The 56,277-nt window shown below is 59.3% G+C and carries 54 protein-coding genes; 24 read left to right on the forward strand and 30 right to left on the reverse strand.

Features of this window, described 5'->3' with window-relative positions:
* Window positions 1–268: 268 nt before the first annotated feature.
* Complete coding sequence (crp, locus tag AC13DJ_RS15070; RefSeq protein ID WP_022988450.1) at window positions 269–910, forward strand: cAMP-activated global transcriptional regulator CRP; 642 nt, start codon at window positions 269–271, stop codon at window positions 908–910.
* Between the two features lie 2 nt (window positions 911–912).
* Here crp and modC read toward each other — a convergent pair whose 3' ends face one another.
* From modC to AC13DJ_RS15100, 6 genes are all read right to left on the reverse strand, one after another.
* Entirely contained in the window at window positions 913–1,989 is a 1,077-nt protein-coding gene (gene modC / locus AC13DJ_RS15075; RefSeq protein ID WP_289101561.1) for a molybdenum ABC transporter ATP-binding protein, read from the reverse strand.
* A complete protein-coding gene (gene modB, locus AC13DJ_RS15080) occupies window positions 1,986–2,663 on the reverse strand; it encodes a molybdate ABC transporter permease subunit (protein WP_022988448.1) in 678 nt (225 codons plus the stop codon). Before modB ends, modC begins: the two co-directional genes overlap by 4 nt.
* Window positions 2,664–2,678: 15 nt before the next feature.
* Window positions 2,679–3,482, reverse strand: a complete 804-nt coding sequence (gene modA / locus AC13DJ_RS15085) for a molybdate ABC transporter substrate-binding protein (protein ID WP_482933396.1) — start codon at window positions 3,480–3,482, stop codon at window positions 2,679–2,681.
* Window positions 3,416–4,348, reverse strand: coding sequence for a lysophospholipase (locus AC13DJ_RS15090; protein WP_482933395.1), 933 nt, complete (start codon window positions 4,346–4,348; stop codon window positions 3,416–3,418). Before AC13DJ_RS15090 ends, modA begins: the two co-directional genes overlap by 67 nt.
* Window positions 4,314–5,297 carry a sterol desaturase family protein gene (locus tag AC13DJ_RS15095; protein WP_476129866.1) on the reverse strand — a complete coding sequence of 328 codons (984 nt, stop codon included), beginning with the start codon at window positions 5,295–5,297 and terminating at the stop codon, window positions 4,314–4,316. The genes AC13DJ_RS15090 and AC13DJ_RS15095 overlap by 35 nt, the downstream gene beginning before the upstream one ends.
* Before the next feature lie 108 nt (window positions 5,298–5,405).
* The gene (locus AC13DJ_RS15100) at window positions 5,406–6,143 is read right to left on the reverse strand and encodes a glutathione S-transferase family protein (protein WP_482933394.1); all 738 of its coding nucleotides are present in this window, start codon (window positions 6,141–6,143) and stop codon (window positions 5,406–5,408) included.
* A 150-nt stretch (window positions 6,144–6,293) separates the two neighbouring features.
* On the opposite strand from AC13DJ_RS15100, the gene AC13DJ_RS15105 reads away from it, so the two are divergent.
* From AC13DJ_RS15105 to AC13DJ_RS15125, 5 genes are all read left to right on the forward strand, one after another.
* Complete coding sequence (locus AC13DJ_RS15105) at window positions 6,294–7,271, forward strand: META domain-containing protein (RefSeq protein WP_482933393.1); 978 nt, start codon at window positions 6,294–6,296, stop codon at window positions 7,269–7,271.
* Window positions 7,272–7,353: 82 nt separating this feature from the next.
* Entirely contained in the window at window positions 7,354–8,454 is a 1,101-nt protein-coding gene (locus AC13DJ_RS15110) for a M14 family zinc carboxypeptidase (RefSeq protein WP_482933392.1), read from the forward strand.
* A 1-nt stretch (window position 8,455) separates the two neighbouring features.
* Window positions 8,456–9,196 carry an alpha/beta fold hydrolase gene (locus AC13DJ_RS15115; RefSeq protein ID WP_286815358.1) on the forward strand — a complete coding sequence of 247 codons (741 nt, stop codon included), beginning with the start codon at window positions 8,456–8,458 and terminating at the stop codon, window positions 9,194–9,196.
* Between the two features lie 77 nt (window positions 9,197–9,273).
* On the forward strand, window positions 9,274–9,891 hold the full coding sequence (locus AC13DJ_RS15120) for a glutathione S-transferase family protein (protein WP_482933391.1): 618 nt from the start codon (window positions 9,274–9,276) through the stop codon (window positions 9,889–9,891).
* Window positions 9,892–9,954: 63 nt separating this feature from the next.
* The gene (locus AC13DJ_RS15125; RefSeq protein WP_022988439.1) at window positions 9,955–10,566 is read left to right on the forward strand and encodes a DUF4202 domain-containing protein; all 612 of its coding nucleotides are present in this window, start codon (window positions 9,955–9,957) and stop codon (window positions 10,564–10,566) included.
* Window positions 10,567–10,961: 395 nt separating this feature from the next.
* On the opposite strand, the gene AC13DJ_RS15130 is transcribed toward AC13DJ_RS15125, so the two are convergent.
* Entirely contained in the window at window positions 10,962–11,903 is a 942-nt protein-coding gene (locus AC13DJ_RS15130) for a DJ-1/PfpI family protein (protein ID WP_476129877.1), read from the reverse strand.
* A gap of 89 nt (window positions 11,904–11,992) precedes the next feature.
* Between AC13DJ_RS15130 and AC13DJ_RS15135 the strand changes: the two genes are divergently transcribed.
* On the forward strand, window positions 11,993–13,168 hold the full coding sequence (locus AC13DJ_RS15135; RefSeq protein ID WP_482933390.1) for an L-tyrosine/L-tryptophan isonitrile synthase family protein: 1,176 nt from the start codon (window positions 11,993–11,995) through the stop codon (window positions 13,166–13,168).
* Complete coding sequence (locus AC13DJ_RS15140; protein WP_482933389.1) at window positions 13,165–14,337, forward strand: MFS transporter; 1,173 nt, start codon at window positions 13,165–13,167, stop codon at window positions 14,335–14,337. The genes AC13DJ_RS15135 and AC13DJ_RS15140 overlap by 4 nt, the downstream gene beginning before the upstream one ends.
* Before the next feature lie 333 nt (window positions 14,338–14,670).
* Here the strand turns inward: AC13DJ_RS15140 and AC13DJ_RS15145 are convergent, their stop codons facing one another.
* The 11 genes from AC13DJ_RS15145 to AC13DJ_RS15195 form a co-directional block, all read right to left on the reverse strand.
* Window positions 14,671–14,817 (reverse strand): addiction module protein, encoded by a 147-nt coding sequence (locus AC13DJ_RS15145; RefSeq protein WP_474369381.1) that lies wholly within the window; start codon window positions 14,815–14,817, stop codon window positions 14,671–14,673.
* 148 nt (window positions 14,818–14,965) lie between these two features.
* A complete protein-coding gene (locus AC13DJ_RS15150; protein WP_474369382.1) occupies window positions 14,966–15,331 on the reverse strand; it encodes a VanZ family protein in 366 nt (121 codons plus the stop codon).
* Window positions 15,332–16,177: 846 nt separating this feature from the next.
* On the reverse strand, window positions 16,178–16,318 hold the full coding sequence (locus AC13DJ_RS15155) for a hypothetical protein (protein ID WP_474543985.1): 141 nt from the start codon (window positions 16,316–16,318) through the stop codon (window positions 16,178–16,180).
* A 188-nt stretch (window positions 16,319–16,506) separates the two neighbouring features.
* Window positions 16,507–17,328 carry an indole-3-glycerol phosphate synthase TrpC gene (gene trpC / locus AC13DJ_RS15160; protein ID WP_474540847.1) on the reverse strand — a complete coding sequence of 274 codons (822 nt, stop codon included), beginning with the start codon at window positions 17,326–17,328 and terminating at the stop codon, window positions 16,507–16,509.
* 174 nt (window positions 17,329–17,502) lie between these two features.
* Window positions 17,503–18,531: an anthranilate phosphoribosyltransferase gene (gene trpD / locus AC13DJ_RS15165; protein WP_474540848.1), complete on the reverse strand. Its 1,029-nt coding sequence runs from the start codon at window positions 18,529–18,531 to the stop codon at window positions 17,503–17,505.
* 17 nt (window positions 18,532–18,548) lie between these two features.
* The gene (locus tag AC13DJ_RS15170; RefSeq protein WP_474540849.1) at window positions 18,549–19,127 is read right to left on the reverse strand and encodes an aminodeoxychorismate/anthranilate synthase component II; all 579 of its coding nucleotides are present in this window, start codon (window positions 19,125–19,127) and stop codon (window positions 18,549–18,551) included.
* Between the two features lie 16 nt (window positions 19,128–19,143).
* Window positions 19,144–20,631 (reverse strand): anthranilate synthase component I, encoded by a 1,488-nt coding sequence (gene trpE / locus AC13DJ_RS15175; protein ID WP_482933388.1) that lies wholly within the window; start codon window positions 20,629–20,631, stop codon window positions 19,144–19,146.
* A 236-nt stretch (window positions 20,632–20,867) separates the two neighbouring features.
* Window positions 20,868–21,557: a phosphoglycolate phosphatase gene (locus tag AC13DJ_RS15180; protein WP_288373658.1), complete on the reverse strand. Its 690-nt coding sequence runs from the start codon at window positions 21,555–21,557 to the stop codon at window positions 20,868–20,870.
* Window positions 21,554–22,240: a ribulose-phosphate 3-epimerase gene (rpe, locus tag AC13DJ_RS15185; protein WP_022988433.1), complete on the reverse strand. Its 687-nt coding sequence runs from the start codon at window positions 22,238–22,240 to the stop codon at window positions 21,554–21,556. Before rpe ends, AC13DJ_RS15180 begins: the two co-directional genes overlap by 4 nt.
* A 94-nt stretch (window positions 22,241–22,334) precedes the next feature.
* Complete coding sequence (murU, locus tag AC13DJ_RS15190; RefSeq protein WP_474540851.1) at window positions 22,335–23,009, reverse strand: N-acetylmuramate alpha-1-phosphate uridylyltransferase MurU; 675 nt, start codon at window positions 23,007–23,009, stop codon at window positions 22,335–22,337.
* A complete protein-coding gene (locus AC13DJ_RS15195) occupies window positions 23,006–24,052 on the reverse strand; it encodes an aminoglycoside phosphotransferase family protein (RefSeq protein ID WP_289101570.1) in 1,047 nt (348 codons plus the stop codon). Before AC13DJ_RS15195 ends, murU begins: the two co-directional genes overlap by 4 nt.
* 240 nt (window positions 24,053–24,292) lie before the next feature.
* On the opposite strand from AC13DJ_RS15195, the gene AC13DJ_RS15200 reads away from it, so the two are divergent.
* The 9 genes from AC13DJ_RS15200 to slmA all read left to right on the forward strand — a co-directional run bounded on the left by AC13DJ_RS15200 (window position 24,293) and on the right by slmA (window position 32,835).
* The gene (locus AC13DJ_RS15200) at window positions 24,293–26,614 is read left to right on the forward strand and encodes an LPS-assembly protein LptD (protein ID WP_482933397.1); all 2,322 of its coding nucleotides are present in this window, start codon (window positions 24,293–24,295) and stop codon (window positions 26,612–26,614) included.
* 69 nt (window positions 26,615–26,683) lie between these two features.
* Window positions 26,684–28,027 (forward strand): peptidylprolyl isomerase, encoded by a 1,344-nt coding sequence (locus AC13DJ_RS15205; RefSeq protein ID WP_482933387.1) that lies wholly within the window; start codon window positions 26,684–26,686, stop codon window positions 28,025–28,027.
* On the forward strand, window positions 28,024–29,034 hold the full coding sequence (pdxA, locus tag AC13DJ_RS15210) for a 4-hydroxythreonine-4-phosphate dehydrogenase PdxA (RefSeq protein ID WP_474540853.1): 1,011 nt from the start codon (window positions 28,024–28,026) through the stop codon (window positions 29,032–29,034). The genes AC13DJ_RS15205 and pdxA overlap by 4 nt, the downstream gene beginning before the upstream one ends.
* Complete coding sequence (gene rsmA, locus AC13DJ_RS15215; RefSeq protein ID WP_022988427.1) at window positions 29,031–29,861, forward strand: 16S rRNA (adenine(1518)-N(6)/adenine(1519)-N(6))-dimethyltransferase RsmA; 831 nt, start codon at window positions 29,031–29,033, stop codon at window positions 29,859–29,861. Before pdxA ends, rsmA begins: the two co-directional genes overlap by 4 nt.
* A complete protein-coding gene (locus AC13DJ_RS15220) occupies window positions 29,854–30,657 on the forward strand; it encodes a symmetrical bis(5'-nucleosyl)-tetraphosphatase (RefSeq protein ID WP_482933386.1) in 804 nt (267 codons plus the stop codon). Before rsmA ends, AC13DJ_RS15220 begins: the two co-directional genes overlap by 8 nt.
* Window positions 30,644–31,042 (forward strand): DUF423 domain-containing protein, encoded by a 399-nt coding sequence (locus AC13DJ_RS15225; protein WP_289101575.1) that lies wholly within the window; start codon window positions 30,644–30,646, stop codon window positions 31,040–31,042. The genes AC13DJ_RS15220 and AC13DJ_RS15225 overlap by 14 nt, the downstream gene beginning before the upstream one ends.
* Window positions 31,043–31,059: 17 nt before the next feature.
* Window positions 31,060–31,260, forward strand: a complete 201-nt coding sequence (gene thiS, locus AC13DJ_RS15230; protein ID WP_036219231.1) for a sulfur carrier protein ThiS — start codon at window positions 31,060–31,062, stop codon at window positions 31,258–31,260.
* 58 nt (window positions 31,261–31,318) lie between these two features.
* Window positions 31,319–32,128, forward strand: coding sequence for a thiazole synthase (locus AC13DJ_RS15235; protein WP_022988423.1), 810 nt, complete (start codon window positions 31,319–31,321; stop codon window positions 32,126–32,128).
* A 119-nt stretch (window positions 32,129–32,247) separates the two neighbouring features.
* A complete protein-coding gene (gene slmA, locus AC13DJ_RS15240) occupies window positions 32,248–32,835 on the forward strand; it encodes a nucleoid occlusion factor SlmA (protein ID WP_482933385.1) in 588 nt (195 codons plus the stop codon).
* 485 nt (window positions 32,836–33,320) lie between these two features.
* Here the strand turns inward: slmA and AC13DJ_RS15245 are convergent, their stop codons facing one another.
* From AC13DJ_RS15245 to AC13DJ_RS15265, 5 genes are all read right to left on the reverse strand, one after another.
* Complete coding sequence (locus AC13DJ_RS15245) at window positions 33,321–34,145, reverse strand: inositol monophosphatase family protein (protein ID WP_482933384.1); 825 nt, start codon at window positions 34,143–34,145, stop codon at window positions 33,321–33,323.
* A gap of 51 nt (window positions 34,146–34,196) precedes the next feature.
* Window positions 34,197–34,406: a hypothetical protein gene (locus AC13DJ_RS15250; RefSeq protein ID WP_482933383.1), complete on the reverse strand. Its 210-nt coding sequence runs from the start codon at window positions 34,404–34,406 to the stop codon at window positions 34,197–34,199.
* Window positions 34,384–35,493 (reverse strand): pyridoxal phosphate-dependent aminotransferase, encoded by a 1,110-nt coding sequence (locus AC13DJ_RS15255; RefSeq protein WP_482933382.1) that lies wholly within the window; start codon window positions 35,491–35,493, stop codon window positions 34,384–34,386. Before AC13DJ_RS15255 ends, AC13DJ_RS15250 begins: the two co-directional genes overlap by 23 nt.
* A 45-nt stretch (window positions 35,494–35,538) precedes the next feature.
* A complete protein-coding gene (locus AC13DJ_RS15260) occupies window positions 35,539–36,858 on the reverse strand; it encodes a substrate-binding domain-containing protein (protein ID WP_199458203.1) in 1,320 nt (439 codons plus the stop codon).
* A 136-nt stretch (window positions 36,859–36,994) separates the two neighbouring features.
* The gene (locus tag AC13DJ_RS15265; protein ID WP_058341931.1) at window positions 36,995–37,306 is read right to left on the reverse strand and encodes a DUF3301 domain-containing protein; all 312 of its coding nucleotides are present in this window, start codon (window positions 37,304–37,306) and stop codon (window positions 36,995–36,997) included.
* Window positions 37,307–37,461: 155 nt separating this feature from the next.
* Between AC13DJ_RS15265 and AC13DJ_RS15270 the strand changes: the two genes are divergently transcribed.
* On the forward strand, window positions 37,462–38,418 hold the full coding sequence (locus tag AC13DJ_RS15270) for a helix-turn-helix domain-containing protein (RefSeq protein WP_206768913.1): 957 nt from the start codon (window positions 37,462–37,464) through the stop codon (window positions 38,416–38,418).
* Here the strand turns inward: AC13DJ_RS15270 and AC13DJ_RS15275 are convergent.
* The 4 genes from AC13DJ_RS15275 to AC13DJ_RS15290 all read right to left on the reverse strand — a co-directional run bounded on the left by AC13DJ_RS15275 (window position 38,388) and on the right by AC13DJ_RS15290 (window position 47,121).
* Complete coding sequence (locus tag AC13DJ_RS15275) at window positions 38,388–41,468, reverse strand: efflux RND transporter permease subunit (protein ID WP_286816478.1); 3,081 nt, start codon at window positions 41,466–41,468, stop codon at window positions 38,388–38,390. The two genes, AC13DJ_RS15270 and AC13DJ_RS15275, sit on opposite strands and share 31 nt — an antisense overlap.
* Window positions 41,468–42,565 (reverse strand): efflux RND transporter periplasmic adaptor subunit, encoded by a 1,098-nt coding sequence (locus tag AC13DJ_RS15280; RefSeq protein WP_474540676.1) that lies wholly within the window; start codon window positions 42,563–42,565, stop codon window positions 41,468–41,470. The genes AC13DJ_RS15275 and AC13DJ_RS15280 overlap by 1 nt, the downstream gene beginning before the upstream one ends.
* A 290-nt stretch (window positions 42,566–42,855) precedes the next feature.
* Complete coding sequence (locus AC13DJ_RS15285; RefSeq protein WP_022988414.1) at window positions 42,856–45,966, reverse strand: efflux RND transporter permease subunit; 3,111 nt, start codon at window positions 45,964–45,966, stop codon at window positions 42,856–42,858.
* A gap of 12 nt (window positions 45,967–45,978) precedes the next feature.
* Complete coding sequence (locus AC13DJ_RS15290; protein ID WP_273132492.1) at window positions 45,979–47,121, reverse strand: efflux RND transporter periplasmic adaptor subunit; 1,143 nt, start codon at window positions 47,119–47,121, stop codon at window positions 45,979–45,981.
* Window positions 47,122–47,317: 196 nt separating this feature from the next.
* Here AC13DJ_RS15290 and AC13DJ_RS15295 point away from each other — a divergent pair, with 196 nt between their 5' ends.
* Both AC13DJ_RS15295 and AC13DJ_RS15300 read left to right on the forward strand, forming a co-directional pair.
* Entirely contained in the window at window positions 47,318–48,094 is a 777-nt protein-coding gene (locus tag AC13DJ_RS15295) for an IclR family transcriptional regulator (RefSeq protein ID WP_022988413.1), read from the forward strand.
* Window positions 48,095–48,096: 2 nt separating this feature from the next.
* A complete protein-coding gene (locus tag AC13DJ_RS15300; RefSeq protein WP_199458199.1) occupies window positions 48,097–48,600 on the forward strand; it encodes a DnaJ domain-containing protein in 504 nt (167 codons plus the stop codon).
* Here AC13DJ_RS15300 and AC13DJ_RS15305 read toward each other — a convergent pair whose 3' ends face one another.
* Window positions 48,601–49,395, reverse strand: coding sequence for a secretin N-terminal domain-containing protein (locus AC13DJ_RS15305; protein WP_482933380.1), 795 nt, complete (start codon window positions 49,393–49,395; stop codon window positions 48,601–48,603).
* Window positions 49,396–49,760: 365 nt separating this feature from the next.
* Between AC13DJ_RS15305 and AC13DJ_RS15310 the strand changes: the two genes are divergently transcribed.
* Window positions 49,761–50,813 carry a 3-deoxy-7-phosphoheptulonate synthase gene (locus AC13DJ_RS15310; RefSeq protein ID WP_482933379.1) on the forward strand — a complete coding sequence of 351 codons (1,053 nt, stop codon included), beginning with the start codon at window positions 49,761–49,763 and terminating at the stop codon, window positions 50,811–50,813.
* Here AC13DJ_RS15310 and AC13DJ_RS15315 read toward each other — a convergent pair.
* Window positions 50,758–51,429: a LysE family translocator gene (locus AC13DJ_RS15315; protein WP_482933378.1), complete on the reverse strand. Its 672-nt coding sequence runs from the start codon at window positions 51,427–51,429 to the stop codon at window positions 50,758–50,760. The genes AC13DJ_RS15310 and AC13DJ_RS15315 overlap by 56 nt on opposite strands.
* 182 nt (window positions 51,430–51,611) lie before the next feature.
* Here AC13DJ_RS15315 and AC13DJ_RS15320 point away from each other — a divergent pair, with 182 nt between their 5' ends.
* Window positions 51,612–53,051, forward strand: coding sequence for a dihydrolipoyl dehydrogenase (locus tag AC13DJ_RS15320; protein WP_482933377.1), 1,440 nt, complete (start codon window positions 51,612–51,614; stop codon window positions 53,049–53,051).
* Window positions 53,052–53,097: 46 nt separating this feature from the next.
* On the opposite strand, the gene AC13DJ_RS15325 is transcribed toward AC13DJ_RS15320, so the two are convergent.
* Window positions 53,098–53,364, reverse strand: a complete 267-nt coding sequence (locus tag AC13DJ_RS15325; RefSeq protein ID WP_197463799.1) for a DUF2061 domain-containing protein — start codon at window positions 53,362–53,364, stop codon at window positions 53,098–53,100.
* A gap of 224 nt (window positions 53,365–53,588) precedes the next feature.
* Here AC13DJ_RS15325 and AC13DJ_RS15330 point away from each other — a divergent pair, with 224 nt between their 5' ends.
* Complete coding sequence (locus AC13DJ_RS15330; protein WP_072676187.1) at window positions 53,589–54,062, forward strand: Dps family protein; 474 nt, start codon at window positions 53,589–53,591, stop codon at window positions 54,060–54,062.
* 164 nt (window positions 54,063–54,226) lie between these two features.
* Window positions 54,227–56,128, forward strand: coding sequence for a choice-of-anchor I family protein (locus tag AC13DJ_RS15335; protein WP_476131584.1), 1,902 nt, complete (start codon window positions 54,227–54,229; stop codon window positions 56,126–56,128).
* Window positions 56,129–56,277 lie beyond the last annotated feature (149 nt).

Raw genomic sequence — 56,277 nt, forward strand, 5'->3', positions numbered from 1 at the left:
ATGGGGGAAAGGGGGAGTTGTGCCTGAATGCCGGAAACTGGCTAAATAATCGCCAACTTCGACCATGACCACTCGGATCTGGCACTACCAGGCTTGGTCTGCGAAGGTTGTTGGAGCACTATGAGAAATCCGGGCTAGCACAGTTGCCCGCAACCGGCCTTCTTGTTATAAGTTGCCGGGCACATCAGTAAAAACCCTAACCTGCAGGGAAAAGCGGGGATATAAAAAGATAAGCACTGCCAGACTCTGAGGAGGCACGTCTCGCATTATGGCTACTATCGTCAAGCCGGTTGAGCAGAAGACCAAGCATCTCGATTATTTTCTTTCCCAATGCCATCGCCGGCGCTATCCCGCCAAAAGCACCATCATCTATGCAGGCGACAAAAGTGACTCCCTGTTTTACATCGTCAAGGGTTCGGTGACCGTTATCATTGAAGACGACGATGGCCGGGAGATGATCATGGCCTACCTGAACGCCGGGGACTTTTTCGGCGAAATGGGTCTGTTCGATAACATGGATTCCCGCAGTGCCTGGGTCAAGGCCAAGACCGAGTGTGAAGTGGCGGAAATCAGCTACACCAAGTTCCGGGAAATCGCCCAGCAGGATCCGCGGGTGCTGTATTTCATCGGTGAGCAGATGGCAACGCGCCTGCGCCAGACCACTCGCAAAGTGGGTGACCTGGCCTTCCTGGACGTAACCGGTCGGGTGGCCCGTACCCTGCTGGACCTGTGCAAGGAGCCGGATGCCATGACCCACCCGGACGGCATGCAGATCAAGATCACCCGCCAGGAAATCGGCCGCATTGTCGGCTGTTCCCGAGAAATGGTGGGCCGGGTACTGAAAACCCTCGAAGATCAGGGCCTGGTGCGGGTGAAAGGCAAGACCATGGTGGTGTTCGGCACCCGGTAAGGTCAGTCCATCAGGGCGACGGATTTAATCTGCATCCAAACCTGCTGGCCCTGCTCCAGTTGCAGCTGGTGCAGGGAGCGGGTGGTCAGGCGGGCCAGGAAAGCGGTTGGCCCGGCTCCCAGGCGTACCAGGCTGGTGCCGGGGGTTACCTCGGTATCAATCTGGTCGATACAGGCCGGTAACAGGTTCTGGATGCTCTGGACCGGATTTTCCTCCAGGGCAAGGCTGATATCCCGGGCCAGAACCTGTACCCGCACAGTCATTCCCTCACTCAGGTGATCATGGTGGCGCAGCCAGAGTTCGCCGCCATCGAACGCCAGCCGGCACAGGTGCCAGCGGGTATCCACCTCGATAATCTTGCCTTTCAGAATAACCCCTGCATTTTCTTCCAGCCGGAACGGGTGATCGGTGTGGGCCAGGGTTTCCTGCAGCGGGCCCTGGGCAACCACCCGGCCCTGATCCATCATCACGATATGATCTGCCAGCCGGGCCACCTCGACGGTGGAGTGGGATACGTAGAGCACCGGCAGCTCCAGGCTGTCCCGCAGCCGTTCCAGGTAGGGCAGGATGTCCTGTTTGCTCTGCTGGTCCAGGGCCGTCAGGGGCTCGTCCATCAGCAGCAGTCGGGGGCTGGTGAGCAGGGCCCGGCCGATGGCCACCCGCTGGCGCTCCCCGCCGGATAACCCGGCCGGCATCCGCTCCAGCAGGGGCGACAGGCCGAGCCACTGGTGCACCTGTTCAGGTTCTATTTTCCGGTGGGCTTTGGGCACCCGCCGGTATCCGTACAGCAGGTTTTTACGCACCGACAGGTGGGGAAACAGGTTGGTTTCCTGGAACACATAGGCCAGGGGCCGGTGGTGCACGGGCCGGCTGAGTTTTCCGGCCTGCCAGGGTTCGCCCAGCACGCTCAGGTGACCCTCGGCAGGCTGCAGGCCGGCGATGCAGCGCAGCAGGGTGGTCTTGCCACACCCGGAGTGGCCGAAGATCGCGGTTATCCCGGAGCCGGGCAGGGTCAGATCTACATCCAGGGTGAAGTCCCCCAGCTGGCACCGGAGGCAGGCGTTGACGGTACCGGTCATTTCACCACTCCCGGCTGGTAGCGGCCATTCAGGGCGTACAGGCTGACCAGCACCACAAAGGAAAACGCCACCATGCCGGCAGACAGCCAGTGGGCCTGGGTGTACTCAAGGGCTTCCACATGGTCGAAGATGGCCACCGACAAGACCTTGGTTTCTCCCGGAATGTTGCCGCCAATCATCAGCACCACCCCGAATTCACCCACGGTGTGGGCAAAGGTCAGTACCGCGGCAGTCAGAAAGCCCGGACGCGCCAGCGGAATCACAACCGAGAAAAACCGATCCCGGGGCGAAGCCCGCAAGGTGGCGGCGGTCTCCAGCAGGCTCTGGTTGATGGTCAGGAAAGCGGTTTGCAGGGGCTGGACGGTAAAGGGCAGGGAATAGATAACCGACGCCAGCACCAGCCCTTCGAAGGTAAAGGGCAGGAGGCCAAGCCCGAGGTTCTCCATCAGGCGGCCCAGGGCACCGTCCGGGCCCATAACGATCAGCAGGTAAAAACCCAGCACCGTGGGTGGCAGTACCAGTGGCAGTGCAACCACGGCCGAAACCGGCTGGCGCAGCCAGTGCCCGGTGCGGGCCAGCCACCAGGCGATAGGCGTACCAATCACCAGCAGCAGTGCGGTGGTGATGCCTGCCAGTTTCAGGGTCAGCCAGACGGCCTGCCATTCCGGGCTCATGAAGTCTCCGCCAGTTCAGTGGTTGGGCTGTTCAGGAATATCGTAGCCGTCTTCACGGATGATCGCCTGTGCCGGTTCGCTGGCGAGAAACAACATCCACGCCCGGGCCGCCGGATTATCCTCGCCGTGGCCCAGCAAAACAGCCTGTTGCCTGATGGGCGTGTGCAGATCATTCGGTACCAGCCACAGGGAGCCTTCCTCCTTCCATGCCCGCGTTTGGGCCAGTGCTACAAACCCTGAGACGGCATTGCCGGTGGCGACAAACTGGAAGGTCTGGGCAATGGAGTCGCCGCTGACCAGCGCGGGCCGGAGGGCTTGTGCGAGCCCGAGATTCTCCAGCACTTCCATGGCAGCGATGCCGTAAGGGGCGGTTTTCGGGTTGCCGATGGCCAGCCGCTCGGGTTGTCGGGCCAGCCAGGCCGTGCCATCGGTAAACAGATCGGGGGTTCTGCTCCAGAGCGCCAGCCGGCCCTCGGCATAGTCAAATCCTGTGCCGGCGACCGCCAGCCCCTGTTGTTCCAGTAACCGGGGGCGTTCCCGGTCTGCCGCCATAAAGGCATCAAACGGCGCGCGATGGCGGATCTGGGCATAGAGTTTGCCGGTAGAGCCGTAGCTGATGCGCAACTGGTGACCGGTCTGTTGTTCGAACAACGGCGCCAGCCGGTTCATGGTGCCGGTGAAGTTGGCGGCTACCGCCAGGGTGGCCGTTTCCGCGAGGGCTGCAGAATGGAAAACAAGCAGGGCAGTGCCGATCAGGCCGGCAAGGGCTCGGTGCAGGCGTTTTCCCGAACCGGAATACATTGCAGAATGTGTTGCCATACGTCCTCGGCATTGAGTTCATTCAGCATCTCGTGGCGGCCTCCGCCAAACAGCCGGAAGGTCACCTTCTGGATGCCGGCTTCGCGGATCGCCCGGAAGTGCTGGCGGATACCCTTGCCCATCTCGCCCACCGGGTCATCGGTGCCGGCAAACAGGTGTACCGGAAGATCCTGCGGCCATTGTCCGGGATTGATGCCAAGCATACCAGTGATGAAATCATGCCACAGGCCGGCGCTGCACTCGAACCCGCACAGCGGATCTGCCCGGTAGCGGTCCACTTGTTGCGGGTCCCGGCTGAGCCAGTCGCAGTCGGTACGGTTAGGGCGGAAGTGCCGGTTGAACTGGCCGAAGGTCATGGCGCTTATGAGTTTGCTGTGGTGCCGGCGGCCCCGCAGCAGACGGATCAGCCAGACCAGTGCGGCGGACGCCCGCAGCTGGGGTTTGTGAATGCGGTTGGTGGCACTGAGCACCAGTGTGTCGAGCTTGTCGCCGTGCTGCGCAGCATAGCTCTGGGCGATGAACGACCCCATGCTGTGGCCCAGCAGGGTGACCGGCAGCTCCGGAAACTGCTGGCGGATGTGATCCACCACCAGGCCGAGATCGTCCACCACTTTCTGCCAGCCCTGATGGTCTGCGTAGTGGCCCAGGTCTTCCGGACGGCAGTCCGGTCCATGGCCCCGGTGGTGATAGGTGACAACCGCCACGCCCTGAGTACCCAGCCAGCGGGCCAGGCCGGCATAGCGGTTGCCGTGCTCGGCCATGCCGTGGCTGATCACCAGGACGGCGCCGGGGGTGTCCGGGCAAAACAGGGTGCCGGTTATCCGGTGTCCGTCAGTGGTGGTCAGGTTCAGGGTGGTTTCGCTCATGCAGGGTGCCCGGTTGTTCGCTGTTGCTGGTGGTCGGGCGCTGCCACTCCGGTGGTCGCCACAAATGTCCGAGACGGGAGAGTAGACCGCCCGGGCGGCTCATGTCGCGGAACATGTCCACATATTCGTGGGTCCAGAGCACAATCAGGTTGGTGGAATGGATTTGCCGGGTGATGCCGTACTCCGGCGGATTGGTATCGTTTTCCGGGGCAAAGGTGCCGAACAGCCGGTCCCAGATGATCAGGGTGCCGCCGTAGTTGCGGTCAATGTATTCCGGATTGCGGCCATGGTGTACACGGTGGTGGCTGGGGGTATTGAACACCCGTTCGATCCAGCCGGGCAGCCGGCCCACCAGCGTGGTGTGCACAAAGAACTGGTACACCAGCGAGAAGGCATAGGCCACGCCGATCCACACCGGGTTGAAGCCGATCAGGGCCATGGGCAGGTAGAACACCCACATGCAGTTGAAAATGTTGGTGGCGTTCTGGCGCATGGCAGTGGAAAAGTTCATGCGTTCGGAGGAATGGTGCACCACGTGGGCCGCCCAGAACCAGCGCATGCGATGGCTGGCCCGGTGCATCCAGTAAAAGCAGAAATCCACGCCCAGGAAGGTCAGGAATCCGGTCAACCAGTTCAGTTCCAGCTCGAACAGGCGGTAGTGATAGCAAAGCGCATAGACAGGGAAGGCTATGATGCCGGCAAACAGTAACTCGGTAACCTGGTAACCGGCGCCGAGGGCAAAGTTGCGGATGGCTTCGGCGGTATCCATCAGTTTCGGATCGTGACGGATTTTTCGGTACTCCCAGAAGGTAATACCGATAAAGATGGGGGTGGCCACCATGAAAATCAGCTGCCGCTCATCCAGGGCCAGCCACGGAGCCAGTGTGTGCCAGAGTGCCAGCAGGCCGCTGTCTTCCAGTACGGCCCGCATCATGTCGAGTAATGCCATGGGAAACCTGTTTTGTTTTTCTTCAGGTTTTATCTTGGCATAACCACCGATAAATGCACTGTCCTGTTGCGACAGCGGAGGTGGCCTTTTCGGCCAATCGCCCCGGGGTTAGCGGTGCTTGTGGTACACCTGCACCACCGGTTCCAGTTTCGGGCGCCAGTCTGCCAGCCAGGCCTGCACCGGTTTCGGGATCTTTGCCGGCCTGGGCCAGGGCACCGGGTATTGCTCGGGCTGGAACAACGGGGCCAGCAGCGCTGCGGCGGTCAGGTCAGCCCGGGTGAACCGGTCACCCACCAGGTACGGCTGCCGCTCGTACACCTCTGCCAGCTCGGTAATCAGTTGCTCCAGGGTTTCCTGTGCGGCATCGGCGGTCTTCTGGTTAATCTTCATCCAGTTGCGCATGATCTCGTCCACCCGGCTGAAGGCCAGGCTGAGCAGGATGCGGTTGTAGAACGGTGTGCCGGCAGCCAGCAGCGGCACCACTACCTTCGGCCGTTGCAGGAAGTAGTGGTAGACCCAGGTGCGGATGGCCGCGCCAGCCAGTTCGTCCAGCCTTGTCTCCCAGCTGCGAACCTGTTCCTGCAGGGCCGGGTCTTCGGGCATCAGGGCGGGTTCCGGGAAAGTTTTATCCAGGTAGTCCAGGATCTCTGAAGAGCCCTGGATAATCTGGCCATCGTGGTCCAGCACCGGCACCGAGGACCCGGCCCGGGTCAGCTTCTTGATGGTTCTGGCGTGCTGGCCGGGAAGCAGGTTTACGGGCTGGTAACTGATGCCCTTGTAATCCAGGGCCCAGCGAACCTTTTCGGAATAGTGGGAGATGCAGAACTGGTAGAGTTTCACGGCCATGGTGATGATTCCCCTGAAATAGATGGCGCAAGGTTACCCTGTGTGGCCCCGGTACCACAACGGGCCGGTTCCGTGTGACGGAGCATGGTGAAACTGGCCAGGAATCTCTAAACTAGCGCCCCGGAGTCTGGACCAAAATAGGACGTTGTGATGTTTAAGGGACGAATTTTTTCGCTGACCATTCTTGCCGGCTGCAGCCTTGTACTGGCAGCTTGCGCTTCCCAACCCAAAACCCTGGCCCTGTCGGACTATGGCAGTTATCGCTGCGGCCAGCTGGATATCCGGGTTGCCCCGGCTGAAGACGGCCAGCTGCTGGGCCTTGAGTATCTGGACCGCCGCGTATTGCTGAAACCGTCCCCCACCGACACCGGTGCCCTCTACGTGGCTCCGGGCGATACCTCCACCCGCTTCCTGGCCGAAGGCAAGCGGGCAACGCTGACACTCAAGGGTGATCTGCTGCCGGAATGCCTGGAACCGGGCGCGATAGAATCCCGGTTTGAGGCCATCGGTGCCGACCCGGACTGGTCGGCGCTGATCGAGAACAACCGGATGACCCTGACCCCGCCGTACCAGCAGCAAGCGCTGAACGAGATCTGGCTGACCGAAACCCTGGCCAATCGACACGGCCGGACGTTTGAAGCGAAAACCGAAGCGCAGTCGCTGGAAGTGCGGGTGGCACACCAGCTGTGTGAAGTGGGCCTGGACAAACGCCAGTATCCGTCTCAGATCCGGCTGACCCTGGACGGCAACAGCTTTGAAGGCTGTGGCGGCGACCGGGAGCGGCTGTTCCGGGGTGTGCAGTGGGTGGTAGAAGACCTGGCCGGTGCCGGGCTGATCGACCGCTCCATGGTTACCCTGCAGTTCCTGGGCAATGGCCGGGTAGCCGGGCGTGCATCCTGCAACCGGTTTATGGGCAACTACCGTTTGAGTGATGATGGATTGTCGTTCAATACCCTGGGCAGCACCATGATGGCCTGCGCGCCGTCGCTGATGAACCAGGAGCGCAAGTACCTGGAATTGCTGGGGCAGGTGGTGGATGGCCGCATCGGTCGCCAGGGTGAATTGCTGCTGGAAACCGGCAACGGTGAGGTGATCAAGGCGTTCCCGGCGACCACCGACAACCTGTAACTCTCTTCCCCGGCCCGCCCGGTCAAATTTCTGCAGCATTTGCCGTCTACCCTGACAGGTCGATGCTGCAGAGAGACCAGCCATGACCGAATTGCGGGCCCTCACCCCCCACAGTGCCATTCCCGAACAACAGGCCGGCCGCGACCGCAACCAGAAGCGCCTGTTGCGCAGCTTCCTGCCGGAACTGGTGCAGCTGGAGCGACAGCTGGCCGAAGCCCCCGAACAGGTCACCACCACCGTCGCCGGCGAGGTTGCCGTGCGGGATCTGCACTTGCCCATCTACCGGGTGGACCTGGGTTCCACCCGGGACGATGTGCCGGCGGTGCTGATTGTCGGCGGAGTTCACGGCCTTGAGCGCATTGGTAGCCAGGTGGTGATGGCCTGGCTCGATTCCTTCCTGGCCCGGCTCGGTTGGGATGACCACCTGAACGCCTTGCTGGAGAAAGTCCGCATCACCCTGCTGCCGATCCTGAACCCCGGCGGTATGTACCTGAACCAGCGCGGCAACCCCAACGGTGTCGACCTGATGCGCAACGCGCCGATTACCGCCCAGGACCAGAGCGCCTTCCTGCTGGGTGGCCAGCGCCTGTCGCCGCGAATGCCCTGGTACACCGGCGATCCGGAGCAGGGCATGGAGCCGGAGAACCTGGCACTGGAAGCGGTGATTCAGGACCTGCTGCCGGGCCGGCCCTTCAGCGTGGCGCTGGACTGCCACTCCGGTTTCGGCTGGCAGGACCAGATCTGGTTTCCCTATGCCTATCGCCGCCGGCCCATGCGCCGCATCGGGTCGGTGATGGCCCTCAAGCTGATCTGGGAACAGGCTTACCCCAATCACCACTATCGTTTCGAACCCCAGTCGGCGCATTACCTGACTCACGGTGACCTGTGGGATTACTTCTACAAGCAGGTCAACCGCAGCAGTGACGGGGTGTTCCTGCCCCTGACCCTGGAAATGGGCTCCTGGAAATGGGTGCGCAAGCGCCCGCGCCAGCTGCTGCGGCTGGACGGGTTATTCAACCCTCTGGTGCCTCACCGCCATCAGCGGGTATTGCGCAGCCATCTGAGCTGGATGGACTTCCTGGTGAATGCGGCCGCCAGTTACCGGAACTGGTTGCCGGAGGGCGATGAAGAGTCCATGCTCCGGGAAGCCGCCATCATGCACTGGTACAGAGATAGCCGATAACATGCACTGGATCCTCCTGCGGGGTCTTACCCGGGAACGGGCACACTGGGGCGACTTTCCCGAACGCTTGCGTGCGGCCTTTCCGGGCCAGCATTTCCACCTGGTAGACCTGCCCGGCACGGGCATCCATTACCGGGAAGCCAGCCCGGCCACAGTGCGTGCTATTCGCGAGCAGGTGTGCCGGCAGGTGAGCCATATTCCCCGGCCGTTCAGCATCCTGGCGTTGTCTATGGGGGGCATGGTGGCCCTGGACTGGGCCCAGCATGCCGAGCCCGGGGAATTACAGCACCTGGTGCTGATCAACACCAGTTCCGGTTTCAGCCGGCCCTGGCAGCGAATGCAGCCGGCGGCCTGGCCGAAGATCCTGCGTTTACTGGTTCGCCGTGAACTGTTCCATCGGGAACGGGACATCCTGCGCCTGACCTCCAACCGGGATATTCCCCTGAGCCTGTGCAAGGCCTGGTACAGCATCCAGCGCCAGCGCCCGGTCTCGTTCACCAACGCCCGCAACCAGTTGCTGGCGGCTGCCCGTTTCAAACCCCTGGAAAAGCGCCCGATGGCCGATGCCCTGATACTGGCCAGCAAGGGCGACCGGATTGCCAGCTGGCACTGCAGTGCCGAACTGGAACGGCGCTGGTGCTGGACCCTGAAGCTGCACCCGGATGCCGGCCACGACCTGCCGCTGGATGAGCCGGAGTGGGTAATCCGGCAAATGGGTGACTGGATACCCGGCACCCGATAGTTTCTTGACGCAACCGTTTTTTCCGGTCAACCTGCTGTATTCAAAGCCCGTTTTTCTGCCAGGGAGCCAATAACAAGATGAAAATTTTCGAAACCCGGACTGCCCCCAACCCCCGCCGCGTGCGCATGTTCATGGCCGAGAAAGGCCTGCTGGACAAGGCGGAATTTGTTGAGATAGATATCCAGAAAGGCGAGAACCTGACGCCGGAATTCGTGGCCCGAAACCCCATGAAGAAAGTCCCGGTGATGGAACTGGACGACGGCACCTGCATTGCCGAAACCATGGCCATCTGTCGCTATTTTGAAGAAGCCTACCCGGATACCCCGAAACTGATGGGCGAGACCGCCCCCGAGAAAGCTCAGGTAGAGCAGTGGCTGCGCTGGCTGGAGTTCTATTTCTTCATGCCCACCGGCATGTGTTTCCAGCACACCACGGGTTACTTCAAGGACCGGATGAACCCCATCAAGGAATGGGGCGAAGAATGCGGGCAGGGCGTGGAAAAGTTCATGCACTTCCTGAACAAGCACCTGGAAGGCAAGGATTACATCTGCTGCGACCGCTTTACCGCGGCCGACATCAACGCCTTCACCACCGTCGCCTTTGCCCGGGTGGTGAATATTCGTATCAAGCCGGAGCACACTAACCTGCAGGCCTGGTACGACCGCATCAAGGCCCGGCCTTCGGCCCAGGCTTGATGCCAGCAGCCAGGATTGCCCAACAAAGCCACAACCCGGTCAGGATCAGCAACAGGACATGGTATGACGCAACAAACCTTGATGAACACACTGGAAGCCATCGACCGGGCCAATCAGGCAGACCCGAATACTGAGCAGGTAGACGGCCAGCAACTGCCCAGGGAATACGCCTACAGCCTGCACATGACCCGCTGGCTGTTCGCGCTGGAACCGGAACCCTCAGAACGTATGCAGATTGCCTGCCGGGCCCAGCACCTGGAGCGCTGGACCATGCCCCGCAGCGACTATGGCGAAGGCCGCAAGAATTACTATCAATGGCGCCTGGCCTGTGGCCGGATGCACGGCCGCCGGGCGGCGGAGATTATGGCGGAAAGCGGCTATCCGCAGGAAGAATGCGAGCGGGTAGAGACGATCATCACCAAGCGCAAGCTTCGGGAAGACGAAGATACCCAGTTGCTGGAAGACGTGGCCTGCATGGTGTTTCTGGAACGGTACTTTGCCGGGTTCTTTGAAGACAATCCGGATTTCGACAAGGAAAAGTGGCTGCGCATCGTGCGCCGCACCTGGGACAAAATGAGCCCCCGGGCCCACGAAGCCGCGCTTAAACTGGCGGAAGGCATGCCCGCGCATCTGCTGGAATTGCTGCAGGAGGCCTTGGCTGAGCCTGAGAGCTGATCAGGATGCACAGGCTGGCAGAAGGGTGGGTGGTATTGCCTATTTTATGTCTAGGCTTGGCCTTTTCAGCACTGTTCCGCGCAACCAAATGGTTGCCATTGACCGCAATTTCCGTGAGTTTCGCGGGTACAGTGGCTCTTTATTGGTCTGCGTATGCACCAGCATTGCTCGTACATGTCTAGACCTAACCAATGGCTGTTGTCGGACGCGCCTTCGCTGGCGCTCCGGCACGCCGCAAAGCCAGGCGTTAACTGGAAAGGCGATGATCCCAAACGTCAAGACCCTTCCCTGTAGGTGGTTGTCGATTTCGTCCATCCTTCCATTTTTAAAATCATTAAATGCGCATTTATCATCGATAGTGACTACAGAATTTGTAGGCAATTTAATTTAGAGCTTCAATGGAAATGACGTTTTATAGTAGAAGGAGGAACCCCCTTCAAACGGATGAAAGCCCTACGCATTCGCTCTACGTCCATAAAACCACATTGACGCGCTACAACTTGCACCGAGCAGTTACCTGCTTCTAATGCCGCGCTTGCCGCTTCGACTCTAAGTCGTTCTACCGCTCGCGCCGGAGTTGTACCAACTTCACACGTAAAGCACCGTGCAAAATGCCTTGGGCTCATACATACTTGATCCGCCAAATCATCAACCATTAGCGGCTTATCCAGATTGTTTCGGATATAATCAAGTAAACTAGCAAAGCGGCCGCACCCCACACCCATCTCCAACAGTTCGGAATACTGCGACTGCCCTCCTGGACGACGATAGTACACCACTAACTGATGAGCAACTTGACGGGCAACTTTCTCACCTAAGTCATCCGCAATCAAAGCTAACGAAAGATCAATCCCAGCGCTAATCCCCGCTGAAGTCCATATGTTGCCATCATTCACATAAATTCGATCTTCATCCAAAAGCACCTCTGGGAAACGACGCCTAAAATCGCCGCTTCGCCTCCAGTGTGTTGTCACCTTCCTGCCCCGCAGCAATCCAGCCACAGCCAATAAATAAGCCCCCGAGCAAACACTGGATACTCTACGTGCTGTTTTTGATAACTCAAGGATGAAATCCTGTACTCCAACGCTGGAAGCAGCATCAATCACCCCTTCACCGCCCACCGCTACCAAAGTATCTGCTTCAGAGACCTGAAAAAAGGGTGTCGTCAGTAATGTGATTCCTGCTGAACTTTCTACCGATCCACCTTCTTGACTGGTCAAAGTCAGCTCATATGCCTCAGCCACCAAACGATTGGCCACCTCAAAAGCGGCAATCGGCCCAGACACATCCAGAAGCTGAAAGCCAGGAAACACTATAAAAACCAACTTACGAGACATGGCAGAATCCGAGGGATCTATGTCATTTCAATCCTAAATATTACAAGCAAAATGTCAATGGAAACCGCTCTTAACATGAGGATTAATCCATGGTTAAGCCTGTCCCTTTAAACGGCGAAATCATTTCCCGCTCCCAGATCGGACATGAGTTTATCTGGCCGAAAGAGGACCCTCGCTCCCAATGGCAACCATCTCGTACTTACGAATTTAGCGACGATAGCCGTATTCGGGATCTCGGCAGATCTCCTCACTTTAATCTCAATACATTCTTAGAAAAAAATCAGACTCTTGACATCCCCTCTCAAATTATAGAGCTCCTGAATCATAATGCCTTTCAGTTCAACTCGCGAAAAAGATTTCGCAAGTGCGAACAGTGGCGAAAAATTGTCACCGATGCTTGTGAAAAAGGAGAGCCAATCGAAATTCTAATCCTTGCGTTCTGCGTGATTAATAATCCAACCAAAAGAGTGCAATCTACCGAGCTTACCACAGCAGATGACATATCATTACTTCACATGAATAGCATCGCTCGTTACATTTCTAGCATCTACTCCCCAGGAGCAGTTTTTCAGGTTATTAGTGATAGTACATTCTACGCCCTTCCACTTGGCGTTACGTCAGTTGAAGCTCAAAACTATCTAATCCAATTACAGCGACGCACCAAAGAACTAAAAATAAATAACACGGTTAAGGTTCACGATATCTCTGACTATCTTGCCAACTACAACCAGTTTTTTCATGATCGCTTCGAGACTTGGCGCACTAAGTTCCTATCCGACCCTCTGTCTCAAAACTTGCTAGCAGAAGAATATCAGCGCTGGCACGCCAGCATGCGCGCAACGCTAAACTCTCGGCGCATGGAGTTTTCTTATGAGCAATTAGTAAAACTATTTGGCGCGGCCCCGAACAAAACTAAAGAGCACCTAGATTATAACACTACGGTTGCACTTGCTGAGTACCGCGCTCTAAAGGCGGCAGCAGCTGACACAAACTGGGAAAAAAATCATTTCCCAAATGCCATTAGAGCAACTATCCATGCTAAAAAAATTCCAGTATTAGGTCTACGCTTATATCCAGAATATAAATTAAGCTCCCGCCTATTTCCATACCATGGAATTGCGGTCATAACCCAAAATGATGACAATGGTGCAGAACAAATGGAAATCCACCATGAGATAACGGTCATAGGCAATCCGGCTTATACCAAGGTCGTTGACAAAAATGGTCTAACGCAATTCTATGAACCATCAAAGCTTAATATATGAACCGCAACATTATCCTATTGGCATTATCTCAAGCGGCAATGGTGACCACAATTAGCCTCACCCTTGCATCGTCCGCTTTAGTGGGAGCACAACTCGCATCACCTGACCTGGCCACCGTTCCACTAGCAGGTCAATATTTAGGAACGATGGTGATGCTCTATCCAGTTGCACGACTCATGGAGCGCTTTGGACGCGCTCCTATTTTTTGCGGCGGTGCTTTAATCGGAGCAGTAGGCTTAATAGCTGCCGCTATAGGCGTGAAAACCGACAGTTTCGTTCTATTTTCGGCTGCTGGATTCTTAATTGGCACCTTCGGCGCGGTAGGTCAATATTATCGTTTTGCCGCAATTGAAGCTGTAGCTCCAAAGCAGAAAAACTTAGCTATTTCCTTAACTCTTACCGGCGGTCTTATAGCTGCAGTTGCTGGCCCTACACTTGCCCAATGGACGAAAGGGGCCCTAGATCCACCCTTTTACGCCAGCTTTCTCTCGTTAGCTGGGGTGGCATTATTAGGCGCAATATTAGCCATGGGTCTTCGCATACCGCCAATGGTTAGAGTGGAACAGAAGCGCGCTAAACAGCGATGGTCTGAAATAGCTAATAATCCAAAGTTTATCATAGCCGTGCTAGGAGGAGTCTTTGGTTATGCTGTGATGAATCTTTTGATGACTGCCACTCCTCTGGCCATGACGCACTTTCATTTCAGCTTTGCCGATACTGCTGCAGTAATTCAATGGCATATTGTCGCCATGTTCGCCCCCTCATTTTTTACCGGCACATTAATTCAAAAAGTAGGTATTTTGCCAATTATGCTACTAGGTTGCCTACTGAATTTGGGCGGTATTTCAGTAAGTCTATTAGGAAGTGAATTGAGTCACTTCTACATCGCGCTAATTTTGCTTGGGGTAGGCTGGAATTTTCTTTATGTTGGCGCCACTTCTCTGTTGACTGAAAATTGCCGCGAAGAAGAGGCCGCCCGCATCCAAGCCATGAATGACACCCTTATATTCTTAGGTATTACGACTGTTACAATGTTCTCAGGAACTCTAGTCAACGTACTGGGATGGAAAACAATAAACTTATACGCAATCCTGCCTGTACTCGTTATTATGACTGGCATAATAAAATTAATTTATGATCCCCGAAAAAACAGCGGTAATCAAAAGTAGAATTTTGCCTAAGCTACACGCAAGGAAATTCTGCATGAAGAACACGTCTTTTTGGCAGCCAGATCCTATCGATACTCAAACAAGCTCAGAATGGCATACCTGTTCTGTCAGCAACGGTGTTAAAAGTCCATAAATTGTTAGGATAGATTATCCCCCTGACCCGCTTGGCCTTTTCTTGAAGGTGACAAAACCTGAAAACCATCAAGCTTTTTACAGTAAACGATAGACAATGAAAACCTGTGAAGGGGCAATCCTCGAATATCTGGTTGCGATGCGATTTAAGAGGCTCTGACTCCCGGAACTCGGCTTCCGCTGCCGGGTGAAAAGAATAGTTCATTTGATCAGTGCTCTGGCCTTCCTCATCACATCCTCACCAGACACAGCCTGAACTTTGCCATTGTCGAGCTCTTCGCTTCTGCGGCGGGCTTCCATCAACCAATCGAATCTGAGCTCTTCGTCTTCGATTTTCTGGATATTCATAGAGAAACCTCTTGTTCCGATATCGTTTAATTTTGGCACGAGTGGGTATACGGTGCCACGACTCGGTTTTTCACTCTAGCGCCCTGCCACGCGCCAGTTTGGGGCCGCACAGCGGTGGTGGAAGTCCACTGAGAACTGATGCGACTTTTCACAGCGATTGCTCCTTTTGAACAATCGACCGAGCAACAGCAGCAATCAAGACACCCCCGATCAGCCCCAAACCATTGGCACCCAAATCGAGCCATTCGCCATAGCGGTTAACATAGGGTTGAATTAACTCAATAATGCCGCTGTACATTAGAAGGCCCACTATCAACAACAACCACCTTTCGGGCCTCGCCAGTGCAATTGGAAATGCCAGAACGCCATAGGCAATAAAGTGGTGGGTTTTATCGGTGCCCGGAACAGAAGGGAGGCTATCCGCAGGGTATAGAGACAGAACCGTAATCGGCAACAGGATGGCGACTGTGACAAGCAACCAGTGCGATTGAACAAAATCTAGAAACGGCTTCAAGATACACTCCGGATTGAAGAAAGTTTTCCATACGCTCAGCCTTATCTAAAACCTGCTGTGACCTGCCATTGGTGGACGAGTATGAGCAGAGGCAGTCCAACTGAAAGCAGGATTGCTATCAGTACGTGAGCTTTACGCAGCCCGCCACGACTCTCCTGAGCTTTTCCAAACCTATACGCGATCGCAAGGACAGCAGCGAGTACCAAAAGGCCAACCACCACCGCGAATATCGTTAAGGCCGCACTGGACCCGGGCGGCCACGGATTATCGCCATACACAAAGAGCCATAGAAAACCCGCGCCCGTCGCAGTGGCCAAGGCCGCCACAATCACACCGGCCATGACCCCCGGGACCAGGAATAGCAGCGGGTATGCGTATCGGGCTTTCACCTGCGATTGTCTCCTCGTGCAGCATCCGAGTGACGCGTCTGGTCAGCTTTTCCCAAGCATGTACGAACGAAGCTGCCGGATTATCCAGAGCAATGTACTCAGCGGTCGCGTCCGGTTCTTGAAGGGCGAGGCTCCGTCCAGATTACCTCAGCCATTTACTCATTTTCTCCCTGGCCTCACTTTGGCTGTACGTTCTTCCCTCAAGTACAGCACGCTCTCCTCGTGAGAGCCCCTCAAGCAGCTCAAGCCGGCGCTGCATAAACTCGTATCCTGCACATCGAAAAGGTATGCGGGTGGCTGCTGTCGAATTTGACTAGGGTCGTGAAGTGAGGAACGGATCGTAGGCCAGACGGCGGGTATCTTCGTTGCGGCACTTGGGACGTGTCAAAAACAGCATGCGCGGATTTGAACTGAAGGCAAAGCCGCAATGGAAAAGACATCGCCGTGCCAGCGGTGGTTATACCGATTCATACTCACTGGTATGGTTGAGTTCACGCTTTTTTCCGTTAAACGCTTCGTAAAGCGCCCGATGCCGGCGGAGACCGTATTCGTCTGAACGGGTGTCATAGGCAGCCACCCATTCGATCAAATTCTCCAAATTTTTATCCTGCTCTTCTCGGGAGCTGAATTTCTCTGGCTCCCAAGGGCGCGCGCGGCAATGAGCGATACAAACCTCAACTCCAGGGTTCAGAAAAATGAGCTCGTCACACTCGCAGAGCACCGGCTCGATGATGTCTGCGTAACAGCCCTCAATAAGGTACCCGCCAGCCTGTTCTGACTGTGAGGTTAGCCCTCCGGGAAGAAAAGCTCCTGCAATTTCTGCCCGGGTTCCGGCGCCCGCATAAAGGATTCCCCCACCAGAAACCCGTAAATGCCCCGGCTGGTCATGGCTTCCACATCGGCGCGGGTCATGATGCCGCTTTCGGTAATCGTCAGTCGGTCATTGGCAATACGGTGGTGCAGTTCAAAGGTGGTTTCCAGAGAGACCTCAAAGTTGTGCAGGTTCCGGTTGTTGATACCCACCAACGGCGTGCTCAGGGTTAGCGCATCGTCCAGCTCCTCGCCATCATGCACTTCCACCAGCACATCCAGCCCGATCTCATTGGCAATGCCTTCCAGTTCCTGCATCTGGTCCTTGGTCAGGCACGCGGCAATCAGCAGGATGCAGTCGGCACCAATAGCGCGGCTTTCATACACCTGGTAGGGCGCCACCATGAAGTCCTTGCGGATCACCGGCAGGCTGCAGGCCGCGCGGGCGGCTTTCAGGTAGTCTTCGTGGCCCTGGAAGAAATCGTGGTCGGTAAGTACTGACAAGCAGGCTGCGCCGCCTTTCTCGTAGCTCTCGGCAATGCGTTCCGGTTCAAACGGATCGCGAAGGATGCCTTTGCTCGGAGAGGCTTTCTTGATCTCGGCGATGACGGCTGGCTGTTGCGCTTTGATTCGTGTGCGCAGAGCGTAGGCAAATCCCCGAGCCGGGGCTTGATCGCCGGCCATGGCTCTGAGGTCTGCAACGGAAACTTTCGGCTTCCGTTCGTCGATCTCTTCCCATTTCCGGTTAACGATCTTCCGAAGAATAGTGGGAGTCTTATCCAAATGTCGTTCAGTCATCTCGTGCCTGCTGAATTGGGTGCTGGAGCCGATGATGGGGGCCTTTCCAAAACACGCCCACAAGTACGTCCCTGTAGGGCTTGACTGTAGCCATCCATGGCTACAGACAGTTTTGGAAAGGCCCCCATCACCGGCTCTTCAAACTTGGTCAGGGCCTTCTGGAGTTCAGAGCCGTTAGAAGCACTGCGAAAAGTCAGCCAGCTCCGACATCTTGCCAGCAGCTAAACCGGAACCCATGGCATCCAGTGCCATATCGACGCCTTCTTTGGTGGTCTTGGCCAGGCCGGCAATATAGATCGCCGCCCCGGCGTTCAGGGCGATCATGTCGCGGGCTTTCTCGGTAGTTTCGTCGTGGCTGCGGCCGAAGGCGGCTTTGATTAATGCCAGCGATTCGTCAGCACCGTCTACCGTCAGACCCACCAGCGACTGGCTCTTGATACCCAGGTCTTCCGGGGCCAGGTCGTATTCGGTGATTTCGCCGTCCTTCAGCTCTGCAACATGGGTAACGGTGGCCAGACTGATTTCATCCAGGCCATCCTTCGAGCAGACCACCATGATGTGTTCTGCGCCCAGGCGCTGCAGCACTTCCGCCATCGGGCGGCAAAGTTCCCGGGTGAACACACCGATCAGCTGGCGAGTGACGCCGGCCGGGTTGGTCATGGGGCCGAGGATGTTAAAGATGGTCCGGCAGCCCAGCTCCCGTCGCGGGCCGATGGCGTGTTTCATGGCACCGTGGTGGGCCGGGGCGAACATGAAGCCGACGCCGATCTGCTCCACGCAGCGGGCTACTTCTTCCGGTTTCATGTCCAGGTTGATGCCGGCCTTTTCGATCAGGTCGGCGCTGCCGCTTTTGGAGGACACGCCGCGGTTACCGTGCTTGGCCACATAACCGCCGGCGGCGGCCACTACAAAGGCGGATGCCGAGGAGACGTTGAACAGGTTGGCGCCATCGCCCCCGGTGCCCACGATATCCACCAGCGGGCTGGCGTTGATTTCCACCTTGGTGGCCAGTTCGCGCATCACTTCGGTGGCGCCGGTGATTTCGTCGATGGTTTCGCTTTTCAGGCGCAGGCCCATCAGAAATGCGCCGATCTGGGCGTCGGTGGCTTCGCCGTTCATCACGATGCGCATCACATCCTTCATCTCGTCCCGGGATAGGTCCAGGTTGGAGGCAATGCGGTTCAGTGCTTGTTTCATGTCCATGGGTCGTCGGCCTCTTGTTATGTTCTCAGGAAGTTGCGCAGCAGTTCATGGCCCTGTTCGGTCATGATCGACTCGGGGTGGAACTGCACGCCTTCGATGGGCAGGGTCTTGTGGCGCACGCCCATGATTTCTTCAACGGAGCCGTCGTCGTTGCGGGTCCAGGCAGTCACTTCCAGGCAATCGGGCAGGGTGTTTTTGTCGATCACCAGGCTGTGGTAACGGGTAGCCTGCAAGGGATTGTTCAGGCCGCGGAACACGCCTATATCATTGTGGTACACCGCCGACACCTTGCCATGCATCACCTTGCCGGCCCGGATGATATCGCCGCCGTACACCTGGCCGATGGACTGGTGGCCCAGGCAAATGCCCAGGATCGGCAGCTTGCCGGCGAAGTGGCGAATGGCGTCCATGGAGATGCCCGCCTCATTAGGGGTGCAAGGGCCCGGGGAAATCACCAGCCGCTCGGGCTTCAGGGCTTCAATCTGCTCAATGGTGATTTCGTCGTTGCGGTATACCTGCACGTCGGCACCCAGCTCGGCCAGGTACTGCACCACGTTGTAGGTGAAGGAATCGTAGTTATCGATCATCAGCAACATAATCTGTTCCTCCGCCTCAATGGTCGTAGTCGTTGTAAGTCATGGCCACGGCACGGAAGATGGCCCGGCCCTTGTTCATGGTTTCTTTCCATTCGAGGCGGGGAATGGAGTCTGCCACCACGCCGGCGCCGGCCTGGATGTGCAGGGTATTGTCCTTGATCACGGCAGTGCGGATGGCGATGGCGGTGTCCATGTTGCCGTTAAACGACAGGTAGCCCACGGCGCCGCCGTAAACGCCGCGCTTCACCGGCTCCAGCTCGTCGATGATTTCCATGGCCCGGATTTTCGGGGCGCCGCTCAGGGTGCCGGCGGGCAGGGTGGCACGCAGCACGTCCAGGCAGCTGGTGTTTTCTTTCAGTCGACCGGTCACGTTAGAGACAATGTGCATGACGTGGGAATAACGCTCCACAATCATCTTGTCGGTCAGCTTCACGGTGCCGGTTTCCGACACCCGGCCGGCGTCGTTGCGGCCCAGGTCGATCAGCATCAGGTGCTCGGCGATCTCTTTCGGGTCGGCCAGCAGCTCTTTTTCCAGGGCCTTGTCTTCGGCCTCGGTGGCGCCGCGCTTGCGGGTGCCGGCGATGGGGCGCACGGTGACTTCTTCATCTTCCACCCGGGCCAGGATTTCCGGCGAGGAACCCACAATGTGAAAGTCTTCGAGGTCCAGGAAGTACATGTACGGTGACGGGTTGAGCACGCGCAGGGACCGGTACAGATTCAGCGGTGGCGCTTCGAAGGGAATCGACATGCGCTGGGATATGACGGTTTGCATCACGTCGCCGTCCAGCACATAGCCCTTGATCTTGTTCACCGCGGCTTCGAATTTGTCCTGGCTGAAGCCGGAAATAAAGTCGCTCTCGTCCACCACCTTGCCGCGCAGATGTTCCGGTGTGCGGGGGGCGTTGGCGGTCTGGCGGTGCAGCTGGCTTTCCAGCTCGTCGATGCGTCGCTGGGCCTGTTCATAGGCACCATTGGCTGTTGGGTCCACATGCACAATCAGGTGCAGCTTGCCGCGCAGGTTGTCGAACACCACGATTTCATTGGACACCATCAGCAGGATGTCCGGGGTGCCGATTTTGTCGGGCGGGCAGCTGTGGCGCAGGCGCTTCTCGATGTAGCGCACGGTGTCGTAGCCGAAATAGCCCACCAGGCCACCGTTGAACCGGGGCAGCTCGGGCAGATCCGGGGCGTTGAATCGCTTCTGGTAGTCGTCCACGAAAGCCAGGGGATCATCCACCTCTGCCTGCTCGACCACTTCGCCGTTGCGGCTGACCTCAATGCGGTGGTCAAAGACTTTCAGCACTTCCTGGCTGGGCAGGCCAATGATGGAATAACGGCCCCATTTTTCGCCGCCCTGTACCGATTCGAACAGGTAGGAATAGGGCCCGCTGGCCAGTTTCAGATAGGTGCTGAGGGGAGTGTCCAGGTCCGCCAGTACTTCGCGGTACACAGGGATGCGGTTATAGCCGGCTTCAGCGAGCTCGCGGAATTGCTCGGGTGTCATGGTTCGGTTTCCTGAAATCTGATCTGCGTTTTGTCAGAACGGTGTTACACCGTTGTGACAGGTGGTGCGGGCATGCAGGCGTGCGCCATCAGCCCCGTGGCTTGCTCAGCCGGTGCGCCATCGCCACCATCGTGTTGCGCGGGTTGTCAGGATGCCTCGCGCTGCAGTCAGATTCAGTCCCTGCACGGCAGGAATCTCCCGAAATGATGTGTTCAAAGTAAAACGTCCTTGCGAGATTACAAAAGCTGGGCCAGCGAATCAACAACCGCGTCGGCACCGAGGCTGTTTACCGAGCCCCCGAAGTTGTAACCGTAGCGCACGGCCACGCAGGGAATGCCCGCTGCCTGGGCGGCGTTAACGTCTGCGGCGGAGTCACCCACCATCACGGTGGTACCCCGGGTGCCGCCCAGTTGTTCCATGGCGTAGAGCAGCGGTGCCGGGTCCGGTTTCTTCACGTCCAGGGTATCGCCGCCCACCCAGATCCGGAAGTACTGGTCCAGCCCGGCCTTGTTCAGCAGCGGGGCCACGAAGCGGTCCGGCTTGTTGGTCACCACGGCCATCTTGCAGCGCAGGCTGCGCAGGTGGTTCAGGCACTCGGTTACGCCGTCGAACACGACGGCATTGCGGCCGTTAATCTGGCCGTAGGCGTGGTAGAAGATTTCCAGCGCGTCGTTGTAAAGGATTTCGTCTTTCAGTGCCGCAGGTTCCCAGTCGGTTTTGTCAGCCAGGGCCCGGCGCACCAGGATGCCGGCCCCGTTGCCGACCCAGTTGCGCACTTTCTCCAGACCGGCGGGCTTGCGGCCCAGGTGCTCCAGCATCTGGTCGACCGTCGCGGCCAGGTCTGGCGCGCTGTCTACCAGGGTGCCGTCCAGGTCGAACAGGGCAACGCCGGGCCAGCGGGGGTTGAACAGACCTTTCAGGCTCATCCGCCAATCACCTTGCGGGCCTGTTCCAGCTCGGCGCGCATGGCATCGATAGTGGCTTTGTAATCCGGCGTGTTGAAAATGGCGGAACCGGCCACGAAGGTGTCGGCGCCGGCTTCGGCGATTTCCCGAATGTTGTCGGTCTTTACGCCGCCGTCGATTTCCAGCCGGATGTTGTAGTTGCTGGCATCAATCTTCTTGCGGGCTTCCCGGAGTTTGTCCAGGGTGCCGGGGATGAACTTCTGGCCACCAAAGCCCGGGTTCACCGACATCAGCAGCACCATGTCGAGCTTGTCCATCACGTAATCCATGTAGCTCAGGGGCGTGGCCGGGTTGAACACCAGGCCGGCCTTGCAGCCGCCGTCGCGGATCAGTTGCAGGGAGCGGTCGATGTGCTTGCTCGCCTCCGGGTGAAAGGTGATGTAGCTGGCGCCGGCGTCGATGAACATGCGGATCAGGTCATCTACCGGCGATACCATCAGGTGCACGTCGATGGGGGCGGTTACGCCGTGCTTGCGCAGGGCTTCGCACACCATGGGGCCGATGGTCAGGTTGGGCACGTAGTGGTTGTCCATGACATCGAAGTGCACCACATCGGCGCCGGCGGCAAGTACGTTATCAACTTCTTCGCCCAGCCGGGCAAAGTTGGCGGAGAGGATGGACGGCGCAATCAGATAGGGGTTCATCGTGGCTCTCTCGATCAGGTGATTCGTCGGCTGAATGGAATGGGGCAAGTCTACCAGCTTGGCGCAGCTTTTCGCAGCGCGGGTGCTACGGATATCAGCGCAATTTGCGATCCAGTTCTGCTAATCGCTCCGGAGTACCTATGTCCATCCACTGGCCGCGATGGTGCAGGCCCCGCACCCGCCCGGCCACCATGGCGCGGCGAAGCACAGGCCCCAGTTTGCCGGCGTTGTCGTCCAGTCCTGCGAATAAACGGCGGTGCAGCAGGCTGATGCCGGTGAAGGTGAGTTTGTCCTCGCCTTCGCTGGCCAGGGTGCCGTCCTGTTGCAGGGCGAAGTCGCCGTCAGGATGGTGAGCCGGGTTGTCGGTGACGACCAGCAGCGCATCGCAATCCGGAGTGGCGGGCGGTTGCAGTTCGGCCAGTGGGAAGTCTGTCCAGATGTCGCCGTTGATCACCAGGAACCAGTCTTCCCCGCCGCCGGTCAGCAGGGGCAGGGCGCGGACAATGCCGCCGGCGGTTTCCAGTGGTTCGCCTTCCGGTGAATAACGGATCGTGAGGCCGAATGCCTCGCCGGTGCCCAGGGCCTGTTCGATCTGTTGCCCAAGCCAGGCGTGGTTGATGACCACGTCGCGAAAGCCGGCCCGGTGCAGGTTTTCCAGGTGGTAGGCAATCAGCGGTTTGCCGCCGGCTTCGAGCAGGGGTTTCGGAGTGGTGAGGGTCAGCGGGCGCATGCGCTCGCCTTTGCCTGCCGCCAGAATCATCGCTTTCACGGCTGGCGGGCCTCCGCAGCCGGCAACGGACCAATGCGCTCTTCGATGGCGGGAATCACCACCTCGCACAGCCATTCGTGGAAGTGCCGGAAGGCTGGCTGGCGGGCGCTGGCGTCGCGGATGTAGCTGACGGTTCTGGGAATGTCGGCCAGGTAGCCGGCCTTGCCGTCCCGGATGGCCAGCCGGGCAAAGATGCCGGCGGCTTTCAGGTGCCGTTGCATGCCCATCAGCTCAAACCACTGCCGGAAGGTGTCGGCATCGGCCCGGTGCAGCCCGGCGTCCAGGCTAACCTGGCGATAATGTTCCAGCCAGTTAGCGATATCGGCTTCCGGCCAACGCACGTAGCAGTCTTTCAGCAAGGAGGCCGCATCGTAGGTTACCGGGCCGGTCACGGCATCCTGGAAGTCGATCACCCCGGGGGCGATCTGGCCCGCGCGGATCAGCAGGTTGCGGGAGTGGTAGTCGCGGTGCACGGTCACTTCCGGCTGGGCCAGGGCGCTTTCTTTCAGCAGGCCGAAGGCGGTTTCCAGCAAAGCACGGTCCTGGTTGTCCAGCGTCAGCTCCAGGTGCTGTTCCAGCAGCCAGTCCGGAAACAGGGCCATCTCCCGGTCCAGCAGGGCGTCATCATAGGCCGGCAACGGATAATTCGCGGGCGGTGGCATTTGCCCGATTCGCACCAGCTCGTCCAGCGCCTGGCGGTACAGGGTGTCGGCGCTGTCGCCGTCCAGTTCTGCCAGCATCAGCCGATCACCGAAATCTTCCAGCAGCAACAGCCCCTGTTGCAGGTCCTGGGCCTCGATGGCCGGTACATGCACGCCGTGGCGGTGCCAGTGTTCGGCAATGGCGACGAAGGGCCGGCAGTCTTCGTGTGCCGGCGGGGCATCCATGACAATAAACGCTGTTCGGGGCTGGCCCGGCGTTTCCCGCCAAACCCGGAAGTAACGGCGGAAACTGGCGTCACCGGAAACCGGTTCCGGGCTGGCGCTGTTGAAACCGGGAATTTGCCTGACCCAGTCGGTCAGCAGTTGCAGGCGGGTATCCATGGTTGTCGGGTGCGTCCTGAGTTGTCTTTGGTGTCCGGGAACGTTAGCAGAGGAGTATAAAGAGGGTAAAACGGATTTGCAGCGGGGTTTCCGTTAACAACCCCGGGGGGCGCGTGTAAACTAGGCAGCTGTTTTTAGTGTCAGTCGCCATTTATCCGGAACAGGAATATTGCCGTCGTGCCCAGCCGTTACCGTCACCTGTTATGGTTCAAGCCCCGTTGCGGCGGGCTTTTGCTGGCGATGGCCCTGGCACCGGCAGCTGGCCTGGCCCAGGATGCCGGCAAGCAGGCACCGAGTGCGGCCGAGATCGACTGGCGGCCCCGCAGCCAGTTACCGGCTGAAGTACAGGCTGGTTTGCCGGTCTTCTGCGATGGCGGCTACCTGCCTTCCGGCACAGCCGGCGGAGCCATGCCGGTACTGCCGGCCGGAGAGACCGAGGCACCGTTGGAGGCCAGTGCGCTCAGTGCCCGCTACGAGCTGGATGCGGAGCTGTACCTGCAGGGGGATGTAAGGCTGCGCCAGGGCAGCTTCCAGGCCTCCGGCTCGGAGGCACGATACGACACCCGCTCCGGAAGCCTGAACCTGCAGGGGCCTCTGGTGAGCCGGGGCGAAGGCTTCCTGCTGACCGGTAAAGACGCCCGCTACTCCACCGAAAGCGGTCAGCTGGATATCAACACCGCCACCTTCCTGCTGCACGAATCCGAGATGCGCGGCGAGGCATCGTCCCTGTCGCGCATTGGTGAAAACCAGGTGCTGATTACCGATGGCCTGCTGACCACCTGCGGCCCGGGCCAGAACGATTGGGCCATCGTTGCCTCGGATATCGAGCTGGACCAGGCTGAAGGCTTTGGCACCGCCAGGCATGTGCGCCTTGAGGTGCTGGATGCCCCGGTGTTCTACTGGCCCTACATCAGTTTCCCCATTGATGACCGCCGCAAGACCGGTTTTCTGTACCCGCAGTTCGGCTCGTCCAATGCCGGTGGCGGCGCCTTCCTGGCCTTGCCCTATTACCTGAACCTGGCGCCCCACTACGACGCCACGCTCACGCCTCAGTACATTCAAGGCCGGGGCCTGTTTACCGAACTGGAAGGCCGGTATCTGAGCCGGTTCGGGGAGTCAGTGCTGCAGCTGGGTTACATCGATGACGATTCCTACTACAAAGACGAGAATCCGGGCGCAGACGGCCAGCGCTGGGCCCTGGATCTGTCGACCCGGGCAGCCTTCGGTGGTGGCTGGAGTGGTTACGGTGATTTCTCGGTGGTGTCTGACGAAGACTACCTGAGCGACCTGAACCGCTCCCTGGAACTTGACCAGGCGACTCACCTGCAGCGTCGCGGCGGTGTACGTTATTCCGACCAGAACCAGTATTTTGATGCCTACCTGAATGGCTACCAGACCATTGCCGAACGTATTGCCGACGTCAACAAACCCTATAATCTGTTGCCGGAAGTGCTGTATGCCGGAACCACCGAGGTGGGGGCCTTCGAGGCGGGCATCGAAAGCCAGTACTCCTGGTTCTATCGGGATAACGAAAACCTGACCGGTCTGAACCGGGCCAATGGCCAGCGGGTGCGTGCGATTCCTGAACTGGCGCTGCCCATGCGCGCGCTCTGGGGTTTCAGCCGGCCGTCGGTGAGCCTGGATTACACCCGCTACGACCTGGAAGACTACACACTCGGCAACAGCAGTTTTGATCGCACGGTGCCGGTGTTCGAGTGGGACAACGGCCTGTACTTTGACCGCCGCTCCAGCCTGTTCGATATTCCCTATAACCAGACCCTGGAGCCCCGGCTTTATTACGCCTGGGCCGATGCCAAGGCCGACCAGAACGACATCCCGGATTTTGACGCCGGCCTGAAAAGCTTCCGATTCGACGAGTTGTTCCAGCGTGATCGCTTCATCGGCGGTGACCGGGTGGGGGATGCCAACCAGCTGACCGTGGCCCTGACCAGTCGCTTCAACGACCTGCTGACCGGCGCCGAGCGGGCCCGGGTCAGTATTGGCCAGGTGCGCTATTTTGATGACCGGGAAGTGAGCCTGTTCGGACAGGGTGCCTCCGACCGAAGTAACTCGCCGCTGGCCGGTGAGCTGGTGCTGAACCCGGTTGATAACCTGGAAATCCGCAGCTCCGGCCTGTGGGACTATGACACCCAGAGAACCGAGGAAGGCCGCAGCCAGCTGATTTTCCATTCCGAGGATTATCGGTACCTGGCAACGCTGGGCCATACCTACAGCCGGCCCGATGACATTGAACAGACCGATGTAGGTGCCGTGTTGCCGGTCACCAACCGGGTCAGTGCTATCGGCCGCTGGGTGTGGGATTCGAAACTGGACCGTACCGCGGGTACCCTGGCCGGCCTGGAATACAACAACTGCTGCTGGAGTGTGCAGGTAGTGCACCAGAATTACCTGACCAACGATGAAGAACTGGATGCCCGACTGCTGTTCCGGATCGAGCTGAAAGGCCTGGGCGGCAGTGGCGGAGCATCTGACAGCATTGCCGATGCCATCTACGGCTATGACGAGCGCGAGCGCCGCCGTTTCGGAACTCAGCGCCGCTAAAACGAACCAATACCGTTAGCCGGGCCTTGCCTGGCTGACGACCCGGAATGCACAAACCAAGAGGTGACTATGAAGGCGACTGTACGCCACGGACTGACCCTGCTGCTGACCATGGCCATGATGACCATGTCGTTGGCGGTACAGGCTGAACGCAAGCTGCTGGACAGGGTGGTCGCCATTGTCGACGACGATGTCATCCTGCAGACCCAGCTGGAAGCCCGGGTGAACACCATTGTGGGCCGGCTGAGTGCCCAGGGTACCGGCCTGCCACCACGCCAGATGCTGGAGCAGCGGGTACTGGAACAGCTGATTGCTGAATCCGTCCAGCTGCAGATGGCGGACAAAATGGGCATTCGCATCAGCGATAACGAGCTGAACGAAACCCTGGCCAATATCGCCCGCAGCAATGGCATGACCATGGCCCAGTTCGAAAGCCAGCTGGCGGAAGAAGGTGTGACCTACCAGCAGGCGCGGGAGCAGATCCGCAACGAGATGCTTACCAGTCGGGTGCAGCAGCGCCAGGTGGGCAACCGGGTGCGCATTACCGATAACGAAGTGGAAAACTACCTGCAAGCCCAGGCCGGTGCCGGCAGCGATGGTGCTGAATACCGCCTGGCCTATATCTTTATCCAGGTAGACGAGCCGGGTAACGAGGCGTCTGTGCGCCAGGCCCGTAACCTGGCGGATAACCTGCGCCAGCAGATCCTGGATGGCCGGGATTTCCGGGAAGTGGCTGTTGCCGAATCCGACGCCAGCAACGCCCTTGAGGGTGGTGATATGGGCTGGCGCTCTGAAAGCCAGCTGCCGTCGCTGGTGGCGCCGGTGGTGCCGGACCTGGAGCCGGGTGTGCCGTCTGCCGTGCTGGAGAACAACAGCGGCTTCCACCTGGTGATGGTAATGGACAAACGTGGTGGCGAGCAGCAGCAGATTATCGAACAGCACAAGGTTCGCCACATCCTGATTCGCCCGTCGGCAGCGGTGACCGAGGCCCAGGCCGAGCAGCGGATCCGCGATATCTACCGCCAGTTGCAGGAGGGTGCCGACTTTGCCGAACTGGCCCGTGAGCTGTCAGACGACCCGGTATCCGGCTCTGATGGCGGCAACCTGGACTGGGTGAGCCCGGGCCAGATGGTCCCCGAGTTTGAGCAGGCCATGCTGGATGCCGACGTGGGTGAAATATACGGCCCCGTGCGCTCCCAGTTTGGCTGGCATATTCTGCAGGTTCAGGAGCGTCGCAAGCAGGATGTCACCGCCGAGGCCCGCGAATCCCAGGCCCGCCAGGCCATCTATCAGCGCAAGTTCGAGCAGGAACTGCAGAACTGGCTGTGGGAAGTCCGTGATGAAGCTTTCGTGGAGTTCAAGGGCGAGTTCGCCGATATGAACCCGCAAAGCGAGGAAGCCGACCCGTCATGAGCACACCGGTCATCCTGGCGCTGACCGCCGGCGAGCCGGCCGGCATCGGCCCGGAACTGTGCCTGCAGCTGGCCACCGAAGTCCGGGACGCCGGGCTGGTGGTAATTGCCAGTCGCGAGTTGTTACAGGCCCGGGCCAGCGCGCTTGGCCTGGAGCTCCAGCTTCATGACTGGCAACCGGGCATGGTGCCGGAAACCCGGGCCGGACACCTGTCGGTTCGGCATGTGGATGGTTGCCAGTCAACGCTAGCCGGGCAGCTGGATGCCGCCAACAGCCAGTATGTGCTGGATACCCTGACCGTTGCGGCTAGCGGCTGCCTGAACGGCGACTTTGACGGCATGGTTACCGCGCCGGTGCACAAGGGCGTGATCAACGAAGCCGGCATTGCCTTCAGCGGCCACACCGAATTCCTGCAGGAGCTGTGTGGCGTTGAACGGGTGGTGATGATGCTGGCCACGGAAGAACTCCGGGTAGCGTTGGTAACCACCCACTTACCCCTGAAAGACGTATCGGCGGCCATCACGCCGCAGCGCCTGACCCAGGTAACCCGTATTCTCAATGCCGACCTGCAAACCTTCTTCGGCATTGAGCAGCCGTGCATCCTGGTGGCGGGCCTGAACCCCCACGCAGGGGAAGGCGGCCACCTGGGCCGGGAAGAAATCGAAGTGATCGAGCCAACCCTGGAACAATTGCGGGCCGAAGGCATACGGCTGACCGGGCCGCTGCCGGCGGATACCCTGTTTACTCCGCACTGGCTGGACAATGCCGATGCCGTCTTGGCCATGTACCATGACCAGGGCCTGCCGGTGCTGAAATTCCAGGGCTTTGGCCGTGCCGTAAACATCACCCTCGGGTTGCCTATTGTCCGCACCTCGGTCGACCACGGAACGGCGCTCGACCTGGCCGGTACCGGCAAGGCCGACGCCGGCAGCCTGCATACCGCCATTCGGGTGGGCGAGCACATGGCCCGCTGCCGCAAGGCCGCACAGGCCGGAGAATCATCATGAGCAACAAACACGGCCACCAGGCCCGCAAGCGCTTCGGCCAGAACTTCCTGCACGATCCTGGCGTGATCGAACGCATTGTCCGTTCCATCAACCCGAAGCCGGACGATGCCATTGTCGAGATCGGCCCGGGCCTGGGCGCCATCACCGAAGAGATCCTGGCGATCAATCCGCGCCTGCAGGTAGTGGAGCTGGACCGGGACCTGATCCCGGTGCTGCGCACCAAGTTTTTCAACTACCCGGAATTTCAGATTCACGAGGCCGACGCCCTGAGCTTCGATTTTCGTGAGCTGATGACCGACCGCCCCCTGCGCATTGTCGGCAACCTGCCGTACAACATTTCCACCCCGCTGATTTTCCACCTGCTGGAGCAGAGTGGCGTGGTGCAGGACATGCACTTCATGCTGCAGAAAGAGGTGGTCCAGCGGCTGGCGGCGGTACCCGGCGACAACAACTACGGCCGCCTGGGCATCATGGCCCAGTATTTCTGCAAGGTGCAGCCGCTGTTTGAAGTCGGGCCCGGCGCCTTCCGCCCGGCCCCGAAGGTGGACTCCGCCATTGTCCGCCTGGTGCCCCACAAAGAACTGCCGCACCCGGCGAAAGACCTGAAAACCCTGCAGGCCGTGGTGCGTACTGCCTTCAATGCCCGTCGCAAAACCCTGCGCAAGGCGTTGGGGGCGATGGTAACGGTGGAGCAGTTGCAATCCCTCGGCATCAACGACGGATTACGCCCGGAAAACCTGAGCCTGGCGGACTATGTAAAGATTGCGGATTTGCTGGTGGACAGCGGAGCCGCGCCGGCCGGGAACAACGAGGTAAGTAATGACTGACTACGCCATCGGCGATATTCAGGGTTGCTATGATCGCCTGCGGGATGTGCTGGCCAAGGTGGATTTTTCACCGTCCCGGGACCGGCTCTGGGTGGCCGGTGACCTGATCAACCGGGGGCCGTCCTCGCTGGAAACCCTGCGCTACATCGAAAGCCTGGGCAGTTCCGCGGTCGTGGTATTGGGCAACCATGACCTGCACCTGCTGGCGGTAGCGCTCGGTGGCCACAGCCCGAAGAAAAAAGACACCCTGCACGACATTCTCGAAGCCCCGGACCATGAGCAGCTGATCCACTGGCTGCGCCAGCAGCATCTGTGTGTGCACGATGCCGGTCGTAACCTGCTGATGGCCCACGCCGGCCTGCCCCACATCTGGAGTGTGGAACAGGCCGTGGCCTGTGCCCGGGAAGTGGAAGCGGTGATCCGCGGCGACAATGCCGGCGAATACTTCAGCCAAATGTATGGCAATCAGCCCGAACGCTGGTGTGATACCCTCACCGGCATGGATCGCTGGCGGGTGATCACCAATTACTTCACCCGTATGCGCTTTATTGCACAGGATGGCAGCCTGGAACTGGCCACCAAGGAAGCGGCTGCCAACGCCCCGGAAGGTTTCGCACCCTGGTTTACCTACCCGCGTAAAGACGATGTAACCGTGGTGTTCGGCCACTGGGCGGCCCTGGAAGGTAAAACCGGCAGCGAACGGTTTATCGGCCTGGACACCGGCTGCGTATGGGGCGGTGCCTTGACCATGATGAACCTGGATACCGGAGAGAAAATTCACTGTGACTGCAGCTGACAGCAACACCCGGATTGTACGCTGGGCGCTGGTAGCCGGCGCTGTTGCCGGCTTGCTGGCGGTGATGGCCGGCGCTTTCGGCGCCCACGGCTTGCGTAACCTGGTGAGCGAACGGGGCCTTGAAGTGTTCCAGACCGCGGTCAGCTATCAGATGTACCACGCCCTGATCCTCGTCGTGGCCAGTCTGATGCCGGTACTCGGCGTGCCCCGGAAACTCCTGGCTGTGGCTTGCGGCTTCTGGCTGGTGGGCATCCTGCTGTTCAGCGGCAGCCTGTACCTGCTGGTGCTGACAGGAACCCACTGGCTTGGGCCGGTTACTCCGGTAGGCGGGCTGTGTTTCATGGTGGGCTGGGCACTGTTGGCCATCGCAGCCCTGAAGAAATAACAAAGGTGATCACAACCATGCAGGTAAAGGTTAATGGCGAAGCCATGGAACTCCCGAGCGGAGCCACCATTGCCGCCTTGATTGAGCAACTCGCACTGGCCGGGAAACGCGTGGCGGTGGAAGTGAACGAAGACATCGTACCCCGCAGCCAGCACCCGGACTTTTCCCTCAGCGAAGGTGATCGTGTGGAAGTGGTACACGCCATCGGAGGCGGTTAATCCTCCTTGCTGCGAACGACCACTCCCGACTCTCATTTCGACAGAAATCAGGCAGGTTATGACAGACACACCAGAGATTCAGCTCCCCGAAGACAAACCCCTGGAAATTGCCGGCAAGGTGTACCAGTCCCGCTTGCTAGTAGGCACCGGCAAATACCACGACCTGATGGAAACCGGCCACGCCATTGAAGCCAGCGGTGCCGAGATTGTGACTGTAGCAGTACGCCGAACCAACATCGGCCAGAATCCGGACGAGCCCAACCTGCTGGACGTGGTTTCCCCGGATGCCTATACCATCCTGCCGAACACGGCCGGCTGCTACACCGCCAAAGACGCGGTACGCACCTGCAAACTGGCCCGGGAACTGCTCGATGGCCACGACCTGGTGAAGCTGGAAGTGCTGGGCGAACACAAGACCCTGTACCCCAACATGCCGGAAACCCTCGCAGCCGCCGAAGAGCTGATCAAAGACGGCTTCAAGGTAATGGTGTACTGCTCCGACGACCCGCTGCTGGCCATGCGCCTGGAAGAAATGGGCTGTGTTGCCATCATGCCCCTGGGCGCCCCCATCGGCTCCGGCCTGGGTATCCAGAACCGCTACAACATCCGGTTGATTGTCGAGAATGCGAAGGTGCCGGTACTGGTGGATGCGGGCGTAGGCACCGCCTCAGACGCCACCATCGCCATGGAGCTGGGCTGCGACGGCGTACTGATGAACACCGCCATCGCCCAGGCCAAAGACCCGATCAAAATGGCCAACGCCATGCGCCTGGCCATCGAAGCCGGCCGCGAGGCCTACCTTGCTGGACGTATGCCGAAGAAGCTGTACGCCAGTGCGTCGTCGCCGATCGACGGGACTTTCTTTTAATAAACAGAAAATATTAGCCACGGACACTCACTGACGCTCACGGACCAAAAACAGATCTGTAATGTCCGTGAGATTCCGTGAGTGTCCGTGGCAAAAAAACAGAGCGCTGTAGTCCTGATATGACCACTCAAAAACCCAGCCGGCGGGACACAATCCTGCAGGCCCTTGTTGAATTGCTGCAAAAAGACCCCGGGGCCCGGATCACAACTGCTGGCCTGGCCAAAACCGTGGGCGTGACCGAAGCCGCCCTGTACCGGCACTTCCCCAGCAAACGCAAAATGTTCGAAGCCCTCATTGAATTTGCCGAGGACGCCGTTTTTTCCCGTTGCCAGGTGGTGTTGCAGGAGCAGGAAGACGTTCGTGTGCGTTTGCAGCAGTTGGTGCACCTGGTACTGGTGTTCGCCGAGCGCAACCCGGGCCTGTGCTGCGTGCTGACCGGCGATGCCCTGATGGGCGAAGACGAGTCGCTGCGCAAGCGCGCGTCCCAGTTTTTCGAGCGCCTGGAAACCCAGTTCCGCCAGGCCCTGAAAGAAGGCGAAATCCGCCAGGGCCTGCGGCCGCGCACCAGCGCAGCCCGGGGTGCCGATTTCGTAATGGTGTTCCTCGAAGGCCGCATCCAGCGCTTCGTCCGCTCCTCATTCTCCCGCTTGCCCTCCACCGACTTCGACGAGGCCTGGAGCCTGGTTGCCGAGGCCGTCTGGGGCTGAGTTCTGGTACGCCTAGCTTGTAGGTTTCGGGGGCATAGTCTTGGTAGCCTGCAAGGTCGGGGGTGTTGTGGGTGGGGGTTGCCCTTCGCAGAAGCGCTCCTTCGGCACATCCATGTGGCGCTTGTCTTCGGCCATCCATGGCCTACGAAATTCTGCGAAGGGCAACCCCCACCCACAACGGTCTAACTCCGGCAGGATACCGAGCCCAGCTGCGCGAAGACTGCGCCACGTCAGAAGCTCGCGTTCTCATAAAGCGAAGATGGTGTTTCCGGCGCGATTCCTGTGAAGTCAGAAAGGCGCTGGCTGGATACCCTTTCCCGAAATTTCGGAGGCCATGGATGGCCGGAGAGAAGCGCACATGGATGTGCTTGTAGCGGTTTCGGGAAAGGGTGTCCAGCCAGCGCCCTACCGCCCAACCTGAAGGCTACCAAGACTATGCCCCCAAACTCGAAGGCTAGGCGCCCCCAACTCCCAAGCCCCGAAGCTCAGTCGTAACCAGACGCAGAACGGAGTATGGCGCGAATCGGCTCCCATATTGCCGGGGCGGAGATGAGGATGTCGCGCCCCCAGAGGTCGGCCGGGTAGTCATCGGGTACATCGCCGAAGTGGCCCACGGTGGCGCCGGCTTCCCAGGCGATCAGGCGGGCGGCGGCGAAGTCCCAGGGGCTGACGTTTTCGTAGTAGATATCCAGGCGGCCACAGGCCACCCAGCAGATATCCAGTGCCGCTGAACCGATGCGGCGCAGGTCGCGGCATTGGTGGATCATCGCATCCAGCCGGCGAACCAGCGGTTCCAGGTTGTCCTTGGTGTAGGGGAAACCGGTGGCGAACAGGGATTGCCGCGGTTCCGTGGCGCCACTGTGGCGGATGGGCTGGCCGTTCAGGGTGGCGCCTTCGCCCTTGGTGGCCCGGAAGGTTTCGCCGGGGAAGGGCGCGTGTACCACACCTGCCTGTACCTGCCCGCGCTCCGCATAGGCAATGGACACCGCCACCTGGGGGTGGCCGTAAGCGTAGTTTACCGTGCCGTCGATGGGGTCGATGACCCACAGCGGGGTGTCCAGGGACTCGGCCTGCGACAGGTCCGGCATGGTTTCTTCAGACAGGATGCGATGATCGGGGAAGCGCTCGCGGATGGCGTTGGTGATGAATTCATCGGCCATCACATCGGCATGGGTGACCAGTTCGGTCTGGTGTTTGTAGTCGGTGCGAAGGGTGTTCTGGTCACGCTCGTGGCGGATCAGTTCGCCGGCTTCAACGGCCAGGGCTTCGGCAAAATCGGTGATTTCGCGCAGAGAAACAGAGTCAGACATGGCACCCCCGGTCAGAATAACGTGAGGGTGCCAGTCTATCACGGTGAAGCGTTACAGGTTGTTCAGCCACTTCTCCATCTTGTCCATGGCCAGTACCAGGCGCGGGCCGGCTTCCTTGACGAAGTCGTCGCCCAGTTCCTGGTCGGCATAGTCACCGCCGGCCAGTTCCAGTGCCTGAGTGCCGTCGAAATCGACGAACGCCAGGCGCGCGCCCATGTGGTCTGGCACAAAGCCGAAATCACTGGAGGGCAGGATGGCCAACGCCGGTGTCTTCCAGCAGGGCGGTGCAGAAGGCCTGGGAGGTTTTGATGTCCTTGCGGGCCAGCTTTTCACTGAAGGCGGAGAAGTCCGGGAACAGGTAGAAAGCTCCCTCCGGCTTACGAACCACGGCGCCCATGGCGCTCAGGCGGGAATACATGTATTCGCCCACCACTTTCAGCACCCGGCGTGACTGCTTCAGGTACTCGTCGATGTCTTCACCGCCTTCGAATGCCGTGATTGCCGCATGCTGGATGGGCGCACTGGTGGAGGTGAAGGTCTCGCTGGCAATGATCGCCATGGCGTCCTGCAACGGGCGCAGTTCCGGCGGGAAGATGAAGGTGCCCAGGCGCCAGCCACCGGCGCCGAGCCACTTGCTCATGCCGGTGCTGATGATGGTGCCTTCCGGGTAGTAGCGCGCAATGGACTTGTGCCGGCCCTCGAAGTGCACTTCACCATAGATTTCATCCGACAACAGGATCAGGTTGTACTTGCGGGCCACGTTGGCGATGGCCAGCAACTGGTCGTCGGTGTAGGTGCAGCCGGTGGGGTTGGACGGGTAGTTGAGAATCAGGATGCGCGGACGAGATGGATCGTCCCGGCAGATGATGTCCAGCTCTTCCGCCGTCAGCTGCCAGTTGTTCTCCGCGTGGGTTGGCAGCCAGTGCACCGAACGACCGATGATGCGGGCCTGGGGTGCATAGGACACCCAGCTCGGTCGCGGAATCAGCAGGTCGCCGTAGTAGGCCAGCTGCAGGATGAACAGCAGTTCCTTGGAGCCCGGGCCGATCAGTACGTCTTCCCAGGTGCACCGCATACGCTCGGCCCGGTTGATGTAACCGGCAATGGCCTGGCGCAGGCCTTTCAGACCTTTTACCGGCAGGTAGTCTTTCTCATGGGCGTGTTCTTTGAGGGCGTTAACCACACGTTCCGGCACCGGGAACGGAGACTGGCCCAGTCCCAGCTTGATAATGTCCTTACCTTCCGATCGCAGCTGGTTGCTCAGCTCGTTGATGCGCAGGGTAGAGGAGGGCTGGATGCCCCGAACGTTCAGGTTGATGGCGAAGCGGTGGTCGTTTTTGATGTCCATTGTCCCGGTCTGTTGGTTGGTGGTGACAATGGCAGTATAGGAAAATTATCGGGCCCTGATCCAGACTTCCACCCGGCCGTTTCTCTGGTTACCGCTGCCACCTACAGGCATGTATTGTCCGTAACCAGTGTAGGCCACCCGGGGCAGTCCTGCCTGGTGCAGGGCCTTGCGAACCGACAGCGCCCGCAGCTCGGAAATCATCTGGGCCCGCAGTTCGTGGCTCTGGGCGTCGGCAAAGCCGATCAGCAACAGATCGTCCGCCGAGCGGCCTCGCTGTTCCAGGTAATCGATCACCCGGAGCAGGTCACGCTGGGCTTTGTTATCCAGCTTGGTGCGGCCTTCCGAGAACCGGAAGTTCACAGTCAGGCGCTGATACTCGGCGGTCAGGCGTTTGAAGGTGTCCGGCACCGAGCTATCAAGCTCCGGCTTTACCGCAATCGGATTCTGGGAAATAAAGCCGGATTCGGCCACCAGCGCCTGCCCTTCATTGCCGAGGGCGAATTCAATCAGTCCGCGGGCGAATTCCGGGGTCTGGTTGCCCATGGTGTACATGAACAGCCGGCGTGACAGCGGGTAGTCTTCGCTGGCCACGGTGAGCTGGTTCGGTTTCAGGGCCGGGGCATTGCCGTCGGAAATGGCCAGCAGCTTGCTGTTGCGCACCGAGGCCAGGCCCGAGAAGCCGATGCCGCCCGGGTCCCGGGACACATCGTCGGAAAGCTGGTCGTTGGATTCATAGCGCAGGGCGCTGCTGTCCAGCGTGTAGGTTTTGCCGAGGACCAGGGATTTAAAGGTATCCCAGGTGCCGGAACGGTCGTCCCGGGCGTACAGGCTGATGGCGCGGTCCGGGCCGCCAAGTTCTGACCAGTTGCGGATTTCGCCGGCAAAGATCTGCCCCAGCGTTTGAATGCTCATCTTGCTGACCGGGTTGGACGGGTGCACCAGGATGGCCAGGCCATCGATGGCAATCACGTGCTCGCTTTCCAGTGCGGTCAGGTCGGCCTGTGCACTGACCTGCTGCGCTTCCCCCGGTTTCACCGGCCGCGAAGACGCCCAGATGCCGGCCTGGCCGCTGGCCAGGGTACGAAAACCGGTGCTGGAACCGTGGGCAGCCACCAGCACGCTCACGGTGCCGCCTTCGCTGGCAATGCTCAGAATCTTTTCGTTTTCCACGCCGGTGGAGTCGGTCTTAACCGAGCCGCTACCGATGTGTTCCAGGTGGCCGGTCACCAGCATGGGGGCCAGGGTGGCACCCACGGTGTTAGAGCCGTGAATTTCCAGGTTATGGGCCAGGGTGGAAGACAGGGGCAGGGCAGTCAACAGCGCCAGTGCGCCGGCTTTGAAAGCTGCAGAAACGGAATAAGACATCACCAGAAAACCTATTCAGGACAAGAAGTTGTGCTGGCGCAAGGATGCTACATAAATATGACAGTTATGTTTCAGGCCGGTCGGGCAGGGCCTGGATTCGGGATTTTAAGGTAACGAATTGTAAACAGTCTTTCGGTCAAAACCGGTGTGGATCCAGTTCCATATGCACAATTTTGCGGCCGAGCATGATTACCCGGCCGGTATAGCGTTCTTCGCCGGTGGTGGCAAAGTCGAACAGAAAACGGCGCCATACCCTCAGGCTGCCTTGTGGGTCCCGTTTGAACCACAGGCCCCGCAGGTACACGGCATCGTCGAGCAGAAGCACGTCCATGCTTTTGCAATAACGGTGAGCGGCTTGCAGTACCGAGTCTTTGATGGCCTTGGCCTGCCACCAGTACCAGACCAGAAAGCCGGCAACGAAAAGCCAGAAGAGGGTTCCGAGGGTCAAGGGTGTGTCCTGTTATGTTGCCTGTGTGAGAGTTTGATAAGCATCAATAAATCCCTATTAACCACAAAGAATGCAGGGGTTTTGCAAGATCTGGCTAGGGATTTGTGGGAATGTTGCTTACAACAGCAGTCTCACCTTTTACCTGTCTGAGTAGTATGCAGAACTTTATCGTCAATTCCGAGCTGGAATCTTACCTTCGCCTGAACCGCGCCGCCTGCGGGGAGTGGACGCTGGCCCTGCAGGATTTGCTGGGCTGCACCGGGCTGGTTTGTGATTGGTCCCGGCCGAAAGCCGAAGCCGGCTCGTTGTCGGCGCTGGAAGTCGGAGCAGGCATGGTTGCCGCTTTATCAGTCAGCCAGAATCTCATCCTGAAACACTGCTGCCTGGATTCGCCCTTGCTGGTGTTCCGGGTTCAGGGGCGGTGTGAGGTTGTGTCTGCCGGTAAGGCAGCGACCACGGTCTTTCCGTTTCAGGTAATTCCGCCTGCTCAAACCTTCAGCCTGAGGGTGGCGGCAGACAGCCGTGTGCTCCTGCTCCGGCTGGCAGACCAGCCCGATGCGCCGCATACAGGCCCGGCCATTGGTGATGCGATCACCCGTTGTATCCACGGGTTCCTGTTCCAGGTCGGATTTCTGCAAGACCACGATCACGGATGCCGGGCGGCGGAAACCCTGTTGCAGGAGATCAACGGGATACTTCGCGGAAACACCGCTGCTGCCTCGGCAACGACAGCCATTCCGGAGCCCGACCGGCGGCTACTCAAGGCCATCATCAAGATACGGACAGAGCCGGACTGGCAGTTTGACCTGCAGGAGTTATCCAGCCACGCCGGGGTGAGCGAGCGCAACCTCTACTACCTGATGAAACGGCAGACCGGCATGACACCCTATCGCTATTACCAGCGCTGCCGGCTGATTCGCGTGCGCCGGCGGCTGGTGGACTGCCAGTGCGCAGTGCCTCACATTTCCCGCTATGCCGGCGATGAAGGTTTCAGCCACTTTGGCCGTTTCGCGGCGCTCTACCGGGAACACTTCGGAGAGCTGCCCAGCGAAACGGTTCAGTGGCGCCGGCGTTTGCAGGCTCAGGAGCTGCTGGCGCCGGCACTTTCCTGATCTTCGTACTCATCAGCGGCGGAGCCGTGGTGGTCACGGGCCAGCAGGATGTAGAACGCCGGCAATACGAACACGGTGAACAGGGTGCCAATGCCCAGGCCGGCACTGATGGTCAGGCCGATGGCAAACCGGCTTTCGGCGCCAGGGCCCACGGCTATCAGTAGCGGCACCATGGCGAAGATCAGTGCCAGTGAGGTCATGATGATCGGCCGCAGGCGAATAGCTGCAGCCTCAATCACCGCCTCTACCTTGTTCAGGCCTTGCTCTTTCTGTAGCTGGTTGGCGAATTCCACAATCAAGATGCCGTTCTTCGACACCACACCAATCAGGGTGATCAGGCCCACCTGGGTGTAGATGTTCATACTGGCGAAGCCCAGTACGATGAACGCCATGGCGCCGGCAACGGACATGGGCACCGACACCAGGATGATGATCGGGTCGCGCCAGCTTTCGAACTGCGCCGCCAGTACCAGGTAGATCACCAGCAAGGACAGGAAGAAGGTCACCACCAGGGCGCTGCCCTGGGTCGCCAGCTGCCGTGATTCGCCGGTGTAGTCGAAGCTGAAGCCCTGCGGGAACACTTCTCCAGCAGTCTGCTCCATGAACTCCATGGCGGTACCGGCTGCCACGCCGGGCATGACCACCCCTTCGAGCGTGAGCGAGTTCAGCTGGTTGAACTGGGTGCGGTTGGATGGTTCCACTTCCTCGGTAAAGCTGACCACACTGGAGAGCGGTACCAGCTCGCCGTTGCCGGCGCGGATGTAGTAGTCATCCAGTGCTTCACGGCTGGCGCGGAACTGGTCGTCCACCTGTGGAATCACCTGGTAGGAGCGGCCTTCCATGTTGAAGCGGTTGATGTAACCACCACTGAGCATGCTGGCCAGCGACTGGCCAACATCCTGCATCGACAGGCCCAGGTCTGCCACCCGGTCACGGTCCACGTTAATGCGGGTGCTCGGCTTGTCGAAGTTGATGGATTTCTTAAGGAACATGAAGTTGCCGCTCTGCATGGCCTTGCCCAGCAGTTCATCGGCCACCTGGTCCAGCTGCTCGTAGCTGCCGCCGGTGGTGATCACGAACTGGAACGGCAGGCCACCGCCGGAACCCGGCAGGGCCGGCAGCGGGAACACCGCGGTTTGCAGGCCGGTGACATTCTTCAGCTCGGCATCCAGCAGCGGCTGGGCCTCGAACTGGCTGATTTCCCGCTCGCTCCAGGGCGACATCTTGAAGCCGCCAAACACGGCATTCGGGCTGGTGACACCCAGGATCATGAAGTCTTCGTTGTAGCCGGGCACGGTGGCCATGCGGTCCTGCACTTCCTGGCCGTGCTCATAGAGGTAGTCCAGGGTGGACGTTTCCGGCCCCAGGCCCTGATAGAACAGGATGCCCTGGTCTTCGGTGGGGGCCAGTTCGTTCTGGCTCATCATCACCATGAAGTAAATGGAGCCCAGCACCACCACGGCGAAGAACACCACCACCGACTTGGTCTGCATCAGAGAGGTCAGTGCTGCTTTATAGGCATTGGCCAGGCCGTTGAAGGTTTTCTCGACCAGTTGCTCGAACTTGCCCGGGTTGCCGTGTGGCTTGAGCACCTTGCCGGACAACATGGGCGATAGGGTCAAGGCCACGATGCCGGAGATGACCACGGTGCCGGCCAGGGTGAAGGCAAACTCGGTAAACAGTGAGCCCACCAGGCCACCCATAAAGCCGATGGGGGCGTACACCGCCACCAGGGTGGTGGTCATGGCGATGATGGGGGTGGCCATCTCCCGGGCACCGTTAATGGCGGCCTCGAACCTGGACTCGCCCTGCTCGATATGCCGGTGCACGTTCTCCACCATGATGATGGCGTCATCCACCACCAGGCCGATGGCCAGCACCATAGACAGCAGGGTCAGCAGGTTCAGGGAAAAGCCGAACATCAGCATGATGAAGGCGCCGCCAATCAGCGACAGCGGCACGGCAACCGACGGCACCACGGAGGCACGTACTGAGCCCAGGCACAGGAACACCACCACCAGTACGATGATCATGGCTTCGATCAGGGTACGGATAACTTCGTTGATGGAGTCGTCGATAAAGTCCGAGGCATCGTAGGCCAGGCGTACATTCAGGCCGCTGGGCAGCTGGCTTTCGATGTCGGGCAGTTCGTCTTTCACCAGTCCGGCTACCGTCAGCGGGTTGGCTCCGGGCGCCATTTCGATGGCCACGTAGGTGGCCGGCTGGCCTTTGTACAGGGCCAGCTGGTCGTAGTTCTGGGAGCCCAGTTCCACCCTGGCAATGTCCTGAAGGCGGATCAGCGTGCCGCCGGATTGCTTCACTACCAGGTTGCGGAAGGCTTCCGGGTCTGCGATGTCGGTGTCGCTGGTCAGGCTCACTTCGGTGTACTTGCCCCGGGTCTGGCCCACAGCGGCCTGGTAGTTGTTGGCGCGCAGCTTGGCGGCCACCTCTACCGGCGTCATATCGACCGCAGCCAGTCGCTCAGGGTCCAGCCATACCCGCAAGGCGAAGGTACGGCCCAGCAGCTGGGCCTTACCCACGCCAGACAGTGCCTGCAGCTTGGGCTGAACAACACGGGTCAGGTAATCGGTAATCTGTGGTACATCCAGCTCGGTGCTGTAGAAGGCGATGTACATCAGTGCGGTGTCGTCACCGGTGGTGGAGGTGATCACCGGGTCTTCGGCTTCTGCCGGCAGCACGTTGCGCTGGCTGGCCACCTTGGCCTGGATTTCCGCCAGGGCATCGTTGGCGTCGTAGTTCAGCACCATCTTGGCCTGGATGGTGGACACGCTCTGGGAGCTGGTGGAGGTCAGGTAATCAATGCCGCTGGCTTCGGCAATGGCCTGTTGCAGCGGCGTGGTGATAAAGCCCTTGATCAGGTCCGAACTGGCACCGGGGTAGGCGGTGGTGACCGTCACCGTGGTGCTTTCCAGCTTCGGGTACTGGCGGATTTCCATTTCCATGGCGGCCCGGGCACCGAGCAGCAGGATCAGCAGGCTGACCACCGTGGCCAGGACTGGCCGGTGGACAAATATATCGGTGAATTTCATTACTCAGACGCCTCCTGGCCGGATTCGTCCTGAATCTCAACCCGCTGGCCGGCCCGCAGCCTGAGCAGGCCTTTGGCAACCACGGTTTCACCGGATTCGAGACCGGACGTTACGGAGGCCCGTCCCTCACGGACTTCGCCAGTGGTGACACTGCGGCGGCTGACCACCAGCTGGCCTTCATCGTTTTCTTCCACTACGAACACGAAGTTGCCGTAAGTGTTATAGGAAATAGCCTCGCGGGGCAGGGTGACCACTTTGTTATCCCGGGGCTGGCCGGTCTGGACAGTGGCAAACATACCCGGGCGCAGCAGGTTATCTTCGTTGTTCAGGATGGCGCGTATGCGCACGGTGCGGGTTTCCGGGTTCACCGAGGTGTTAATGGCGCTGACGTCACCCTCAAAGGTGCGGTCAGGCACTGCGGCTACAGTGACAGACACCGGATAGCCCTGGTCGACATCCGGCAGGTATTTCTCGGACAGTGTGTAGTCCACGTAGATTGGGTGCAGCATGTTGATCTCGACGATCGGGGTGCCGGTGCCAATGTACTGGCCCTGGTCCACCATCCGGATACCCAGCTTGCCGTCAAACGGGGCCTTGATCACCTTCTTGTTCAGCTGGGCCTCTGCCTCGTTCACCCGTGCCCGGGCGGCATCGTAGTTGGCCTTGGCTTCGTCGTACTGGGACTGGGACACGGCGCGCCGCGGCAGCAGGTCGGAAATCCGTTTGAACTCCTGCTGCGCCAGTTGAGCCTCGGCCCGGCGGGTGCGCAGGGCGGCTTCGTCGATAGCGGCATCCAGGCGAACCAGGACGTCTCCCTGTTTAACCGTATCGCCGGATTCAAAGCTGATGCTTTCAATCACTCCCGGCACCTCGTTGGCCACCTCAATACCGTTAATGGCTTCTACGCTGCCCACCGCCTTGATGGCCGGCTGCCAGTTTTCGGTGGTTGCCTTGGTCACGGAAATGATCGCCGGCGGCTGAGGCTGTGACAGCATTTCCTTCATCTGGCCAAACTGCATGAATTTGTAGCCAAAGATGCCGCCAAGGACGACACCAAGGAAAATGATGACGATGACAAAACGGGATGCGGTGCGCATAGGTCTGTTCCTGGAGTGGATTCCTGTAGTTTCGGACGCCTGCCGGGGGGTTCGTTAAAGTCAATAGGCGTTTTGGATTAGCATGCTACAAAAGCGACAGGACATTGTCACTATTGCAATTACGCCAGGTGGTGTGGGTTAGATTACCGTGGTTGATGTGTGCGGGTATTGCGGCCTATGCCGCCTATGGTTTCGGTGCCAGCCATGCAGGTTGGGCGGCTATGGGTGGTGTGTTCATCGCTGGATGACCGGGCCCTCCTGGCCCGGCATCACTCTGAGCGGCTGGGCGGTTAATCGTCAGCGGATTTCCGCTTTCCGGTCAGGCCCACCACAAACACGTAGAACAGCGGTACAAAGAAGATCGCCAGGATGGTCGCGGCCAGTGTGCCACCGACCACCGCGGTGCCGATGGCATGCTGGCTGGCGCTGGAGGCACCACTGGCGATGGCCATGGGCAGTACCCCGAAGATGAACGCCAGCGAGGTCATGATGATAGGACGCAGGCGCAGGCGGGCGGCCTCGGCGGTGGCCTGCAGCAGCGGCTTGCCTTCCTGCTCATAAAGCTGTCGGGCAAATTCCACGATCAGAATGGCGTTCTTGGCGGCCAGTCCCATGGTGGTCAGCATACCCACCTGGAAGAACACATCGTTGGACAGCCCTCTGGCCATGGTGGCCAGGACCGCGCCAAGCACACCCAGTGGCACCAGCATGATCACCGCAAACGGAATCGACCAGCTTTCATACAGGGCTGCCAGGCACAGGAACACCACCAGGATCGACAGCAGATACAGCATCATCGCCTGGTTGCCGGCCTGTTTTTCCTCGAACGACAGGCCGGTGTATTCCAGGCCCAGGCCCTGGGGCAGGTCGGCGGCAATGCGTTCCAGTGCGGCCATGGCATCACCGGTACTGTAACCGTTAGCCGGAGCACCCTGGATTTGCGTAGCGGGTACGCCCTGATACCGCTGCAGGCGCGGCGAACCGAACACCCACTCGCCAGTGGCAAAGGCGGCAAAGGGCACCATCTCACCCTGGGCGTTGCGCACAAACCATTTGTCGAAGTCTTCCGGTGCCAGTCGTGAATCCGGTTTGCCCTGCACATAGACTTTCTTCACCCGGCCGTTGTGCAGGAAGTCGTTCACATAGCTTGAACCCCAGGCGGCAGACATGGTGGCATTGATGTCGGCAATGGACACCTGCAACAGCCGGGCTTTTTCGTCATCGATGATCACCTGGTATTGGGGCTCGTCCGGCAGGCCGTTGTGGCGCACCATGTTCAGCTCCGGCGCGGCATTGGCTCTGCTGATAAACTCATTGGTGGCGGCCATCAGGGCGTGGTGGCCGATAGCTCCGTTGTCTTTCAGGTAGAGGTCAAAGCCGGTGGCGTTGCCGAGCTCCAGAATGGCCGGTGGCACAATCGGGAACACGATGGCGTCTTTGATCTGGGCGAACCTTGCCCCGGAGCGACCCGCGAGGGCGAACACGCTCTGGGCAAAGCTTTCCCGGTCAGCAAAGGGCTTCAGGTCCACGAACAGAATACCGGAGTTCTGGCCACGGCCGGCGAAGTTGAAGCCCCGCACAGACATCACGCTCTTGACCACCTCGGACTCTTCTTCCAGCAAATAATTTCCAGCTTCTGCCAGTACGGCTTCGGTGCGCTCGCCCGTGGCATTGGTGGGCAGCTGCACCATCACAATCATCACGCCCTGATCTTCGTCCGGCAGGAACGCGGTGGGCAGGCCCTTGAACAGGAAGCCCACAGCCACGACCAGCAACAGGTACACGCCCATGAAGCGGCCCTTACGTTTGATCAGGTAACTGACGCCTGATTTGTAGCGGTCTGCGCTGCGGTCAAAGGTGCGGTTAAACCAGCCGAAAAAGCCTTTCCTGACGTGCTGGTCGCCGGGTTTCAGCAAGGTGGCGCACAGGGCCGGGGTGAAAATAAATGCCACCAGCACAGAGAACGACATTGCCGAGATGATGGTGACCGAGAACTGCCGGTAGATCACCCCGGTGGCGCCGCCAAAAAAGGCCATGGGCAGGAACACCGCCGAAATCACCAGGCCGATGCCCAGCAGTGCGCCGGAGATCTGGTCCATGGATTTCTTGGCGGCTTCCTTGGGCGACAGCCCCTCTTCTTCCATCAGTCGCTCGACGTTTTCCACTACTACGATGGCGTCGTCCACCAGCAAACCGATGGCCAGGACCATGGCAAACATGGTCATCACGTTGACGGTGAAGCCAAAGGCGTACAGTACGCCAAAGGTAGCCAGCAGAACCACCGGCACCGCCAGTGTGGGAATGATGGTGGCGCGCCAGCTTTGCAGGAAGAGGAACATCACCAGGAACACCAGCACCACGGCTTCGATCAGCGTCATGGCGACGGTCTCGATAGACGCCGACACGACCGGTGTGGTGTCGTAGGGGAAGACGATCTCTACGCCTTCAGGCAGAAAGCGTTCCAGTTCTGCCAGGGTTTCTTTTACCCGGCCAGCGGTTTCCAGCTGGTTGGCGCCGGTGGCCAGGCGCAGGGCCATACCGGCTGCCGGCGCGCCGTTGTATTTACCGGTGATGGCGTAGTTCTCGTTGCCCAGATTCACCTCGGCGACCTCGGCCAGGCGCACCTGGGAGCCGTCCGGGTTCACTTTCAGCAGGATGTTTTCGAATTCTTCGGCGGTCTTCATGCGCTGCTTGCCGATAACGGTGGCCTGCAGCTGCACGCCTTCTGCGGTGGGCAGGCCACCGAGCTGGCCGGCAGAGACCTGCACGTTCTGGGCGCGCACCGAATTGATCACGTCCTGCGGGGTCAGCTGGTAGCTGTTGAGTTTTTCCGGGTCGAGCCACAGGCGCATGGCGTACTGGGAGCCGAACAGCAGAAAGTCACCGACGCCCTGGGTTCGCGCAACCGGGTCCTGGATGTTGGATACGATGTAATCGGCCAGGTCGCCCTGGGTGTATTTGCCATCAGGGCTGGTCAGCGCAAAGACGGTGAAGAAGTTCACCTTGTACTTGGATACCCGGATGCCTTGACGCTGCACTTCTTCGGGCAGCAGCGGGTTGGCCAGCTGCAGTTTGTTTTGCACCTGCACCTGGGCGATGTCTGGGTCGGTGCCCTGTTCGAAGGTGGCAATGATGGTCATGCTGCCATCCGAGTTGCTCTCGGAGGAGATGTAGCGCAAGCCGTCCAGGCCGTTGAGCTGTTGCTCGATCACCTGGACCACCGTGTCCTGCACGGTCTGGGCGGAAGCGCCGGGGTAATTCACCGACAAGGCAATCGCCGGCGGGGCGACATCCGGAAACTGGTTAACGGCGAGGTTCTTTACTGCCAGTCCGCCGCCGAGCATCAGCATCAGGGCGACGACCCAGGCAAATATGGGGCGTTCGATAAAAAATCGGGGCATGTCCGGAGCTCCTTATTCGGCCTGGGTTGCGAATTCGGTTTTCAGGTCGACATTGGCTGCCGGTGCCGGCTGCACGGGAATGCCCGGCGCCAGGCGCTGAACGCCCTCGGTCACCACCTGTTCACCGGCCTGCAGCCCCTTTTGCACCAGCCAGGCGTTGCCCACGGTGCGCTCGGTTTCAATCTGGCGGACGCTTACCGTGTTGTCCTCGGCCAGCACCCAGACGGTTGGTACGCCGCGGGTATCGCGTGACACCGCTTGCTGGGGCACCAGGATGGCGTTCGGGCGGGTGCCTTCTTCCACCAGCGCGCGCACAAACATACCCGGCAGCAGCTTGCCATCCGGATTCGGGAACTCAGCCCGCAGGGTGACCGAGCCGGTGCCCTCATCGACCACCACTTCGGAGAACTTCAGCAAACCGGTGTGCGGATAGTCCTGGCCGTTCTCCAGCACCAGCGAGACTTCAACCACGTCGTTCTCATCGGCTTCAATCAGCCCGGCTTCGATAGCGCTCTGCAGGTCCAGGAGGCGGGTGACCGGTTGCACGATGTCCACGTAGATCGGGTCCAGTTGGGTGATGGTGGCCATTTCCTGCTGCTGGCCGCTGGTCACCAGGGCGCCTTCGCTGACTCGCGAACGGCTGATCTTGCCGGTGATCGGGGCTTTCACCCGGGTGTAGTTCATGTTGATGCTGGCGGCTTCGTATTCCGCCTCGGCGCTGCGCAGGGCAGCCAGGGCGTCGTCATACTGCTGCTGGCTGATGGAACGGGTGCCCACCAGGTTTTCGTAGCGCTTGGCCAGGTTGCGGGCATTGGTCAGGCTGGCATTGGCCCGGGCCAGGGCGGCCCGGTAGGGAGCGTCATCGATCTGGTACAGCACTGACCCCTCATCCACTACGCTGCCTTCAACGAACAGTCGCTCTTCAATAATGCCATTCACCTGTGGGCGAACCTCGGCAGTCCGCCAGGCGCGGGTGCGGCCAGGCAGGGCGGAAGACAGGGCCAGTGGTTGTTCTTCCACTTCATACACCCCCACCTGAGGCGCCGGGCGCTGGTTTTGTTGTTGCGGTGCCGGATCGCTGCATCCGGAGAGTACAAAAATACTGGTCAGCAGCAGCGCCAGCAGGCGGCTGTCGGGCAGGTGTTTGTTTGAAATCACAACGTTGTCCCCGTCTGTGGTTGGTTCGGAGGTAATGGGTTCATTGTATTGTATTGTATTGCGGGATTGTAACCGTATTGTGATACAAGGGTAACTTCGGATTCTACTGCGCCGGGGTCGGGAGCCTTGCTTGACATAGCCTGTCTGCGCGCTCGTAATACCGGGTGATCGCAAACCCACGAGTCAGGAATCCATGCAGCAAACAGAAGACACAGGGCACGAAGATCGTCGCCAGGGTGGCATTCAGGTGATTGCCCGGGCAGCGGCGATTATGCGCGAACTCGGAGAGTATCCCGACGGCCTGAGCCTGGCGGAAATCGCCCGGGCCGTGGCCTTGCCCCGCTCTACCATTCAGCGCATTATCGGTGCGCTGGAAACTGAAGGTTTTGTCGAAATGGTGCGGGCTGAAGGCGGTTACCGGCTGGGGCCGGAGCTCGGGCGCCTGCTTTACCACACCCGGATTGACGTGATTTCCGTGGCTCGTCCCCTGCTGGAAGAACTCAGCCACCAGATTGGTGAAACCCTGGTGTTCTGTGGCGTGGAAGCCAACCAGGTGCTTGTGATCGAGCGCATTGTGGCGGAGCGGGAGCTGCGGGTGGTGCCGGCTATGGGGGTGATTCACGTGCCTTTCCATACCACTGCGGTAGGCAAGGCCCTGTTGGCCAGCATGGAAGACAGCAAGGTTGAAAAGATTCTGCGGGATACTTTGCCGTCGGGTAGCGAAGGTGTGGCAGTAAAGCGCCAGTTGCTTGCAGACCTTGAAAAAATCCGCCAGACCGGCGTGGCAGAAGATTTCGAAGAATACATGCCGGATATTGCGGCATTCTCAGTGGCGATGGACACATACCTTGGCCGTTTTGCAGTGGCAGCAATTGTGCCCGTGAGTCGGGCAAGGACGCACCGCGATAAATACCTTGAACCCCTGAAAACCTTCAAGGCGAAGGTTGAAGCCCGAATCGGGGAGAGTTAAGCATGCAGTTGATTCTCGGCCTGGCCCTGGCGGCCGCCGTGTTTGTCATCCTGAAAAAATGGGGCGCGCTGTCGCCGGAAGGCCAGAAAGCGGCCATCTGGAAAGTGGTGCTGGTGGCCGGCGGTGCCCTGTTGCTGTTTATGGTGCTGACTGGCCGGGTGCACGTGATCACTGCCGGTATTGCGGCACTGATTCCGCTGCTGAGAAAACTGCCGGCGCTGATGCGGTACGCGCCGATGTTCCGTAAGGCCATGGGTGATTCATCCGGGCCGGAATCGGCCGGACAGGCCGGTACGGGTGACCAGCGGGCACCGGTTGCCGGCGCCATGACCGAGCGGGAAGCCTGCGATATTCTGGGGGTGACGCCGGGTTGCACCCGTGAAGAGGTGGTGGCTGCCCACCGCAAGCTGATGCAGAAGGTGCATCCGGATCGCGGTGGTAACGATTACCTGGCCGCCAAGCTCAACGAAGCCCGGGACCTGCTGATCGGCAAACGCGGCGCCTGATCAGGGCAGGATCTCCACTTTCACATCAATGGCCAGCTGTTCCGCCAGGCTGCTGTTGCGCTGATAGACCAGGCCGCCCTGCTGGCGGCTTTCTGATGTGCTGACCCCGCCCAGAGACACCCATTGCCCCGGCTCCACCCGGCGGATGGTCACCAGCGCCTCGGTTTCATAGCCGGGCAGTGCTGCCGGGTCTTCCTCGAACGATACAATGTTCAGCTCCACTGCCTGGTCGGAAATTGACTGGGGGCTGACCACAAACCCGCTGCGGGTTTCCACCTGTTCCAGGATCACCGCCGGGTTGCGGCCACCCTGAACGGCGAAGGGCAGGGTGCGCACGCTGCCGGAGGTAATGTGGGCCGATTGCCCGTCCTGAACCACCAGGTGGCGCTGGGAGCTTGAGTTGCTGGAACGGCTGCTTTGCTCGACCCCGGCGGATACCCGGTTGCGGTTTACGCTGACACCAGCACCGGAACCCGAGCTGTCTGAACTCTGCTGGTAGCGCACGGTAATGCGCATCTGTACCGGAGGTACATCCAGCGAGCCGACCAGGGTGCCGATTTCATCCAGCAACACAGGCTCTCCCCTTACAACCAGTTGTGTTCCACGGGCCGTTACCGACACCGGAGCTTGCTGGTACAGGGTGCGTACCTGCTGCGCCATGTCTTCGGCGGTGCGGTTCTGCAGCTGGTAAATGCGGGTTTCCTGTTCTGCCCGGGCCGCCGCCGGAGCCGCCAGGCCAAGTATCAGAACGGCCAGCAGGGCCAGTGTGGAAAACCGGGCGAAAGGATTGTGCATCTGGGCCTCCGAAGCCACGTTAACGACAACTGCCGGAAAATAATCCGGATTGCGGGTTGCCAATCTGAAAACCGCGGGTATATAGTGAAAAGCATGAAGACTCTACACGCAGCCTGTCAATTGAACGTTCTGAAAGCTTTCGGTGAAAAACTGAAGGCCGCAGGTTCAGCTGTGTATTTTTGGTGGTTTGGTTATGGCTTTTATTTTAGCCAGAGCCCGGGCCGCCCGTAAGATCTTCATCGACCGAATACAACGAGGAAGGCAGCCCGGCAAGCAACCCAGGCTGCCACCGGACTCAAAAAGCCCCGACTGGTAGCCCAGCCGGGGCTTTTTTGATTCTGACACAGGGAAACGGGAACACAGACATGAACATGCCGCTGAAATCTGAAACACTGGATGCGCAAACCTCAAGCGCCTGCCAGCACCGCCAGGAAGCCAGACTGCCCTCCGCCGCCGAGTTGCGCCAGCAGTTTCCGGCCGATGAGCAACGGGTGCGGGCCATTGCCGGTTACCGTGATCAGATCCGCGCCGTGCTGCACGGTCAGGACGACCGCACTTTGATCGTTATGGGCCCGTGTTCCATTCACGACGAACAGGCCGCCCTGGATTACGCCACCCGCCTGAAAGCGCTGTCAGACGACGTCAGTGACCGGTTCCTGATTGTCATGCGCGCCTACCTGGAAAAACCCCGCACCACCGTGGGCTGGAAAGGTCTGTTGTACGATCCGGAGCGTACCGGCCAGGGCGACCTGAAGCAGGGCCTGGAGCGTTCCCGCAAGTTGTTGCTGGCGTTATCCGAGCTTGGCCTGCCGTTGGCCACCGAAGCCCTGAGCCCGTTCATGATGGATTATCTGGGGGACCTGGTGAGCTGGACTGCCATCGGCGCCCGCACCACCGAATCCCAGATCCACCGGGAAATGGTCAGCGGCCTGCCTATGCCCACCGGGTTCAAAAATGGCACCGACGGCGGTATTACCGTAGCCAGCCATGCCATGAAGTCTGCCTCGCACCCTCACCACCACATGGGCATTTCCCACAGTGGCGCGCCGGTGATGATTTCCACCGTTGGCAATCCGGACACCCACCTGGTGCTGCGCGGCGGCCGGGGCGTGACCAACTACGATGAGCTGAGCATCGCCAAGGCAGTGGCAGAGCTGGAAAAAGCCGGCGTATCAACGGCCGTGATGGTGGACTGCAGCCACGACAACGCCTGCAAACAGGCCGAGCGGCAAGTGGACATTGCCCGGGATGTGATGGCCCAGAAGCGCAATGGCAACCGGCACATCAAGGGCCTGATGCTGGAAAGCTTCCTGGAATTCGGTCGCCAGGATGACGGTAAAGAGCTGGTCTACGGCTGCTCGATTACCGATCCGTGCCTGGGCTGGGAACAGACGGAGGCTCTGATCCGCTCACTGTAGACAACAACAGTTGCCCGGCCAGCAGTACCAGAATGCCCCCCATGGCCCGGTCGAGCCAGTGTCCGAACCGGTTGAAACCGCGGCGGACACGGGGGTGGGTAAAGAACACCGCCACCATGGCAAACCACAGGCCCGTGGCCAGTGCCATGTACAGGCCATAGCCTGCCTGCAGCAGAATGGGTGTGCCCGGGTTGATCACCACCGAGAACAGGGACACAAAGAACAGCGTTGCCTTGGGGTTCAGGGCGTTGGTCAGAAACCCGAGCCGGAAGGCTGCCATTCCTGTCTGTTGGGTCTTTTCAGCCGCATCCACATGCACTCCGCCCGGCCTGGCCCGCAGACAGTGCCAGGCGATGTACAGCAGATAAACCGCGCCAACCACTTTCAACACGGTGAACAGCATCACCGATTGCTGGATGATCAGTCCGATACCCAGCAGCGAATAGCCCACGTGCAGCAGAATCCCCAGGCCAATACCGATGGCGGTCAGCAAGGCGTTGCGCCGTGACTGAGTGAGGGCCTGGCGCAGCATCACCGCAAAGTCCGGCCCGGGGCTCGCTACCGCCAACAGGTGCACCAGAGCCACCGTAAGAAATTCCAGCCAGTAATTCTGCACCTGTTTGCTCCTGTTAACGTAGTGACCTGTTGAGCTTTATGGTTGTAAACCGATGAAGGTGATTGCCGGCAAGCATAGAAGGATTTTTTTCCGGTTTCACCTGTCAGGATTCCGTAAGCTTTCTATACTTATAACTTAACCTGCAGAAAAGACGGGAATTTCCGGTTTTCATAGGAGGCCAGATGAACAAGCGTGACGTGGATGTAGCGATCATCGGCGCCGGCACGGCCGGCATGGTGGCTTATCAGCGGGTGGCAAAGAAAACCGACCGTGTGGTGTTGATCGAGGGCGAACAGTACGGCACAACCTGTGCCCGGGTGGGCTGCATGCCCAGCAAACTGCTGATTGCCGCCGCCGAGCGGGCCCACGACCTGAAATCCGCCGGCGACTTCGGTGTGCTGGCTGGCGATGTCCGCATTGATGGCCGGCTGGTAATGCAGCGGGTACGTGCCGAGCGGGACAAGTTTGTGGCGCCGGTGGTTCGCTCCATGGAAAAACTGCCGGAAGAGCATCGCCTGATGGGCCATGCCCGCTTTCTGGATGCCCACCGGCTGGAAGTCGGCGACCATACCGAAGTCCGTGCCGATCGCATCATCATCGCCACCGGCTCCCGCCCCAACATACCGGGTATCTTCAAGGAAGCCCGGGACCGGCTGATTGTGAACGACGACATCTTCGACTGGCAGGACCTTCCAGGCTCTGTCGCGGTCTTCGGCCCCGGGGTCATCGGCCTGGAGCTGGGGCAGGCATTAAGCCGGCTGGGGGTGAAGGTGCACCTGTTCGGCGTCAGCGGCGGCATCGGCGGGCTGCGGGATGAGAAAATCCGTGACTACGCACTGAAAACCTTCAGCGAAGAGTTTGCCTTCAGTCCGAAAACCGAAACCCGCCGGGTAGAGCGTACAGACGGTGGTGTGCAGATTACCTGGCTGGAAGACGGCAAAGAGCACCAGGAAACCTTCGACTATCTTCTGGCGGCCACCGGGCGCCGGCCGAATATCGATAACCTGGACATCCAGAACGCCGGCATCGAGCTGGACGACCGGGGCATGCCGGAGTTTGACCCTTACACCCTGCGCTGCGGCGACAGCCATATTTTTATCGTCGGGGATGTGAATAACCACCGGCCGTTGCTGCATGAGGCCGCAGATGAAGGCCGCATCGCCGGAGACAACGCAGCGGCATATCCGGAGGTACAGACCGGATTGCGCAAAACCCCGCTGGCCGTGGTGTTCAGCGATCCGCAGATTGCCTCGGTGGGCCTGACCATTCACCAGGTGGATGAAAAGTGCCGGGGCTGCTTTGCCGTCGGAGAAGTAAGTTTCGAGAACCAGGGGCGCAGCAAGGTAATCGGCAAGAACCGGGGCCTGCTGCGGGTGTATGGCGAACATGGCAGCGGATTGTTCATGGGCGCGGAAATGTTCGGCCCTGCGGCCGAGCATATTGCCCACCTGCTGGCGTGGTGCGCCCAGAAGCGAATGACCGTCAGTGAAATGCTCGAAATGCCTTTCTACCACCCGGTGATTGAAGAAGGGTTGAGGACCGCCCTGAAAAACCTCAACAGAAACCTCAGGCTGGGGCCGGAACCTGCTGAGGGTTGTATGGATTGCGGGCCTGGCGTCTGAGCCGGCCCGCTTCTGTTATATCCGTAATTGATCTGAATCAGCCGTTTCAGGGCGTGTTGTGCCGTACGATCAAGGGCCTGGCGGTTGCATTTCGCTGATACCGTGCCCATATCTTCTCATGGAAGAAGTAGGCAACGGTGTTGATGGTCGGCTCAACCATGGCGATCAGGCTGCCGATCAGAATGTCGCCGGTCAGCAGATAGGCTACGGAGAACGCCACCACGAAGTGCGTGATTGCAAAGGTGATGGTTTTTAACAGTGACTGGTCACCGTTGGCACTGTGGTTGTGAACGAACAGTTTCAGTGCGCTCATGATCAACTCCGTTTTCGTAGGGTCTATGGGTGTATTGAAGATCAAACGAGAATTATTTCCAAATAGATCTTGTGATTATCGTCGATAGCATCGGCCTATGGGTTTCTGGTTTTTGATATAATCTTATGCTATCGCAAGTATTGAAGAACTAAACTTCAGTTATAGCCGACGACTGAGTAGAGTGGTTGGCAGATAAACCCAAAACGCGAATCAGGAGGTTCAATATGGGTAAGAACTTTATTGGTCTGGACACGGAAAAGACCCAGAAACTGGCAGACTCGCTTAATGAGTTGCTGTCCAACTACCAGATTTTTTACATGAACGTTCGTGGCTATCACTGGAACATCAAGGGCGACAATTTCTTTGAGCTGCACGCCAAGTTTGAAGAACTGTATGATGACCTGTTGCTGAAGATTGATGAGATCGCCGAGCGTGTTCTGACCTTGGGCCACCGTCCGGCGCACGCTTACAGCACCTACATCGAGAAGTCCGATGTGCCCGAGCGTAAGGATGTGTCTGATGGCAAAGAAGCCGTGGGCAACATCGTAGAGAGCTTCGGGAAACTGATCGCCAAGCAGCGTGATCTGCTGAATCTGGCCGGTGAGGCTCAAGACGAAGGCACCGTTGCCCTGATGAGTGACTACATCTCCCAGCAGGAAAAAACGGTGTGGATGTACCGGAGTTACCTTGGCCAGTAAGTTGTCATAACACGGCCGAATGGGCACATGGTGGTATCAGGCCGCCACGTGCCTTTCATTAATATGTCATGGTCCTGTCTTATTTCCTTCCCGATCCTGTAACAGCGGTGAAATAGGTTTCTTTGCTACCGAGTTAGTTTTCTAACAAAGCAAAGGAGCGTTCCGTGCAAAACCCAAAAACCATTTTCAAACCATCACTGCTGGCTATCAGTGTCTCGGCTGTCTTGTTGAGCGGCTGCCTGTCATCCGATAACGACAACACTCCGCCAGTAGAGGCACCCCCTGCAGTCACCGGCCTGACTCTCGAATTCGTAGGGCGATATAGCTCCGGTGTGTTTGGTGAAAGCGCTGCAGAAATCACCGGGTATGACGCCGCCAGCCGCAGAGCGTTTGTGGTAAACGCTCTTGAAGGATCACTGAATGTGCTGGATATGAGTGACCCATCAGCGCCAACGCTGGTTGATACCCTGACGGTTGGTGACATTGCTGATAATGCGGTTGTTAACAGCGTTGCAGTTCAGGACGGACTGGTTGCAGTCGCCATCGAGGCATCACCCAAAACAGCGCCCGGCTTCGCTGCGGTTTACGACGCCGCCACGCTGTCGCTCCGTGGGTCAGTGCAGGTTGGTGCGCAGCCCGACATGCTGACCTTTACCCCGGATGGCCAATACCTGTTAGTTGCCAATGAGGGTGAGCCGAGTGACGACTATCAGATTGATCCGGAAGGCTCTGTTTCCGTCATTAATGTGACTGACCCTGACAACCTGCAGGTCAGGACGGCGGATTTTACCGCCTTCAATAGCCAGAGAGCACAGCTGGTGGCGGATGGTGTTCGGGTATTCGGGCCGGGTGCCAGTGTCGCCCAGGATATGGAGCCGGAGTACATCACAGTGAACGCCGACAGCACCACTGCATGGGTGGCGTTGCAGGAGAGCAACGCACTGGCGAAAGTGGACATCGCCTCGGCCACCATCACGGAGATCCTGCCGCTGGGCTACAAGGATCATGGTATTGAAGGCCAGGGTCTGGATGCCAGTGACCGCAATGGTGAAGTCGATATCAGGGCATGGCCGGGCATCCTCGGCATGTACCATCCGGATGCCATCGCCAGCTTCACCAATAACGGTGAGACTTTCATCCTGACCGCCAACGAGGGCGATGCCCGGGCCTGGGGTGAGGATAACCCAGCCTATTGGGGGCCTGAAGATTCGGAAGACCCTGACTTTGGTGGTGATGCCAATCAGGGCTTTGTCGAGGAAATACGATTCAAGCATTTGTTCCACAAGAACGGTTTTGAACGCCGTCTGGGCGATGACATGCCGCCACAACTGTTCGACCTGGCGAAAGGCGCACTGCTGAATCCCGAGGTGTTCGACTACTGCGGCGCCAGTGCCGGTGAGCCGGGCGGCTGTCGTGAAGATGAGCAGTTGGGCCGACTCACGGTGACCTGGACCATGGGCTACCGCACCGATGAAAACGGTGACCCTGTGATGTTCAATACCGCCGGTGTTGAGGACCCTGCAGGTGACCGGCTGATGTATGACGAGGTATACGCATTCGGTGGCCGTTCCATGGCGATCTGGTCCGCTGATGGTGATCTGGTGTGGGATTCCGGCGACATGGTTGAGCAGTATCTGGCCAGTGATGCCTGCCTTGCCGGGTCGCAGCGAGATATCCCCTGCGCGGAGTTCTTCAACTCGAACCACAGTGCTGGCGATTCGTTCCTGAACCGCTCGGATAACAAGGGGCCAGAGCCGGAAGCGGTAACAGCGGCCACCTTTGGTGATCGTACGTTTGCTTTCCTTGGTCTTGAGCGTATGGGTGGTGTCATGGTGTTTGACATCACCAATCCGCAGTCGCCGTCGATCGTGGACTATCTCAATACGCGGGAAGAGTGGGTGATGGACCCGGAAACCAACCTGGCTATCGCCGGTGATCTGGGAATCGAAGACATTACGGTGATACCCGCGGACCTGTCACCAAACGGCGACGTGCTCTTGCTTACCGGTAATGAAGTGAGTGGCACCACCGCGGTGTATCGAGTGGTTCTGCAATACGCCGAGTAATCGGTTAACGCAGTCTGTAAAACAACCCCGTCCTCTGGACGGGGTTTGTCGTTGTGCATCGCAACCCTTTGCTGACAGTCAGGTTTCACACAACTGACATATATAGTTAACAAATCGTTCATAAACCATCGCCATAGTGACATCACGAA

Source organism: Marinobacter sp. L-46 (genome assembly GCF_056859535.1).

Bases quoted from the DNA above. Each gene is read 5' to 3' on its own strand.
- modC (WP_289101561.1), bottom strand. From the start codon at position 1,989: ATGACCGGTACCGTCAACGCCTGCCTCCGGTGCCAGCTGGGGGACTTC.
- AC13DJ_RS15090 (WP_482933395.1), bottom strand. From the start codon at position 4,348: ATGAGCGAAACCACCCTGAACCTGACCACCACTGACGGACACCGGATA.
- AC13DJ_RS15325 (WP_197463799.1), bottom strand. From the start codon at position 53,364: ATGAGCGCACTGAAACTGTTCGTTCACAACCACAGTGCCAACGGTGAC.
- AC13DJ_RS15300 (WP_199458199.1), top strand. From the start codon at position 48,097: ATGCAGTTGATTCTCGGCCTGGCCCTGGCGGCCGCCGTGTTTGTCATC.
- AC13DJ_RS15120 (WP_482933391.1), top strand. From the start codon at position 9,274: ATGAAAATTTTCGAAACCCGGACTGCCCCCAACCCCCGCCGCGTGCGC.
- AC13DJ_RS15125 (WP_022988439.1), top strand. From the start codon at position 9,955: ATGACGCAACAAACCTTGATGAACACACTGGAAGCCATCGACCGGGCC.
- AC13DJ_RS15145 (WP_474369381.1), bottom strand. From the start codon at position 14,817: ATGAATATCCAGAAAATCGAAGACGAAGAGCTCAGATTCGATTGGTTG.
- pdxA (WP_474540853.1), top strand. From the start codon at position 28,024: ATGAGCACACCGGTCATCCTGGCGCTGACCGCCGGCGAGCCGGCCGGC.
- AC13DJ_RS15130 (WP_476129877.1), bottom strand. From the start codon at position 11,903: ATGTCTCGTAAGTTGGTTTTTATAGTGTTTCCTGGCTTTCAGCTTCTG.
- AC13DJ_RS15235 (WP_022988423.1), top strand. From the start codon at position 31,319: ATGACAGACACACCAGAGATTCAGCTCCCCGAAGACAAACCCCTGGAA.
- modA (WP_482933396.1), bottom strand. From the start codon at position 3,482: ATGGCAACACATTCTGCAATGTATTCCGGTTCGGGAAAACGCCTGCAC.
- AC13DJ_RS15195 (WP_289101570.1), bottom strand. From the start codon at position 24,052: ATGGATACCCGCCTGCAACTGCTGACCGACTGGGTCAGGCAAATTCCC.
- AC13DJ_RS15100 (WP_482933394.1), bottom strand. From the start codon at position 6,143: ATGGCCGTGAAACTCTACCAGTTCTGCATCTCCCACTATTCCGAAAAG.
- AC13DJ_RS15245 (WP_482933384.1), bottom strand. From the start codon at position 34,145: ATGTCTGACTCTGTTTCTCTGCGCGAAATCACCGATTTTGCCGAAGCC.
- AC13DJ_RS15285 (WP_022988414.1), bottom strand. From the start codon at position 45,966: ATGCCCCGATTTTTTATCGAACGCCCCATATTTGCCTGGGTCGTCGCC.
- AC13DJ_RS15255 (WP_482933382.1), bottom strand. From the start codon at position 35,493: ATGGACATCAAAAACGACCACCGCTTCGCCATCAACCTGAACGTTCGG.
- AC13DJ_RS15275 (WP_286816478.1), bottom strand. From the start codon at position 41,468: ATGAAATTCACCGATATATTTGTCCACCGGCCAGTCCTGGCCACGGTG.
- AC13DJ_RS15170 (WP_474540849.1), bottom strand. From the start codon at position 19,127: ATGTTGCTGATGATCGATAACTACGATTCCTTCACCTACAACGTGGTG.
- AC13DJ_RS15115 (WP_286815358.1), top strand. From the start codon at position 8,456: ATGCACTGGATCCTCCTGCGGGGTCTTACCCGGGAACGGGCACACTGG.
- trpC (WP_474540847.1), bottom strand. From the start codon at position 17,328: ATGACTGAACGACATTTGGATAAGACTCCCACTATTCTTCGGAAGATC.
- slmA (WP_482933385.1), top strand. From the start codon at position 32,248: ATGACCACTCAAAAACCCAGCCGGCGGGACACAATCCTGCAGGCCCTT.
- AC13DJ_RS15270 (WP_206768913.1), top strand. From the start codon at position 37,462: ATGCAGAACTTTATCGTCAATTCCGAGCTGGAATCTTACCTTCGCCTG.
- AC13DJ_RS15330 (WP_072676187.1), top strand. From the start codon at position 53,589: ATGGGTAAGAACTTTATTGGTCTGGACACGGAAAAGACCCAGAAACTG.
- AC13DJ_RS15105 (WP_482933393.1), top strand. From the start codon at position 6,294: ATGTTTAAGGGACGAATTTTTTCGCTGACCATTCTTGCCGGCTGCAGC.
- AC13DJ_RS15280 (WP_474540676.1), bottom strand. From the start codon at position 42,565: ATGCGCACCGCATCCCGTTTTGTCATCGTCATCATTTTCCTTGGTGTC.
- AC13DJ_RS15110 (WP_482933392.1), top strand. From the start codon at position 7,354: ATGACCGAATTGCGGGCCCTCACCCCCCACAGTGCCATTCCCGAACAA.
- AC13DJ_RS15220 (WP_482933386.1), top strand. From the start codon at position 29,854: ATGACTGACTACGCCATCGGCGATATTCAGGGTTGCTATGATCGCCTG.
- AC13DJ_RS15305 (WP_482933380.1), bottom strand. From the start codon at position 49,395: ATGCACAATCCTTTCGCCCGGTTTTCCACACTGGCCCTGCTGGCCGTT.
- trpD (WP_474540848.1), bottom strand. From the start codon at position 18,531: ATGGACATGAAACAAGCACTGAACCGCATTGCCTCCAACCTGGACCTA.
- AC13DJ_RS15135 (WP_482933390.1), top strand. From the start codon at position 11,993: ATGGTTAAGCCTGTCCCTTTAAACGGCGAAATCATTTCCCGCTCCCAG.
- modB (WP_022988448.1), bottom strand. From the start codon at position 2,663: ATGAGCCCGGAATGGCAGGCCGTCTGGCTGACCCTGAAACTGGCAGGC.
- AC13DJ_RS15260 (WP_199458203.1), bottom strand. From the start codon at position 36,858: ATGTCTTATTCCGTTTCTGCAGCTTTCAAAGCCGGCGCACTGGCGCTG.
- rpe (WP_022988433.1), bottom strand. From the start codon at position 22,240: ATGAACCCCTATCTGATTGCGCCGTCCATCCTCTCCGCCAACTTTGCC.
- AC13DJ_RS15205 (WP_482933387.1), top strand. From the start codon at position 26,684: ATGAAGGCGACTGTACGCCACGGACTGACCCTGCTGCTGACCATGGCC.
- AC13DJ_RS15180 (WP_288373658.1), bottom strand. From the start codon at position 21,557: ATGAGCCTGAAAGGTCTGTTCAACCCCCGCTGGCCCGGCGTTGCCCTG.
- rsmA (WP_022988427.1), top strand. From the start codon at position 29,031: ATGAGCAACAAACACGGCCACCAGGCCCGCAAGCGCTTCGGCCAGAAC.
- AC13DJ_RS15140 (WP_482933389.1), top strand. From the start codon at position 13,165: ATGAACCGCAACATTATCCTATTGGCATTATCTCAAGCGGCAATGGTG.
- AC13DJ_RS15095 (WP_476129866.1), bottom strand. From the start codon at position 5,297: ATGGCATTACTCGACATGATGCGGGCCGTACTGGAAGACAGCGGCCTG.
- thiS (WP_036219231.1), top strand. From the start codon at position 31,060: ATGCAGGTAAAGGTTAATGGCGAAGCCATGGAACTCCCGAGCGGAGCC.
- AC13DJ_RS15310 (WP_482933379.1), top strand. From the start codon at position 49,761: ATGAACATGCCGCTGAAATCTGAAACACTGGATGCGCAAACCTCAAGC.
- trpE (WP_482933388.1), bottom strand. From the start codon at position 20,631: ATGACACCCGAGCAATTCCGCGAGCTCGCTGAAGCCGGCTATAACCGC.
- AC13DJ_RS15320 (WP_482933377.1), top strand. From the start codon at position 51,612: ATGAACAAGCGTGACGTGGATGTAGCGATCATCGGCGCCGGCACGGCC.
- AC13DJ_RS15200 (WP_482933397.1), top strand. From the start codon at position 24,293: ATGGCCCTGGCACCGGCAGCTGGCCTGGCCCAGGATGCCGGCAAGCAG.
- crp (WP_022988450.1), top strand. From the start codon at position 269: ATGGCTACTATCGTCAAGCCGGTTGAGCAGAAGACCAAGCATCTCGAT.
- AC13DJ_RS15295 (WP_022988413.1), top strand. From the start codon at position 47,318: ATGCAGCAAACAGAAGACACAGGGCACGAAGATCGTCGCCAGGGTGGC.